64 protein-coding genes and 2 riboswitches (2 of these 66 only partly in view) are annotated in these 57,671 nt (G+C 37.8%); of the genes, 10 read left to right on the top strand and 54 right to left on the bottom strand.

Going from position 1 to position 57,671, the window contains the following annotated elements:
- From CKL_RS12850 to CKL_RS12965, 24 genes are all read right to left on the bottom strand, one after another.
- Positions 1-480 carry the beginning of a siphovirus ReqiPepy6 Gp37-like family protein gene (locus tag CKL_RS12850; protein ID WP_012102973.1) on the bottom strand. It extends 1,437 nt beyond the left edge of the window, so 480 of the gene's 1,917 nt are visible here — the first part of the coding sequence; it begins with the start codon at positions 478-480; the stop codon falls past the left edge of the window.
- Positions 481-482: 2 nt separating this feature from the next.
- Positions 483-1,334 carry a phage tail family protein gene (locus CKL_RS12855; RefSeq protein ID WP_012102974.1) on the bottom strand — a complete coding sequence of 284 codons (852 nt, stop codon included), beginning with the start codon at positions 1,332-1,334 and terminating at the stop codon, positions 483-485.
- Between the two features lie 13 nt (positions 1,335-1,347).
- A complete protein-coding gene (locus tag CKL_RS12860; RefSeq protein ID WP_012102975.1) occupies positions 1,348-3,768 on the bottom strand; it encodes a phage tail protein in 2,421 nt (806 codons plus the stop codon).
- A 184-nt stretch (positions 3,769-3,952) separates the two neighbouring features.
- Positions 3,953-4,387, bottom strand: coding sequence for a hypothetical protein (locus tag CKL_RS12865; protein ID WP_012620734.1), 435 nt, complete (start codon positions 4,385-4,387; stop codon positions 3,953-3,955).
- 304 nt (positions 4,388-4,691) lie between these two features.
- Positions 4,692-5,078 carry a hypothetical protein gene (locus CKL_RS12870; protein WP_012102977.1) on the bottom strand — a complete coding sequence of 129 codons (387 nt, stop codon included), beginning with the start codon at positions 5,076-5,078 and terminating at the stop codon, positions 4,692-4,694.
- Positions 5,079-5,089: 11 nt separating this feature from the next.
- Positions 5,090-5,680 (bottom strand): major tail protein, encoded by a 591-nt coding sequence (locus CKL_RS12875; protein ID WP_012102978.1) that lies wholly within the window; start codon positions 5,678-5,680, stop codon positions 5,090-5,092.
- Between the two features lie 3 nt (positions 5,681-5,683).
- On the bottom strand, positions 5,684-6,025 hold the full coding sequence (locus tag CKL_RS12880; RefSeq protein ID WP_012102979.1) for a hypothetical protein: 342 nt from the start codon (positions 6,023-6,025) through the stop codon (positions 5,684-5,686).
- Positions 6,022-6,453 carry an HK97 gp10 family phage protein gene (locus tag CKL_RS12885; RefSeq protein WP_012102980.1) on the bottom strand — a complete coding sequence of 144 codons (432 nt, stop codon included), beginning with the start codon at positions 6,451-6,453 and terminating at the stop codon, positions 6,022-6,024. Before CKL_RS12885 ends, CKL_RS12880 begins: the two co-directional genes overlap by 4 nt.
- Positions 6,454-6,458: 5 nt before the next feature.
- Positions 6,459-6,794: a head-tail adaptor protein gene (locus CKL_RS12890; RefSeq protein WP_012102981.1), complete on the bottom strand. Its 336-nt coding sequence runs from the start codon at positions 6,792-6,794 to the stop codon at positions 6,459-6,461.
- 3 nt (positions 6,795-6,797) lie between these two features.
- Positions 6,798-7,115: a head-tail connector protein gene (locus CKL_RS12895; protein ID WP_012102982.1), complete on the bottom strand. Its 318-nt coding sequence runs from the start codon at positions 7,113-7,115 to the stop codon at positions 6,798-6,800.
- Positions 7,116-7,134: 19 nt separating this feature from the next.
- Positions 7,135-7,515, bottom strand: a complete 381-nt coding sequence (locus CKL_RS12900) for a head fiber protein (protein WP_012102983.1) — start codon at positions 7,513-7,515, stop codon at positions 7,135-7,137.
- 12 nt (positions 7,516-7,527) lie between these two features.
- Positions 7,528-8,733, bottom strand: a complete 1,206-nt coding sequence (locus tag CKL_RS12905) for a phage major capsid protein (protein ID WP_012102984.1) — start codon at positions 8,731-8,733, stop codon at positions 7,528-7,530.
- Positions 8,734-8,752: 19 nt separating this feature from the next.
- Positions 8,753-9,442 carry a head maturation protease, ClpP-related gene (locus CKL_RS12910; RefSeq protein ID WP_012102985.1) on the bottom strand — a complete coding sequence of 230 codons (690 nt, stop codon included), beginning with the start codon at positions 9,440-9,442 and terminating at the stop codon, positions 8,753-8,755.
- Positions 9,443-10,687: a phage portal protein gene (locus tag CKL_RS12915; RefSeq protein WP_012102986.1), complete on the bottom strand. Its 1,245-nt coding sequence runs from the start codon at positions 10,685-10,687 to the stop codon at positions 9,443-9,445.
- Between the two features lie 50 nt (positions 10,688-10,737).
- Entirely contained in the window at positions 10,738-12,342 is a 1,605-nt protein-coding gene (locus tag CKL_RS12920) for a terminase large subunit (protein WP_041700827.1), read from the bottom strand.
- A gap of 88 nt (positions 12,343-12,430) precedes the next feature.
- Positions 12,431-12,619, bottom strand: coding sequence for a DUF5049 domain-containing protein (locus CKL_RS12925; RefSeq protein ID WP_012102988.1), 189 nt, complete (start codon positions 12,617-12,619; stop codon positions 12,431-12,433).
- Positions 12,612-13,070, bottom strand: coding sequence for a gamma-glutamylcyclotransferase family protein (locus CKL_RS12930; protein WP_012102989.1), 459 nt, complete (start codon positions 13,068-13,070; stop codon positions 12,612-12,614). The genes CKL_RS12925 and CKL_RS12930 overlap by 8 nt, the downstream gene beginning before the upstream one ends.
- A 38-nt stretch (positions 13,071-13,108) precedes the next feature.
- A complete protein-coding gene (locus CKL_RS12935; RefSeq protein WP_012102990.1) occupies positions 13,109-14,008 on the bottom strand; it encodes an amidoligase family protein in 900 nt (299 codons plus the stop codon).
- Positions 14,009-14,143: 135 nt separating this feature from the next.
- Complete coding sequence (locus tag CKL_RS12940) at positions 14,144-14,371, bottom strand: DUF4314 domain-containing protein (RefSeq protein WP_012102991.1); 228 nt, start codon at positions 14,369-14,371, stop codon at positions 14,144-14,146.
- Positions 14,371-15,159: a hypothetical protein gene (locus CKL_RS12945; RefSeq protein ID WP_012102992.1), complete on the bottom strand. Its 789-nt coding sequence runs from the start codon at positions 15,157-15,159 to the stop codon at positions 14,371-14,373. The genes CKL_RS12940 and CKL_RS12945 overlap by 1 nt, the downstream gene beginning before the upstream one ends.
- Before the next feature lie 101 nt (positions 15,160-15,260).
- Entirely contained in the window at positions 15,261-16,502 is a 1,242-nt protein-coding gene (locus tag CKL_RS12950) for a site-specific DNA-methyltransferase (RefSeq protein WP_012102993.1), read from the bottom strand.
- The gene (gene metK / locus CKL_RS12955; protein WP_148204851.1) at positions 16,483-17,658 is read right to left on the bottom strand and encodes a methionine adenosyltransferase; all 1,176 of its coding nucleotides are present in this window, start codon (positions 17,656-17,658) and stop codon (positions 16,483-16,485) included. Before metK ends, CKL_RS12950 begins: the two co-directional genes overlap by 20 nt.
- A gap of 20 nt (positions 17,659-17,678) precedes the next feature.
- Positions 17,679-18,230, bottom strand: a complete 552-nt coding sequence (locus CKL_RS12960; protein WP_012102995.1) for a P27 family phage terminase small subunit — start codon at positions 18,228-18,230, stop codon at positions 17,679-17,681.
- Positions 18,231-18,340: 110 nt separating this feature from the next.
- Complete coding sequence (locus CKL_RS12965; protein WP_012102996.1) at positions 18,341-18,700, bottom strand: HNH endonuclease; 360 nt, start codon at positions 18,698-18,700, stop codon at positions 18,341-18,343.
- Positions 18,701-18,983: 283 nt separating this feature from the next.
- Here CKL_RS12965 and CKL_RS12970 point away from each other — a divergent pair, with 283 nt between their 5' ends.
- Together CKL_RS12970 and def are read left to right on the top strand one after the other, a co-directional pair.
- Entirely contained in the window at positions 18,984-19,175 is a 192-nt protein-coding gene (locus CKL_RS12970; protein ID WP_041700829.1) for a helix-turn-helix transcriptional regulator, read from the top strand.
- A gap of 25 nt (positions 19,176-19,200) precedes the next feature.
- Positions 19,201-19,743, top strand: coding sequence for a peptide deformylase (gene def / locus CKL_RS12975; protein WP_012620741.1), 543 nt, complete (start codon positions 19,201-19,203; stop codon positions 19,741-19,743).
- Between the two features lie 175 nt (positions 19,744-19,918).
- Here the strand turns inward: def and CKL_RS12980 are convergent, their stop codons facing one another.
- The 13 genes from CKL_RS12980 to CKL_RS13045 all read right to left on the bottom strand — a co-directional run bounded on the left by CKL_RS12980 (position 19,919) and on the right by CKL_RS13045 (position 33,164).
- Positions 19,919-20,332 carry a DUF1492 domain-containing protein gene (locus tag CKL_RS12980; protein WP_012102998.1) on the bottom strand — a complete coding sequence of 138 codons (414 nt, stop codon included), beginning with the start codon at positions 20,330-20,332 and terminating at the stop codon, positions 19,919-19,921.
- Positions 20,329-20,550 (bottom strand): hypothetical protein, encoded by a 222-nt coding sequence (locus CKL_RS12985; RefSeq protein WP_264371224.1) that lies wholly within the window; start codon positions 20,548-20,550, stop codon positions 20,329-20,331. Before CKL_RS12985 ends, CKL_RS12980 begins: the two co-directional genes overlap by 4 nt.
- On the bottom strand, positions 20,547-21,908 hold the full coding sequence (locus tag CKL_RS12990; protein ID WP_012102999.1) for a DEAD/DEAH box helicase: 1,362 nt from the start codon (positions 21,906-21,908) through the stop codon (positions 20,547-20,549). The genes CKL_RS12985 and CKL_RS12990 overlap by 4 nt, the downstream gene beginning before the upstream one ends.
- The gene (locus CKL_RS12995) at positions 21,889-22,170 is read right to left on the bottom strand and encodes a VRR-NUC domain-containing protein (protein ID WP_012103000.1); all 282 of its coding nucleotides are present in this window, start codon (positions 22,168-22,170) and stop codon (positions 21,889-21,891) included. Before CKL_RS12995 ends, CKL_RS12990 begins: the two co-directional genes overlap by 20 nt.
- Before the next feature lie 218 nt (positions 22,171-22,388).
- Positions 22,389-24,755, bottom strand: coding sequence for a virulence-associated E family protein (locus CKL_RS13000; protein ID WP_012103001.1), 2,367 nt, complete (start codon positions 24,753-24,755; stop codon positions 22,389-22,391).
- Positions 24,752-25,186, bottom strand: a complete 435-nt coding sequence (locus CKL_RS13005) for a DUF7768 domain-containing protein (RefSeq protein WP_012103002.1) — start codon at positions 25,184-25,186, stop codon at positions 24,752-24,754. Before CKL_RS13005 ends, CKL_RS13000 begins: the two co-directional genes overlap by 4 nt.
- Positions 25,186-25,938, bottom strand: coding sequence for a phage antirepressor Ant (locus CKL_RS13010; protein WP_012103003.1), 753 nt, complete (start codon positions 25,936-25,938; stop codon positions 25,186-25,188). Before CKL_RS13010 ends, CKL_RS13005 begins: the two co-directional genes overlap by 1 nt.
- 93 nt (positions 25,939-26,031) lie before the next feature.
- Complete coding sequence (locus CKL_RS13015; protein ID WP_012103004.1) at positions 26,032-27,966, bottom strand: DNA polymerase; 1,935 nt, start codon at positions 27,964-27,966, stop codon at positions 26,032-26,034.
- Between the two features lie 78 nt (positions 27,967-28,044).
- Complete coding sequence (locus tag CKL_RS13020; protein WP_012103005.1) at positions 28,045-28,593, bottom strand: DUF2815 family protein; 549 nt, start codon at positions 28,591-28,593, stop codon at positions 28,045-28,047.
- A 4-nt stretch (positions 28,594-28,597) separates the two neighbouring features.
- Positions 28,598-29,734 (bottom strand): DUF2800 domain-containing protein, encoded by a 1,137-nt coding sequence (locus CKL_RS13025; RefSeq protein ID WP_012103006.1) that lies wholly within the window; start codon positions 29,732-29,734, stop codon positions 28,598-28,600.
- Positions 29,727-30,050 carry a hypothetical protein gene (locus CKL_RS13030; protein ID WP_012103007.1) on the bottom strand — a complete coding sequence of 108 codons (324 nt, stop codon included), beginning with the start codon at positions 30,048-30,050 and terminating at the stop codon, positions 29,727-29,729. The genes CKL_RS13025 and CKL_RS13030 overlap by 8 nt, the downstream gene beginning before the upstream one ends.
- Positions 30,051-30,289: 239 nt before the next feature.
- The gene (locus CKL_RS13040; RefSeq protein ID WP_242649424.1) at positions 30,290-30,823 is read right to left on the bottom strand and encodes an ECF-type sigma factor; all 534 of its coding nucleotides are present in this window, start codon (positions 30,821-30,823) and stop codon (positions 30,290-30,292) included.
- A 472-nt stretch (positions 30,824-31,295) separates the two neighbouring features.
- Positions 31,296-33,164: a helix-turn-helix domain-containing protein gene (locus tag CKL_RS13045; protein ID WP_012103011.1), complete on the bottom strand. Its 1,869-nt coding sequence runs from the start codon at positions 33,162-33,164 to the stop codon at positions 31,296-31,298.
- A 201-nt stretch (positions 33,165-33,365) separates the two neighbouring features.
- On the opposite strand from CKL_RS13045, the gene CKL_RS13050 reads away from it, so the two are divergent.
- The gene (locus CKL_RS13050) at positions 33,366-33,569 is read left to right on the top strand and encodes a helix-turn-helix domain-containing protein (protein ID WP_012103012.1); all 204 of its coding nucleotides are present in this window, start codon (positions 33,366-33,368) and stop codon (positions 33,567-33,569) included.
- 56 nt (positions 33,570-33,625) lie between these two features.
- The gene (locus tag CKL_RS13055; protein WP_012103013.1) at positions 33,626-34,825 is read left to right on the top strand and encodes an MspI family type II restriction endonuclease; all 1,200 of its coding nucleotides are present in this window, start codon (positions 33,626-33,628) and stop codon (positions 34,823-34,825) included.
- Between the two features lie 54 nt (positions 34,826-34,879).
- Here the strand turns inward: CKL_RS13055 and CKL_RS13060 are convergent, their stop codons facing one another.
- The 3 genes from CKL_RS13060 to CKL_RS13070 form a co-directional block, all read right to left on the bottom strand.
- Positions 34,880-36,130, bottom strand: coding sequence for a DNA cytosine methyltransferase (locus CKL_RS13060; RefSeq protein ID WP_012103015.1), 1,251 nt, complete (start codon positions 36,128-36,130; stop codon positions 34,880-34,882).
- A 407-nt stretch (positions 36,131-36,537) separates the two neighbouring features.
- Positions 36,538-37,899 (bottom strand): 23S rRNA (uracil(1939)-C(5))-methyltransferase RlmD, encoded by a 1,362-nt coding sequence (rlmD, locus tag CKL_RS13065; RefSeq protein WP_012103016.1) that lies wholly within the window; start codon positions 37,897-37,899, stop codon positions 36,538-36,540.
- Positions 37,900-37,929: 30 nt separating this feature from the next.
- Entirely contained in the window at positions 37,930-38,658 is a 729-nt protein-coding gene (locus CKL_RS13070) for a hypothetical protein (RefSeq protein ID WP_012103017.1), read from the bottom strand.
- 254 nt (positions 38,659-38,912) lie between these two features.
- Here CKL_RS13070 and CKL_RS13075 point away from each other — a divergent pair, with 254 nt between their 5' ends.
- Positions 38,913-40,046: an LTA synthase family protein gene (locus CKL_RS13075; RefSeq protein WP_012103018.1), complete on the top strand. Its 1,134-nt coding sequence runs from the start codon at positions 38,913-38,915 to the stop codon at positions 40,044-40,046.
- Positions 40,047-40,094: 48 nt separating this feature from the next.
- On the opposite strand, the gene CKL_RS13080 is transcribed toward CKL_RS13075, so the two are convergent.
- Both CKL_RS13080 and CKL_RS20890 read right to left on the bottom strand, forming a co-directional pair.
- Positions 40,095-41,048 (bottom strand): IS3 family transposase, encoded by a 954-nt coding sequence (locus CKL_RS13080; protein WP_148204824.1) that lies wholly within the window; start codon positions 41,046-41,048, stop codon positions 40,095-40,097.
- Entirely contained in the window at positions 41,021-41,350 is a 330-nt protein-coding gene (locus CKL_RS20890; RefSeq protein WP_011989064.1) for a transposase, read from the bottom strand. Before CKL_RS20890 ends, CKL_RS13080 begins: the two co-directional genes overlap by 28 nt.
- A 75-nt stretch (positions 41,351-41,425) precedes the next feature.
- On the opposite strand from CKL_RS20890, the gene CKL_RS13090 reads away from it, so the two are divergent.
- Positions 41,426-42,166: an LTA synthase family protein gene (locus tag CKL_RS13090; protein ID WP_081427986.1), complete on the top strand. Its 741-nt coding sequence runs from the start codon at positions 41,426-41,428 to the stop codon at positions 42,164-42,166.
- An 18-nt stretch (positions 42,167-42,184) separates the two neighbouring features.
- Positions 42,185-42,922, top strand: a complete 738-nt coding sequence (locus CKL_RS13095; RefSeq protein WP_012103020.1) for a TatD family hydrolase — start codon at positions 42,185-42,187, stop codon at positions 42,920-42,922.
- A 77-nt stretch (positions 42,923-42,999) separates the two neighbouring features.
- On the opposite strand, the gene CKL_RS13100 is transcribed toward CKL_RS13095, so the two are convergent.
- Positions 43,000-43,317: a hypothetical protein gene (locus CKL_RS13100; protein ID WP_242652489.1), complete on the bottom strand. Its 318-nt coding sequence runs from the start codon at positions 43,315-43,317 to the stop codon at positions 43,000-43,002.
- 171 nt (positions 43,318-43,488) lie between these two features.
- Here CKL_RS13100 and CKL_RS13105 point away from each other — a divergent pair, with 171 nt between their 5' ends.
- Positions 43,489-44,385 carry an MBL fold metallo-hydrolase gene (locus CKL_RS13105; RefSeq protein WP_012103022.1) on the top strand — a complete coding sequence of 299 codons (897 nt, stop codon included), beginning with the start codon at positions 43,489-43,491 and terminating at the stop codon, positions 44,383-44,385.
- On the opposite strand, the gene CKL_RS13110 is transcribed toward CKL_RS13105, so the two are convergent.
- From CKL_RS13110 to purE, 9 genes are all read right to left on the bottom strand, one after another.
- Complete coding sequence (locus CKL_RS13110) at positions 44,382-45,434, bottom strand: hypothetical protein (RefSeq protein WP_012103023.1); 1,053 nt, start codon at positions 45,432-45,434, stop codon at positions 44,382-44,384. The two genes, CKL_RS13105 and CKL_RS13110, sit on opposite strands and share 4 nt — an antisense overlap.
- Positions 45,435-45,449: 15 nt before the next feature.
- Positions 45,450-46,466, bottom strand: a complete 1,017-nt coding sequence (locus CKL_RS13115) for a phosphodiester glycosidase family protein (RefSeq protein WP_012103024.1) — start codon at positions 46,464-46,466, stop codon at positions 45,450-45,452.
- 184 nt (positions 46,467-46,650) lie between these two features.
- Complete coding sequence (gene purD, locus CKL_RS13120; protein ID WP_012103025.1) at positions 46,651-47,892, bottom strand: phosphoribosylamine--glycine ligase; 1,242 nt, start codon at positions 47,890-47,892, stop codon at positions 46,651-46,653.
- 48 nt (positions 47,893-47,940) lie between these two features.
- Positions 47,941-49,440 carry a bifunctional phosphoribosylaminoimidazolecarboxamide formyltransferase/IMP cyclohydrolase gene (gene purH / locus CKL_RS13125; RefSeq protein WP_012103026.1) on the bottom strand — a complete coding sequence of 500 codons (1,500 nt, stop codon included), beginning with the start codon at positions 49,438-49,440 and terminating at the stop codon, positions 47,941-47,943.
- A 19-nt stretch (positions 49,441-49,459) separates the two neighbouring features.
- A complete protein-coding gene (gene purN / locus CKL_RS13130) occupies positions 49,460-50,074 on the bottom strand; it encodes a phosphoribosylglycinamide formyltransferase (RefSeq protein WP_012103027.1) in 615 nt (204 codons plus the stop codon).
- Positions 50,062-51,057: a phosphoribosylformylglycinamidine cyclo-ligase gene (gene purM, locus CKL_RS13135; protein WP_012103028.1), complete on the bottom strand. Its 996-nt coding sequence runs from the start codon at positions 51,055-51,057 to the stop codon at positions 50,062-50,064. Before purM ends, purN begins: the two co-directional genes overlap by 13 nt.
- Before the next feature lie 13 nt (positions 51,058-51,070).
- Entirely contained in the window at positions 51,071-52,522 is a 1,452-nt protein-coding gene (gene purF / locus CKL_RS13140) for an amidophosphoribosyltransferase (RefSeq protein WP_012103029.1), read from the bottom strand.
- A 40-nt stretch (positions 52,523-52,562) separates the two neighbouring features.
- Complete coding sequence (gene purC / locus CKL_RS13145; protein ID WP_012103030.1) at positions 52,563-53,270, bottom strand: phosphoribosylaminoimidazolesuccinocarboxamide synthase; 708 nt, start codon at positions 53,268-53,270, stop codon at positions 52,563-52,565.
- 2 nt (positions 53,271-53,272) lie between these two features.
- Positions 53,273-53,752 carry a 5-(carboxyamino)imidazole ribonucleotide mutase gene (gene purE, locus CKL_RS13150; RefSeq protein WP_012103031.1) on the bottom strand — a complete coding sequence of 160 codons (480 nt, stop codon included), beginning with the start codon at positions 53,750-53,752 and terminating at the stop codon, positions 53,273-53,275.
- Positions 53,753-53,954: 202 nt separating this feature from the next.
- Positions 53,955-54,055: riboswitch (purine riboswitch) on the bottom strand.
- Between the two features lie 179 nt (positions 54,056-54,234).
- Between purE and CKL_RS13155 the strand changes: the two genes are divergently transcribed.
- Both CKL_RS13155 and CKL_RS13160 read left to right on the top strand, forming a co-directional pair.
- A complete protein-coding gene (locus CKL_RS13155; protein WP_012103032.1) occupies positions 54,235-54,822 on the top strand; it encodes a GDSL-type esterase/lipase family protein in 588 nt (195 codons plus the stop codon).
- A gap of 235 nt (positions 54,823-55,057) precedes the next feature.
- On the top strand, positions 55,058-55,249 hold the full coding sequence (locus CKL_RS13160) for a hypothetical protein (protein ID WP_012103033.1): 192 nt from the start codon (positions 55,058-55,060) through the stop codon (positions 55,247-55,249).
- A gap of 53 nt (positions 55,250-55,302) precedes the next feature.
- Here CKL_RS13160 and CKL_RS13165 read toward each other — a convergent pair whose 3' ends face one another.
- The gene (locus tag CKL_RS13165; protein WP_012103034.1) at positions 55,303-55,893 is read right to left on the bottom strand and encodes a YdcF family protein; all 591 of its coding nucleotides are present in this window, start codon (positions 55,891-55,893) and stop codon (positions 55,303-55,305) included.
- Positions 55,894-56,112: 219 nt separating this feature from the next.
- Complete coding sequence (locus tag CKL_RS13170) at positions 56,113-57,519, bottom strand: NCS2 family permease (protein WP_012103035.1); 1,407 nt, start codon at positions 57,517-57,519, stop codon at positions 56,113-56,115.
- 76 nt (positions 57,520-57,595) lie between these two features.
- A riboswitch (purine riboswitch) is annotated at positions 57,596-57,671 on the bottom strand (it continues 25 nt past the right edge of the window).

Consider the following 57,671-nt stretch of genomic DNA (forward strand, 5'->3'; position numbering starts at 1 on the left):
CGAAACTTCACATAGTTCCGTCACTGCGTCCATCAAGTTGCGGTACGAAATTTGGGTGCTGATGGGTATACCCAGGTTTGGGGATGAAAAGGATATACCGCTGATCTTTCTTGCTACATCAGAAGGATTGATAAGGTTATTTTCTATAAGTTGCTCCACACAATCAGAAATGTCACCGGACAATTTCTCCGTTTGCCATACAATGCGTCTAGCAAGAAAGGACGTGGCAAAGCGACCACTTACTGTAATAAATTCCTGATCCGTCTGAGACAAGGAAAGATGCTCAATAATCCCAGCTTCTTCATCATCGTTCTTCCAAATGATATTTCCTTCTTTTAGAAGTTCGGCATTCTCTTGTGTGGCGATGGCTTTTAGTTCAAATGAACCACACTGAGAATAACGCCGTGTCCATCGAAGATATTCGAAAGATTCCACGATGCCCACAAGCTCCCGGTTTGTATTAAAGATATATAGTTCCATACTCACACCCCCAGAAATTGTGGACGAAAGTAAATACTGACCTCCAACAGTTCCATATTAACTGAAGCGTCATAGCGCAGTGTGTTAGTACCTGCAGCAAGCTGGAAAAACGTTGAATTGGTGTCCAATAGTGAAAAAGCATTTGTAACCGTTGACCCTATAACCTGGACCACACGCTTACCAGCGAAATGGGTATATACACGAAGTTCATCACCAGCACTCATTGTAGTGAGAAGCCGGATATATTCTCCCGTGTCTATGTTTAGTAGTTCAGGGTTGGTAACCGTACCCAGTGCTCGAAATACGATTTCGCATCCACAAGATACATCACCAATGTTTTCTACTGTGATGATTTGGCTCGGCTGACGCATTCCTAACTCCATACCACTTACTGGTATCTCCAGTTCAAACTCAAACAGAGGTATCCATGACGCCAGCTCCTCTCTCACCTCATCCAATGTTTCGAAGAAAGGGGATGGACAGAGTAAACTTACAAAGAAGTTTGGTATGCGTTGCCTAGTAGAAACAGTAAATCCTGCTTCCTCTACCACACAATTAATTTGCCGTCCACGATACAAAAGAGTCCCTCGCATTTTTGGAGTAAATATCTTAAGAAATCTCTGTCTCCGTACATAAGCCTCGTCAAGAGAATCCGCTACGACCGTACCTTCTAGCGTGATATTACGCATATCCAGTGTGGAGGAAATATAAAAAGCACCGTCTTGATCCGGTGCCTTAAATGTATTAACGGTCTGGCGTATGTTGCCTGTGCCGTCTATCTTGGTAAGAAAATACGGGCGGCTTTGTTTTAGGGTGATACTCTCACCGTTTGAGTTAATATAAGTAAGTTCCACTGCCAGACCTCCTTTAATATTCTAGTGCCAGTTTGCGAGACAGATTTTTGAATTCCCTGGCTAATTCTTTTTCAGATAGAGGCTTTGGTGACACAACAGAGATATTTTGAGTGATACTTGTACCATTGGCATTCCCTTGCCCAGATAAACCTCTGTAATTAAAATCAAAACTAGTTGGTACAGCATTTTGCATATCCCTTGATACTGCTGTCATTGCATCCTCAAAACCTACACCAATACCTTCACCCATATTGTGGCCAATCCCAGCAAATAGCTTTGAAGGTGAACTGATGCCGAAGAAATTCTTAATCTTTGATACAACATTGCCGAAAAATCCAGAGATTTTACTCCATAGCCATGCACCTGCATCTGAAATACCTTGCCACAGACCTTTGATTAAGTTTCCACCTACTTTAGCCATCTGGCTTATATAACTTGTAAAAGCATTGACCAATCCTGAGATAATCTGAGGAACAGCCTTGACGATCTCTACGATTATCCTTGGAAGATTCGCAATTAATGCCACAAACAGCTGAACACCGGCCAAGATGATCTTGTCGATGTTACCTACAATAGCGTTTACCAAAGATGTTATTATTTTCGGAATAGCCCCTACCACAGTAGTGATAATTTGCGGGAGTGCCTGTATGAGCGATATTAATAGACGTATGCCCGCATCTATAATCAATGGAATTGACCCAATAACTGCACTGATAATACTGTCGATAATCTGCGGGATTGCTTCCACGATTGCTGTGATGATAGTAGGCAGTGCTGTAACCAATGAAGTCAATAATTGAATACCAGCGTCAATAATCTGTGGAATGGATTCAACTATAAAATCCACTATTGCTTTTATGATGACAGGTAAGGCAGTTGTTAGTTGAGGTATTGCATCTACCAATCCTTGTGCTAATCCTATAATCAACTGCAAAGCGGCATCCAAAATAAGTGGTAGGTTACCCATTAATCCTTGAACAATCTGCGTGACTGCCGAAACTGCTGCGGGTATGAGTTGCGGTAGAGCCATGCCAATACCCTCCACAAGTGCGGTTACCAGTTCTATTGCTGCATTTATGAGCAGTGGAAGATTATCAATCAACGCACCGACAATCGTCATTACTGCATCTACTGCCGCTGGAATCAGTTCAGGCAATAAGTTCAAGAGTGTCTCCAACACCTGCGTGAACAGGCTCGTGACAGTTTCCAATAACATCGGAAGCAGGTCACCTATTGCTGTTAAAATCGCATCGAACGCAGGCGGGAGTGCGGTTACGATGTTTTCTAAAACAGGCACGATATTTTTAACGACTGCACGGAATGCATCCACAAGATTTTCCGTCAAATTTGTCATGTCTGCATTAGCGTTACCGAGTCCTGCTGTAAAAGAGCCAAGTGCAGCTTGTAATAACCCAATAGAACCAGAAATGGTCTCAGTTGACTCTCTCGCAAAGTTTCCGGCATACTGCTGTGTGTTCTCAAAAAACATCTGCATTGCGACTTCCGCTTTTTCCGCTTGTGTAGCGGTATTCCAAGTGAAATCTAGTCCCTTAGCAAGAGCATAAGCTTCGATGTTTGTAGCATTCATGGCAACACCTAAGTTATCCATCATGGTAAAGTTGCCTTTTGCCGCTCCCGTAACCGCTTCCATGGCAGCGGACATATCTATACCCATAACGGATGCCATATCTGCTGCACGTTGCATCGCTTTTTCTGTCAATTCAAGACTTTTTCGCTGTTCAATGCCAGAGCCTTGGAATAATGCACCCATTTTATTAGCTGTTGCCAAATACTCACTTTGGGAAATTCCGAGATTTCTATAGGCTTCTTCACCGGTCTTTTGAATTGAAGCAGCATATGCTCCAAAAACTGCTTCTGAGCCACCTAGGTTTTGCTCCAATTCCCCAAACTGAGTAACTACCTCTTTACCTAATTTTATAGCAGCAGCTCCAGCAGCAACTGCAACTGTGCCCATAGCCACACCGATGCCCTTGAGTATACCGCCAAGCTTTTCAAATTTACCTCCAGAATCTTCCGCACTTTTGCCTGAGTTGTCTAATTCTTCACCCAGATTATCTGCTTCAACCGCAGACTGCTGAAGTTCACGCTCCATATTATTGAGTTCTGCCTGAGCTCTGTTCAGCTGAATCTGCCAGTTTTGAGTGCGGCGGTCATTTTCACCGAAAGAGGAGGTGGCATTATCAAGAGCGGCCTTAAGGGTTGAAATCTTTTCTTTCTGTGCGTCGATTTCTTTATTCAAAACCGCATTACGAGCAGTGACCGACTGGATAGATTTATCGTTTTTATCAAACTGGCTGGTCACAAGTGCCATTTCACTGCCCAGCACCTTAAAGGACTGATTGATATCTCGTAGGGCGTTCTTAAACTCACGCTCGCCCTCGACGCCTATTTTCAATCCAAAATTGTCCGCCATACCTTCACCTCCCTACTTTAAAATGCATACATGAAAAAGGAGCAATCTTCTGATTGCTCCATAATATAATACTAGTTATTATTTTTTCCTTTAATTTGCTTAAGGATAAATTCCATAAGTGCCAATCTATTGTTAATACAAGATTAACTGCATGAATCTATAATTCTGTTTAGAGCTATTACTGTTACTCAATTTTTCTAGATATTATCTCAATTTGATATTTAGCTTCATCTGTTTTTTTATAGATGCCGCTTGTAGAAAAATACTTTGAACCTGATATAGCAGGTATTCTCGCTCGTTCTGATAATCCTCCATCAACTGGTGTATATCCGTATTGTGCCATAATGAATTTAATCATTCGTCCCACATTCTGTCTGGCAGTTGTATTTTGGTTATCATCAGTAACAACAACAGGAAAATTAGAATTTTCATCAAACTTCTTTTCTAAATCCTTTGCTATTAATGTTAATACGGGTAATTCCATCTCTGATGCAATTATCATTTTGAACACGGTTGCTGGATCAACCAAATAATCCATAACCTCTTCAACTCCATTTTTACCATTATGGACATCAAGCATCTTAGTCTTTTTCATAAATTCTTCTTTAATACCCATCATAATTCTCCTTTCAATATCAATTTAATGACACATATATGTTACATTAAATCACTTCTTGAACTTAATGTATCACATGTGTTACATTAAGTCAATATCTAATAAGAAAATAATGTGCTTTATATGCCTGGTGGGATAATATCGTCAATCGTTCGAGCTTTCTTTGGCTTTTCGATCCCATGCCATTGTTTGTGGCAAGCCCATAAATCAAAAAACAGTCCAATTGGCATAAGCCAGAATTCCTCTGCGTCCATGCCCATCTGAACTGTTCCATAATAATAAAGTCGGGTAAAGACTTCAGCGTCCGTTACCCGACTTCCATGTTTTTTGGAGTTTCTTCCTCACTTTCCACGTTGCGCTTTGCACCTTTGAACATTGCTTCGGTGATTGCACTTTTATATTCCGCCAAATCAAGCGGTGAGGTAAGAAGCTCCACTTCTTCCTCTGTCAACAATTCTTCTGGTGCGTTCTTATTCTTAAGATTACGAATTAAAATGGACTGGTTTGCAAGCAGTGTGATTAGCCAAACTATCTCGTCCAGTGCCATCTCAAAGTTTTCTGATTTCATCAGTTTTTCTCCAAGATTTTCAAGACCACCGTAACGACCAGCAATTGCCTTTGTTGCACGTGTAGTTAAAACCAGTTCATATTCTTTGTCACCTATTTTGATTGTGGCACTTCTCTCATTATCCATTATTTCTCCTCCTATGGTTCAGGTGTATATACGGGTTCATAAACTTCAGTGAACCAGCCTGTTATAGTGGACGATGAAACACCGGGGTCACCTTCTGTGACTTCTGCTTTCCATGGGTGCTTGCCCAACCCATCCAGCTTGTTCCTACGCATAACTGTTCCTTCAATAGTAGGTGTAGAAAAGGTAATGGAATCCGCCTTTGTCTGTAAGTTGGTTGCTGGTAGTCCAAACTTAACACGATACAACCAAAAATATCGGTATGTTCCATTGGCCTTTTGCGCACGAAACCCCACTGCAACAGGTGTACCTACACTCTCACTTGCAGAAATTAATACCCCATTGTCGTCGGTAGACGCACCAGTTAGATCTGCTGCTACTGTCGGGCCAATGTCATCTACACCGAGAGTGAGTGTACCGCTGTTAAAGTCCTTCACAACCTCGGCAGCACCATCATCGGCATACAGAATTGCTTCCACCAATTCTACCGAAAGTTCGGCAGTAATGGCTTTTGCGAGTACCGAAGGCACACCATAGGTTTCCTCGCCATTTGAGTCCTCGGTTATTTTTGCATAGTACAGTTTATCCAAACCGATAGTTGCCATATGTTATTCCTCCATTCCATAGTTTTTCGCCACGTCGATGGCGTAATGATGATATCCAGTATCATCCTCGTGACCAATATACCTACGCTCAGTCACTGTAAAATCATCGTTTAACAAAGCCGCTGTAATCTGTCTCTTCCGCTCTAAGTAGTTACTCTTGGAAAATAGTGATATCCGTGCTTCCTGCACATCAAAGCCAGGGCGGTTATCCGCATGAACTTCAAAAACATCCGAAAGTGGGAGTATCACCACGTACTCATCCGATGCCAAACCTGAAAAAACCCCGGTTTCTACGGGGATAGGTATTGCTGTCAGAAGTGTATTTAACTCCTCTAAGATATTCATATTTTATCAATCTCCTCCTCTAGCTTTGCGATCATCGCATTGATACAAGGTTTTCTAGATGCAGTTCTCGCAGGCTTTAGGAAGGGTTTTGCAGGCTGACCATGTTTACCATATTCAATGATTGTGGCAATTTTAGCATTGCTCTCACCACCAGAACGTGGCTCGGCAAAGCCAACTTTAACATTGAAGTTTCCGTTTCTATCTTGCTTTGCACTTGAAAGTCCTAGTGAAGATAGTAGCTCCCCAGTGCTTTTGGATGGATATTTTGTATTCTTACCAATCACTTTACTTAGATTTCCCTTAACTTTATCCAATACCACTTCACCGCCAACTTCCAGAACCTTAGGAAGAATTACATCGGTCTGGTCAGCTAATCGTGATACCTTTAAAAGGAATTCTTCTGGCATCTTTATATTCACTTTTGCCATATCCATCACCTCACAGTTGGTTCTATCTTTTCTGCTAAAACCTCGACATACATACCTCGGTTTCTTACATCATCAACGCTTAAAATCTGATATCTGCCATCATCACAAACGATGACCATTTCACTGGTCACCCTAAGGCCAGAAATTTTTCTAAACCTAAATAGGGAAGTTGCAGAAGAAAATGATGCCCTATTTGCCCACCGCTCACTGCCATGCCGATCTTCCTTGTAGGCACGTACACTGGCAAGTATGTTATCGCCTATAGCAGCGAAACCATCCTTGTCTTTAATAGGCTCTGTACTGATGATATCAATAAAGGTGTTCATCTTTCCAAAACTCATAATTTACACCTTCCAATCCCGGTCTAGTCTAAGAAGTAGGTTCACTGTGTTCCAAACCTGCTGCCCCGCTTGTACGCTATCGGCGAAGAAACCAGCCGTCGAGCCATCTCTGCTTTCGTAGAAATGACTCGACAGCATGATTACTGCCTGTTCAGTTGTTGGGGGCATGATGTTTTCAGTGTAATAACCCTCAGCAACATGCTGATAACTTTCCGCATAAGAGACGGCGGCTTTGATGTAATGCAGCAGAAGTCCATCGTCTGCGTCATGCGTCAGGATCAGATTTGCTTTTACTTTAGGGAGAAGATTATCAGTTGTCATGCCGTCCACCTCCCTCCGGTCATTCTTCGTCTGCTGCCATTAACCCAGCCGCTTTTAGTTTAGCGAGCAGAGCATTAAAATCCGTGACAAGAGTGGCTGTATCCTCGGCTATGCTGTCGGCTTGATTAGCAGCCTTTTTTACTAGCCCAGAGACTGACTCCGTAGCATCGGTAGGATATGTTGGAGCATACAGCTTACCGTCTTCGCCGATTTTTACTTCGACGGTATCGTCCTCACCAGCAGCGGCCGCTTTTACACCACCGAGAGTCTCCTCTGTTGCCACGAGAAGCGGATTGGCGGAGAGCCCCGTTACCGAGGCTCCTTCCTTGATTTCAAGTGTTCCGCCTATAACAGTTTTTTCTCCGCCTTGTTCGGTGTAATTCTTAGTGTTATAGCTCATAACGCACCTCCATTAAGCTTTCTGCTGAAGTACTTTTATGGCTTCAGGTAGAATTAATTTTCCATCCACACGCTGAGTTGCAACAAAGCCTACTTGGCCAGTAACAGCATAAAGTTCATTAAGCCTCTTAAATACACGACCCTGACGATCAGCTACCCAGTAATAACTAAAATCACCAAATGCGATACTCTTCGCAGCTGCAGCAATAGTTGGCATATATGCAGAAGTATACAATGGTCGATTAAGGATAGTATCCGGTGTACCTGCCTGTAAGGAAGGTTGCCATAGGTACTGTCCTTGACCATCCTTTAGTTTACGGATTGCTTTTACAGTGGCGTCGTTCATAACGAATACAGCCTTATTACGGTAAGGTGCCTTTAGTGAATAGAACAGATCAAGTACCTCGTCCATAGTAATTGCCGTAGCACCTGCAGTAGTCACACCAATTTGGGCACCACCTGTAGAAGCAAGGATACCTGTCGGTTTTCCAGATCCATCACCGGTAAAGAACGCCTCTTCCTCTTTGTTACCGATACGCCTTGCAAACTCCTTAGAGATGTAGGCTTCAAGATTGAACACAGAATCGTTAAGAAGCTCCTCGGAAACTTTGATCATGGTAGCGAGTTTGTAAGCTCCTATAGAAACCTGTCCGAAGCTATCATCGCTATCTGGGATAGTGCCTTCTTCATCCACCCAGGAAGCAGTACCTTTTGTAGCTACAACAGGAATTTTCCTATCACCAGAAGATGTATTGATAACATTGGCCAGTGAACGGAAAATGTTCTCTTCCTCAAGAGCCTCTACTAAGGTACGTTCAAACTCGTCAGGCACAAGATAACCACCCTCGGAGTCTGTACCAATTTGAAGGGCATTTCTTACGTTTACATCAAGGCCTTCCCCTGCACGAGTACGCATGGCATTCCAGAATGCTTTCTTGTACTCTGCAGACGCACGTCCTGTCTTATCTTCAGCATGTTTGGACGGTGTGTTTGTAATAGGGCTACTAGTGGCTTTGGAAAGTTCTAAGTCAATAACCGCCTGACGTTCCAAACGTTCTATTTCCTTACCAAGTGCAACAACTTCAGCTTCCATCTTTTCATAGGTTTGTGTGTCCTCTGCGGATAACAATCCATCACCGCCACGTTTTGAATCAAGGAATGCCTTCGCCGCATCCCAAACCTTAGCGCGTTTCTCGCGCAATTCAAGAATTTTACTCATTGTTATTTCCTCCTTTAAATTAGTGAGAAATTAAAGAAAGCCGCTTATCCAGCGACTCTATAGGTGTACCTGTTTTTATTTTTTGTTTTTTAGGTAGTTTGCTAATAAGTGAGTTGGTAACCGCCATCCTGCTAAAGATAAGGCTATCCGTCAAATCCGGTGTTTCACTTTCCATAAACATGATCTTATCTGCAAAACCAAGTTCGATGGCTTTGTTTGCATTCATCCATGATTCTGCATCCATCAGATGAGAAAGCTTTATTCGGGAAAGACCAGTCTTTAACTCATAGGCATTAATAATACTTTCCTTAACCTCATCTAATAGAGCTTTAGCTCGCAGCATTTCCTCGCTGTCACCAATGGCAATGGTCGAAGGGTTATGAATCATGATCATGGATACCGGCGACATATATACATCTCCACCCGCCATTGCAATAACAGAAGCTGCACTTGCCGCAAGCCCGTCAATTTTTACAGTGACCTTTCCGGTATAGTCCATAAGCATGTTGTAAATCTGAGCTGCTGCAAACACATCCCCTCCAGGAGAGTTAATCCACACTGTAATATCACCGGTGCCAGCCAGCAGTTCATCTTTGAACATCTTAGGTGTGACCTCATCACCCCACCACGTTTCTTCGGATATCACTCCATTTAAATAGAGAGTGCGCCCTTCATCAGAATCTCGCACCCAATTCCAGAACTTCTTCATTTACTGACCTCCTTCGGTTTTGGCAAACGCTCCTGCGTCAGCCAATTTCGTCATATTTCCGTTAACCAGATATAAATCGCCACCTTCCTCAGCTGGGATACGGTTCATGTCCTCCAATTCACGGATATCATTAGCTGACATCCAGCCATTTTGCCGCCCGATAGCATAGCCATTCATTCGGCTTTGATAATCGCCGCGCAGCAGACCATCTAAATTGAACTTGATGAATACTGATGTTTTCTCAGAAGGCAAAATAAGCGATTGCTGGAGACTTTGCTCCCATCTCACCACCCACGGATCGAGAGTGTATTTTACAAACTCCAAAGACTGCTGCTCGATATTGGAGAAGCTAGATTTCTCAAGATCTCCCACCATATGGGGAGGCACACGGAAAATCCTCGCAATCTCATTGATTTGAAATTTCCGTGTTTCTAAAAACTGAGCCTGTTCTGGAGGTATACCGATGGCTTGAAACTTCATGCCCTCTTCCAATACAGCGATTTTATGTGCCTTAGCTGTGCCTTGGTAAGCACTATTCCAGCTATCCTTGACTCTCTGTATGTCTTTAATTACTCCCGGGTGCTCCAGCACACCGCCGGGATTGGCTCCATTAGCAAAGAATGCCGCACCGTATTCTTCGGTAGCAAGTGACATACCGATTGCATTTTTTGCCATAGCAATAGGGCTATAGCCAATGAGTCCATCAAAGCCTAAGCCTGGTATGTGAAGTACATCATCTTTGCGAAGTGTGACATAGCCGCCCTTTGGATTCAGGCCACTTTCGTCTGTATCCCGGTAGTAGGTATAAACCAGTTCACCATTTGATGCTCGACTTACTTCCATCTTGTTAGGAAGTAGGGGATAAAGCGCAATTGCCTGGCCACGACCATTTCGAACTATCTGTGCATAAGCATTGCCCCAAAGTAAAAGATGACTCATCAGTGTTTCTCGAAACACAAATGAAGTCATCTCTGGATTTGGTTCATCATGAAGAAGGTAATACAAAGGGTGGAAAGGAATCTTTTCTTTACCTCCATCAGAACGATATCTATATACATGTAGTGGCAGTCCAGCAATCGCTTCAGCTAGTATTCTTACGCAGGCATACACCGCTGTTGCTTGCATTGCAGTACGCTCATTTACTGTTTTGCCAGATGATGTACCGCCAAATAGGAAGGAAAATGCGCTACCCACACGGTTTTGCGGTTTGTCCCTTGAACGAAACAGTCCTTTTAATAAATTCATAGGCCTCACCTCCAAATTGAAAGAATTACACCACAAACAATCATTGAAATTTATAGAATTATTAAACCTCTCTCGTCATACACCGAGTCTCCACTATTACCTGGTCCACAGCGGATGGCGCGGTCGAGTGCCATAATAGTTGCCACTGCTCCATCTATTTTTTCTGTACTTTTTTCCTTGTCCGGTTTTATATTTCCAGCCGGATCTGTTTTTATATAGATGTTATCCATCATCCACCGTAGTACTGGATGCCCGCCGTGTGCTATTCTTTCTTCTAATGTCAATTTCATAAGTTCCTTTGTAGGTGGTGACATATCTTTAAAACCTTGACCGAAAGGAACTACAGTAAAGCCTAACCCTTCAAGATTTTGCACCATCTGAACAGCGCCCCAGCGGTCAAAAGCAATCTCTCGAATGTTGTACTTTTCCCCCAGTTCTTCAATGAATTTTTCAATGTATCCATAATGGACTACATTTCCCTCGGTGGTTAAAATATAGCCTTGCTTCTCCCAAAGGTCGTATTGCACGTGGTCTCGTCGCACTCGGAGGTCAATATTATCCTCCGGCATCCAAAAATACGGGAGAACGGTATATTTATCTGTTTCATCTTCCGGTGGGAACACCAGCACGAAGGCTGTAATGTCAGTGGTAGAGGATAAATCAAGTCCTCCATAGCATACTCTACCTTCAAGGCTCTCTGGTTTTACTGGAAACGCACAGGCATCCCACTTTGCCATTGGCATCCAACGGACAGATTGCTTAACCCACTGGTTCAGACGCAGCTGTCGAAAGCTATTTTCCTCTGCAGGGTTCTGCTTTGCACTTTCACAAGCGGCTCTAACTTTATCGATACTTACTGTAATTCCTAAGCTTGGATTTGCTTTCTTCCATACTTTAGGATCAGTCCAATCATCCTCTTCTTTGGCACCGTAGATTACGGGATAAAAAGTAGGATCGTATTTTCTGCCCTCAATAATATCAACCGCTTTTTGGTGTGTTTCATAGCAGATACTCTGGGTATCCGTCCCTGCAGTGGTGATAAGAAAATATAGCGGTTGGGTTCTCGCATCACCAGACCCTTTTGTCATAACATCAAATAGTTTCCTATTTGGCTGAGTATGAAGTTCATCAAAAACAACACCATGTATATTGAAGCCGTGTTTTGAATAGGCTTCAGCCGACAATACCTGATAAAAGCTGTTGGTCGGCAGGTACACCAGTCGTTTAGTTGAAGCCAGCAACTTCACTCGTTTATTCAGCGCTGGACACATCCGCACCATATCGGCTGCTACTTCAAATACAATTGATGCCTGCTGGCGATCTGCGGCACAACCGTATACCTCTGCTCGTTCTTCACCATCTCCACAAGTGAGGAGAAGTGCGATTGCTGCTGCAAGCTCGCTTTTTCCCATCTTTTTAGGTATTTCTATATAAGCCGTGTTAAACTGCCGGTATCCATTAGGTTTTAAGATACCGAATAAATCACGGACAATTTGCTCCTGCCAATCGATAAGTTCAAAAGGCTTGCCTGCCCATGAACCTTTCGTATGGGAGAGTGCTTCGATAAAAGCCACAGCGTAATCAGCAGCGTCCTTATCGTAATATGACCCTTCAGCTATAAAGGCGGTCGGCTTATATTTCTTCAGTTTCCGCATAAACACCGCCCCTTTTATGGAAAAGGACATAAGAAAAGAGCCTCAATCCTATAGATGAAGCTCTTTTCTCTATCCTATTTAGATTTAGTTATTTCTTTATATCCACTTCACCCGTCAGTATGAAATGGGCATATTCTGCTTTATGGTCTATTAAATAGACTACCAATTCATAAAACCCTCGTTCATTTGCCTCATACTGTACTCGGTCCACATCAAACATATTTGTGACTCCACTTTCTCGTATGGAAAGGATTTGTTGCTTAATTATCTCATTCATTGGCTACCTCCTCCGATTCTACTGAATCGGTTGTCGCTTTGCGCAGGATTTCCACATCGAAGCCTGCACTCTTATAGCCTTCTAAAATTGTACTGTAATAATAACAGCTCGGCTGTCCAAGCGGCCTCCCATCATTCATGATGTATACCATCGCCTTAACGGTTTTACCCCCCAACTTCACTTTTATTGTTTCCTTGCGATAAAGGAACGGCCATCCCTCGTAACGGTCAAGTGCCGCTTCATCGACAGGTGTGATTTCCCACACTAAAACGGGTACGTTGCCACCCTTAAAAGGCTCGATAGTCGCCACAGCGCCTGCGTGTGCCCCTCTAAATAATAAACGGTGGTCATTGATTTGACTTGCTCCTACCACCTTCGCTGTGGGGCATCTGTTGGCCATTTGTTTCAGGTTAAGGTTGGAGCCATAGGCAAGATATAATTTATTCTTCATTGTAATCCTCCTTCTTAGCTTTGTGGGTTAGGGGCAGCTCAGGCCGCCCGAAACCGCCATGCAGCTGAACCCGAAAGTGCTGCGGTCAAATGCTCTCTGCAGTTTGCAAATTCATCACCAATGAAACCAATCCGGTTTAGGTAGGTTCTCATGGCAAATTTCTCGTTCTCCACCTGTGGCTTCTTTGCTGATGCACACTTTTGTGTTAAGGCTTGATGGTTGATGGCAAGCGCTAGAACAATGTAGCTTCTCATCTTTCCAGCATGAAGCTCGCTGTTAAAACCTCTAAGTTCAACTGTATGGTTTCCGGTAAAAAAGCTGTGAAGGTTGAGGAAATGGTAGCGGCTGTTGTGGTAATGAGTGCTTCTACTCTCGCTGTAACCCTCGTACCAAATGTCCTCAATTTGTCTCATGGTTTTAGGCTTTTTGTGGTTCATCTTCTCAACCAAAATGCTGTCCATCTTTTTGCAGTAGCGCATTCGCTCCGGTGCAATCTGTAGTGCTTTATAAAATAAGTCATTTTTACTTGCAATGATATTTATAAAGTTTCGAATACTTCTTGGGGTATGTTCAGCACCGTCTAGATGAATGTGAATGCCGCAAGATGTATTTGTAAAGGCTCCAGCTTTGCGAAGCTTTCTTACTATCTCCTGCAAAGTTTCAATGTCCTCCCGGTAAGTTAGGATTGGGCTAACTAGCTCAACGCTATAATCTCTACCTGCAGCTACTTTTCTTCTACCTTCTTTTCTTTGACAGTGAATGCTCCCATCATACATAAATCTCCAAACTCTACCATCTGGAGTTTTTACCTTCTTAGTGTCGTAGTAAGTCCCGCCTTCACTATAAGTGCCTTGCAAAAACTCTGCAGCAACTCTGGCTGCCCTTTCCCTTGTAATCCCTGTAAATTCAATCTCGATTCCGAATTTTGCACTTAACATCGTATCTCGCTCCTTTTAAAGTGTGTTTGTCCTTTCGGCATGTACATATATCACTCTAAAAGGCTTATATAGCAAGACAATTCTGCAATATAAATCTACATATTTACTGCCATATTGGTCTTAAAATGTGTATGTTTACTCTTCGATTTTCCTGCATAAATCCTCTCCAAAGACCACTCCAAGGGAACTGCCTGAATCCCAACTGACGTGGATAGTTCCCATATCATCAACACTAGTAACCGTACCTTTATCTCCTGGCTGAAGCTTGGTATAAGGGTCATTCATCTTAAGTAGCATGACACGAGTTCCTGGAGTGTAATTACTTCTAAGTTGCTTTAGCATTTCTGGATGAATGATATTCATTATTCACTCACCTCCTCATGCTTGGCACTTCCGCTTTTGAAGGCAGAGCTACCCGACAGTTTGGAGAGGAGAATTTTTCGTTCTGTTTTGTATTCTGGCCCGATAAAGCCAAGTCTTAGAAGGAAACAACGGAAAGCGTACTTTTCATTCTCCACTGATTTCTCGGTCGAGTTGACGCGAGTCTGTTTCTTTGCCATTTCACAAAGTGCTGTTACAAAGTGGGTATAAGCCTTAACCTCCTCTGCGGAGCACTTACTTTTGAACCAAGGGAAGGTTATAAATTCCTCATTTATGATAATGGGAATAGAGTCAGTATCAAGTGCTTTCTTTATAAGGGTTTCTTTGCTTTCTACCAATCCTTTTAGGTTACCAAGTGCAGTTTCGCTAAAACCCTCCCTCGGCATTTGAATAATCAAACTAATAGCTTCTTCGGTTTCATTTGATTCGCTGTATACGGGAGGTTCTTCGTAATCACTATTTGGACTTACCCTACCCCCAAGAGCCGCTTCATTAGGAACTTGAATATTTTCAAGAACAGGCTCTGCTGCTGGAATTGGTGTGTCAAATTCTACTGTAACCGCCTTAAAGTCATGAAGGCCTAATAGATTATTAACCAGTTCAGAATTTATTGGTCCTCTGACTACCCCGTTTTTGTCAATGTTGTAGTCTGCCACTTCATATGCAAATGTAGGTGCTCCAAGATATCTTGCAGGAGCATTCAGTTTTTGGCTGATTGCGTTGACTAGCTCTTTTCTTTTTGCTCCTGTGACATTATAGTTTATCTGCATTTTTTATACCGCCTTTCTATTTTCGGTACATACATATATCACTCTAAAGGCTGTTAATATCAAGTCATTTAGAGCATCTTTCTGTAGAAAATACTGTTCCATTAATCGGCGGTAGCAACGTCTGGCAGGTCACAATATCTTATTTTCGAACCATCTCTTAAAAGAAACACACCGTCTGAGTTTCCAACTTGCTCAATATACCTTTTCACAATAACATCACAGTACTTTTCATCCAGTTCAATGGTGTAACAGATTCTATCTGTCTGCTCACAGGCAATCAGTGTGCTTCCTGAACCACCAAAAGGATCAAGCACGATACAATTAGAAAGGCTTGAATTCAAAATAGGGTAGGCCACAAGTGCAACTGGCTTCATCGTAGGATGATCACTGTTTTTCTTCGGTTTCTCAAATTCCCAGATGGTGGTCTGCTTTCTATCGGAATACCAGTTATGCTTACCTTTCTTTTTCCACCCAAAGAGAATAGGCTCATGCTGCCACTGATAAGGGGAGCGACCGAGAACAAGGGACTGCTTTTTCCATATACAAGTACCGGAAAGATAAAATCCTGCATCAGAGAATGCTCTTCTAAAATTGAGTCCTTCGGTATCCGCATGGAATACATAAATAGAAGCGTCCTTTGCCATCGCTGCTTCGGTGTTCTGAAATGCTGCAAGCAGGAAATCGTAGAACGCTTCGTTAGCCATATTGTCATTTTTGATTTTTCCAGCGGTGCCTTCATAGTTAACGTTATATGGAGGGTCCGTAACTACCAAATTAGCAGTTTTCCCATCCATCAAGACATCAAAGGTGTCTTTCTTTGTACTGTCTCCGCAGACTAATCGATGCTGTCCAAGTAGCCAAATATCCCCTAAATGCGAAACAGCGGGCTTTTTCAGCTCGCTGTCTACATCGAAATCATCTTCTTTTATATTATCCTTAAGGGAATCCTTGAAAAGATCGTCCAACTCTCCTGGGTCAAAACCTGTCAAAGACACATCAAAGTCTGAAGCATTTAAGTCCGTGATGAGAAGTGCTAATTTGTCTTTATCCCAATCACCACTTATTTTATTTAGTGCAATGTTCAGCGCCTTCTCCTTTTGCTCATCCATTTCAACAACTACGCATTCTATCTCATCCATGCCCATACTCAGCAGGATTTTCAAACGCTGATGACCTCCGATGACTCTGCCTGTGGTCTTATTCCATATTACGGGTTCTACATATCCAAACTCCTCAAGGGAGCGTTTAAGTTTCTCATATTCCGGATCACCCGGTTTTAAATCCTTCCTTGGGTTATATTCAGCGGGGATGAGTTGTTTCGTTTTAATCTTCTCTATCAACATACTTTTCCACCGCCTTTCTAAATTCACTGTACTTATTTACATCCTCCCACGGGAATAGACAACTATTAAAGTGACCATAAACAGCTGTATCAGAGTAAATCACATTCCTTAGACGCAACTTCTCTATGATTGCCGCAGGTCTTAAATTGAAAATCTCCTGTGCAGCAAGAGTTAATATTTCGTCAGAAACAATACCTGTGCCAAGAGTATTTACAGAAAAGGCTACAGGATTTGCCTTACCTATGGCATAGGATATACTAACTTCACATCTCTTTGCATATCCACACCAGACGATATGCTTTGCAATGTACCGAGCCATATAGGCACCGCTTCGGTCAACTTTGGTGGGGTCTTTACCACTAAGTGCGCCACCTCCATGGGATGCAAGTCCTCCATAGGTATCAACCATAATTTTTCTACCAGTTAAGCCTGTATCGGCAGCGGGACCACCAAGAACAAACTGCCCCGACGGATTGATGAGAAGTTCTGTTTCATCATCAAAAGGGAAGTCCTCAAAGCACTGCCATAAGACGTTGTTAAGGATACCCGCCTTAAGTTCTTCCAGTGTTTTATTCTTATCATGCTGCACCGAAATCACAATCGTCTTTATTCTTACTGGAGTGTCATCTTCATACTCCACTGTTACCTGTGCTTTACCATCAGGAAAAGTCCCTTTTATCAGTTTTCCTTTGCGACAATCATCCAGTCTCTTTACGATTCTGTGGGAAAGCACAAGGGGCAGGGGAAGCATTTCTCTTGTTTCCTTTGTAGCATAACCATACATAGTTCCCTGGTCTCCAGCACCGATGGAACCGTACTGTTCGTTTATCCCATTTCGTGCTTCCAGTGCGGTGTTCACACCAGCCGCAATATCTACACTTTGATTATGTACATATACATAAATCAAAAATTTTAGAGGATTGTATCCCACATCCTTTAGTACATTTTTTACAATGTCTCTAATATTCACTTTCTCGCTGCAGGAGATCTCGCCCGCCACGATAATTTTTCCTTTAGTCGCCATTACCTCACAAGCGACACGTGATGCCTTATCTTTACGTAGGCATGCTTCCAAAATGCTATCTGCAATAATGTCGCATAGTTTATCAGGATGTCCAGCACATACACTTTCTGCTGTTAAATATCTCTTACTCATTACATCATATCTCCTCATCTTTATTTTCCTCTGCGGGCAGATAGCAATCGCTCCATCACATCGTCTTGTGGGTTTAAACCAGAGTACTCTGTAGCACAGTTCTCCCTAACGATTTGATATATCTCCATCCATAGCCTGTTTGTCTGACTCATAAAGCTCTGGCTCATCGCTACATAAGGACTTTGAATTGCATTGCCGGTAGTGGGATGCTTGGCTAGAAAACCAAACTCGGTTACCGCTTCCTCACACTGTATCCATCTGGCCGCACTCATGGCATACCGTTCTAGAAGCTGTGGAAGTACCAAATGGGCACATTCTCGCTCCTCAAGCCATTTCCATGTAATTTCATAGATTTCACTCGCTTCTAAGGTTTTCCCATCCTTTTGCACTGCGGAGAGCATGGCCCTTGGTTTTGGCATTTCCTGCCCCTTCAGGTCAGCAGTATTCTTGAACTCGACGACTTCAAGCTTTCTTTTACCGGGATTTCCCTCAGCAATTTTGTCAGCAAGTGGTTTTTTCTTTTGACCGGAGCCTATACGGGCGCCGCCTCGATTTGTTCCATCTTTGGCCATTCACTCACCTCTTTTCATCGATGGGCCTATTACCCCGTTTGAAACCGCGAATTTTCACGCGTTACCCCACGCCCGTTGCACATCTAAAAAGCTGTGGAGATTTGACTCCCCTACCGGGTTCCCCAACGGTCTCCATCTTTTGCAGTGATGGTAGAGTGACAGGAAGTACAAAGGGACATCAGATTGCTTCTATCATGGGTTCCACCTCTTGCTAGAGGAAGAATGTGATGCACCTCGGTTGCTGGGGTCAGCTTTCCTTGTCGTTTACACTCCTCGCAAAGAGGATGAGCCGCAATGTAGCGGTCACGTATTCTTTTCCATGCACGACCATATCGCTTACGAGTTGCTGGATCGCGGTCATACTTTTCATACCGTGCAGCTTCCTTTTTAGCATGTTCTTTACAAAAACCTCTGTCAGTCAGCTCTGGACAACCAGGATAAGAGCATGGACGCTTAGGTTTCCTTGGCATACTACACCTCCTTTTACCCATAGAAAAAGCCCTCGCAGGAGAAATGCTCCCGTGAAGGCTTCTGTTTATTAATATTCCATACTACCATTATATAACTTTCACTACGGACAAACAGTGTCATCGTATGCCAAACTGTGCCAAAGTGTGCCAACCTTTTGCAAGAAATCAAATTATTGCGTACAAAAACCACCAATAGATATTTTAAAATATCCAAAGTTATTGACATGTTTATTGTCAATTATTATAATAAAATTGTCCAATATCTTTGACATAGGTGATACTGTTGAAAAATAAAATTAAAACAATACGGAACAAATTGGGGATAACACAAGAACAACTTGCTAAGAAGTGTGGAGTTGTTAGACAAACAATAAATTGTATAGAGAATGATAAATATGATCCCACACTGGAATTGGCTTTCAAATTATCAAAAACGTTAAAAGTAAAGGTAGATGAATTGTTTATTTATGAATAAATTTCATTCAAATTATATAATAACAATGAAAGATATTGTAAGAGAAGGTAATGATATCTTACATCGACCAACACTAGAAGTGATGGTTCCTCCCTCTGAGGAAGATAAGGAAACATTAACCAGTATGATGAATTTCTTAAAAAATAGTCAAGACTCTATTCTATCAAAAAAATATAAATTACGTGGAGGGGTTGGATTATCCGCGAACCAGATTGGCTTGAATAAGCGAATGTTTGTAGTGTATTTCACTGACGAGAAGGGAAAAGAACATGAGTATACTCTTATTAATCCAAAAATAATAAGCCATTCAGTTTCTATGATTTACTTACCACCAAGTGAAGGTTGCCTTTCTGTTGATCGAGTTATAGACGGGTTCGTGCCAAGATATGAGAGAATTAAAGTAAAAGGGTTTAATTTAGAAGGAGAAGAAATAATATTAAAACTCAATGGCTATTCTTCTATTGTTATTCAACATGAAATAGATCACCTAAATGGAATTATGTTTTATGAGCGTATCAATAAAGAAAACCCTTTCAAACTACCAGAAAACTGTAAAAGCTTATACTAAAATCACGCATTAGGTCGGTATTCAAAATGAGCTGTTGTTTTGACAGCTCATTTTAAATTTAATTACTCATTAAAAGTGAAATACTGATTATTTGAATCACTGCGATTTTCCCACATTGACTAAGGTATTGGAGGCCTTTTGATTCTCTTCCCCATTATTATCAGGTTACTCCTTTTCATTTAGGCACCTTTAAATGTTGCAAAGCGGATGAATGGAGTCTATGCACGGTTCTCATAGAAACATTAAGGTTAACACAGATTTCTTCCCAGTTAAGAAAGTTAATGTATCGGTAACGAAGAAGCAGCTTCTCATCCACATTTTCCATCTGGTTAATCGCTTCACGGATATCTGATTTCAGCTCTATCAATCGTTCAACCTCTTGCTGTATTTGTTGCTCCAAATCTATTATTCTAATCACATATTTTTCAAAGGGTGGGTCAGTACTCTTAGTTCGACTCACTTTTTCCTCAAGAACGGGGGATGAAACACTTCTTGATAGATCCCTTAAGTTTTTCAACTCTTCAAGGTCGGAGTTAATCAATTCATTCAGGCGATAAGCTTGTTTTAAGAATTCCTTAGCTGTCATCATCGCACCACCTCCTCTTGTAGCTGTTGAATTAGCATGTCAGGGTTTAGAGAGGTAAGGACATTGAACAATTCAGAATGAAAGAAGCACTCCACCTCACGTTTCGTATATAAAGCAGAATCATTGCGAGGGTGTTTTGCTAGTCTTTTCAGTGCAAAACGATAATCCTTTACTGCCTGTAGAATAATGGCATTTGCCAGTTTTTCAAATGCATCCATCATACAGCATCCCTCGCTTTCCCAAGATTTGCTTTGACCGCATTAATAAGATCGGATTGTGTCTTTTCCTTTCGTCTCAAGGCATTCATAACATCTTCATCAATCGTGCCTTTAGTAATAATGTGATGAATAACCACTGTCTCATTTTGACCTTGTCTCCAAAGTCTCGCATTTGTTTGCTGATAGAGTTCTAGACTCCAAGTAAGTCCAAACCAGATAAGCGTTGAACCTCCACTTTGTAAGTTGAGACCGTGTCCCGCTGATGCAGGATGAATAACCGCTACAGAAATATCTCCGTTGTTCCAATCCTTGATATCCTTGGAAGTTTTAATTTCTCTGACATTGAATTTTGCCTTAATACGCTCTAAATCGTGATTATACCAATAGGCAATAAGCACAGGTTTTCCGTTAGCACCTTCAATTAAATCCTCAAGAGCATCTAACTTGCGGTCGTGGATAATATGAGTGTTTTTATCATCATCATAGATCGCACCGTTTGCCATTTGCAGAAGTTTTCCTGAAAGGACTGCTGCATTCATGGCATCTATTTCCTCATCAGCAAATTCAAAAACCATCTCTTCACGAAAGTGATCATATACGGATTGTTCCTTGTCATTTAGATACACAGGCACTTCATTGATCATGCACTCTGGCATTTTCAGAAAATCCACTGATTTCATGGAAATGGTGATATCCGAAATGAGCCGATATATGGCATCTTCAGCACCTGGCAATGGTTTATATGAAAATACGATTTGCTGATTACGTTTATCTGGTGTAAAGAAGGAATTGCGGTAGTGAGTTATGTACCTGCCGAGTCTTTTACCCATGTCAAGAATACGAAACTCTGCCCACAAATCCATTAATCCATTACTCGATGGTGTACCCGTAAGACCCACAATCCGTTTTGCCCTTGGTCTGACTTTTAGTAGACTTTTAAATCTTTTGGCACCATAGGACTTAAAGGATGATAGTTCATCGATGACCACCATGTCATAATCAAAAGGGATGCCACTTTTGTTTACCAACCAGTCAACATTTTCTCTATTTATAAGATAGACACTTGCAGGTTTCCTAAGAGCTGCCAACCGCTCCTGTTCTGTTCCGATGGCTACCGAAAACTCCAGTCCTTTTAAATGCTCCCACTTATTTATCTCAGCTGGCCAAGTATCCCTAGCTACTCGAAGTGGGGCAATGACCAGAACCTTTCCAATTTCAAAACTATCAAGACAAAGGTCGAATATAGCAGTTAGAGTAATGACGCTTTTGCCAAGACCCATTTCTAAAAACACCGCAGCAATGGGATGCTCTAGAATGAAGTTCGTTGCATAGGTCTGATATTTATGAGGATTGTATTTCACCGAGTATCCCTCCAATCTGCTTAACATCATCAATGACATAGCAGGCAAAGCCTAACTTCTGTAATTGCTTTATTCTTCTAATCTGTAACAGGCGAGGTTTCTTTCCGGGAGCCTTTAATTCCACAAATGCCATCTTCCCATGCGGTAAAAGCACTAGGCGGTCTGGCATTCCATCTAAACCTGGGCTAACAAACTTCGCAGCGATGCCTCCCATCTTTTTTACCTCAGCCACCAGTTTCTTTTCGATATATTTTTCAAGCATAAATACCTCCCATATAAAAAGGCCGGAACAAGAAAACAACTTTGAACCAATTTTCCTATACGCGCGTGTATGCGTGTACGAACAGGCTACTATTACTTCTTTTTACTATTTATAAATAAATAGGTTACTTCTTGTTCCACTTGTTAAGAACCGTTGATTTTCCTTATCATTACTAACTTTAGGGAAAGAACAAGTATGGGAACAAGGTAAGGTACAACTTAGCGTTGTTCCTCGACTCGGGAATAAGCTCGTTGCTTTCCGTAGACAGGAAACGTCACAACACCATTCTTGTTCCCAGTGTACTTGTTCCACTCACTGATCTTTCTCATAATGGCACCGATGGCATAGGAATCTGAAGGCTTTAGCATGGATGCCTCTTTACCGAAACACTCACACCAAATCTCCATATTGCAGACAAGGGTTCTTTGTACTGTTCCAACCCGGGTGCCGCCGCCAAATTCGCTACCGCCAAGGAAATTTCTACGCTCGTACAAAGACATCGTGTCCCAATCATCCGGCAAGAGCGTATCCAAGTAAGTACGAACCAGTCCTTCTCGTTCATCTGTTTCCATAGCATCTGCCTGTTCACTAGTTGCCATGGATACATCATCACCTTCCAGGTAGAGTTTTTCGCCCTTCTCATAAAGCTCTAGTGTCTCTGCCCAAATCTGCTGTACTTCCTCTTTGGTCATCTGCCAAGCTTTCTTTTTACTGTTTCCGCTAATACGGACTGGCCAGAATCTGCGGTTGCCTGTAATATCCCGAAGAAATCCGCTTTCTGCATTGGTAGAACCTACAATTACGCATTGACGGGGATGGCTTTCGACGTTGACCCCATAACTGGCACGGTACTTATCATCCGCCCTTGAAATAAAGGACTTTACAACCTCCACATCCGTCTTACGCATTCCAGCAAGCTCTCCTAGTTCCAGTAACCAATATCCCTGAAGTTTCTCAGCACCTGATTTATCTTTCATGTCCGTAATGGTCAAACTATCTGAAAACCAATCCCCTGCAAGCTTCGCAAAGAAGGTTGACTTACCGATACCTTGAGGACCGTTTAAGATTAGAACACTATCAAACTTTGTACCTGGTCTATAAATACGGGCTACCGCTGCAACCATCGTTTTGCGAATCACCGCTTTTGTGTAGGAATTATCTGTTGCACCGAAATAATCAATTAATAGATTTTCTACTCGGCTAATACCATCCCATTTTGGCAGGGAGTCTAGGTACTCCTTAACAGGATGGTATGCTCGTTCTGATGCTACTGCTAACACAGCATCCTTGGTCTTGGTAGGTGAATAGACTCCGTATTTGCTGCTTAAATACACTTTAAGAAGTGCATTATCTGAATCATTCCAACCCATCTTGATCTGTTCCCAAGGCAGGCCACCTTTGGCATCAATACCATCACGGTGGCAATTAAAAGCTATATGCTGTAATTCCTTGTCATGACGAATAATTAAAACGATGTTGTCTAGCGTGTCTTTTATTCGGCCTTGCTTATCCAATTCCAAAGCTGTCTGCCAATCCTCATCACTAAACTCATCTTCAGCCTGAGCCTGTCTTTCCTTTGCGAACTCAGCTTTTACCGCTTCATCTTTTATAGCAAACTCGCACATTGCCACAAAAGACGGCATCCTACCAGGAGCCGTAGTCGTGGAAGCTCTATCATCTAAAGAGCCGAATTTATGAATACGAACAAGGTCAAAAGCATTAAGGAGCAGGCCGCTTGCTGGGTCGGTGGCATGGTGGCTGTATGCAAATTTATCATCATAGATAATCACACCCGCACTACTGTCAGCTGGAATATAGTCATAGCGCCCTTCCATGGCAGATGGTTCATAAACTGCACCTAAAAATTTCTCAATTGCTTCACGAACGGAATAGGCACGACAGAAAGTACCTACTACACCTTCCTTTAAAAGCGGATCGGCTTGTTCTTTAAGACTGCGATTAATAACTTCAGACTGCCTGCTTGATACGGGCCAAGTTGATGTATCTCGCCAGTTTTCATATTTTGAAAGATAAACATCCGGGTCAAGTAATGCTCCATCCTGCTCTTCGTAGACAAATTCACCATTAGAGGAAGTAGATGGCCAATACATAAGGCGATGAGCTTCATATGTCGTATCATCGAAAAGGTCAATACCGATTTCTTTTGCCACCATACGTCCAACGGCTGCATATTCTTCTTCACTGATCTCACGAGCAAGGGGAACGATAAGTCTGAGTCTCGGATTTTCTGGTGTATGTTTATGAGTGGAGTAAACACAGCATTTGTAGTCGAAAAGCATACTGATTTGCTCCCAAATATCCGGTCTACCGTAATCCATATCAAGGGTAAGCAAAGAGCGACATAGAACATTGCCCTTCTTTCGCCTTCCTTCTTTTAAATGTCCTCCGACAAAGCCACCCACGTCTTTGATATCATCTTGTTGACCTTTTTTAAGTTTCCGATATTCTTCTACCGTTTCTGTAGTACGTTGCGTCGTCTTTACACGGGAGCAAAAATCCACCCAGGAGATATCTTTGTTTTTCCATTTCCTATCCATCCGGCTATTGCCCACTGCAATTTTCATAAGCTTTCAACCTCCTCATGCTCCGGACTAAAATATCTGACCGTTTGTCTGCGTTTTTTGGCTACTTCAATTTCCCTCGCCATACCGCTTGAGATGGTATTGCCCAGCACCCACACCTCGGAGCATTTACCCATAAGTACGATGTCCATAAATATGGCAAGCTCCCGTTCCTCTGGGTTTTCATCATCCATAAACTGCGGAAACATAAGATGGGGAGCAATTGGAATACAGTTTTGGTCTAAGGCAAACCTGCAAAAACTGCGAGCCTTTTTAATGTTTCCTTCTACATCACCGGAATAGGGAGAACAGATATATACAAGCGGCTTAAAGGCAGATTTTTTCTCTACCTTTTCCTTTTTCATTATGTTGGTCAGTGCTTCATGGGGAGTTGGGTCATGGTATCCTTCGTGATTGAATTTGTTGATTCCCATTACACACCCTCCATTTCTATCTGTGGCAAAATACCGTCTGCCTTCATCAGTTCGTAAATGAAGAGTCTGCCTTTTTGTGTCCAATATGTATGGACCTTTGTATGCTGTTGCCCATTACTGCCAAGGTAGCTATGAGTCTTAGTGCTGGTGTAACCTTTTTCCGCATACTTCTGATATAAAAGCCAAATGCCGCCTTGTTTAAATTGGACGCCCTTTTTATTAAGGTAGCGGTTCATCCAAATAGCTGACTTGCCGTAATCTTTGGCAATTGCTGATGTAGAAATGAGGTCTTTGCAATTTAGAACTACATCATAATAGGAGACTTTCGGTTTCATTTCCGCAATCTGCTGATTCTGAACAGCAATCGTACCTTCAAGTAATTTATTTTGATTCCTTACTTGATTTAGTTGCTGATTGGCAAACTGTAATGCCCTTGCCATGATTGCTTCTGGAGAGTTCCATCGTCTTTCAATTTCAAGAAAGTACCCGCGGCATTGTTTTCCTTTTGGAGTACGCTGTATCATGCATAGCTCTTTTGCCATATCAATTGTTATTTGATGGTCCACAGCTGGTCTTCCACCTGTACTTTCCGACAGAAATGTCGAAAAGTCCGTACCCTCCACAAATCCATACTCACACATTCTTGGAAACCATTTATCATAGGGTGTTTTCACTTCCAAAACCGCATGTAAATCACGGCCAAGTACTGTGGGGCGGTCTTTTTCATAGTTGATTCTTACTAATTCGTCCATACGAATTACCTCCTGTAATATAGTCAGAGAGGAAACCCCTCTACCTAATAGCCACAGGAGGTAATGAATGTTGAGGATTTTGAAAAAATATATTTAATCTTTTTGATAAAACTGACACTCATAGCCATCAGCACTAAGTAACAGACCATTTGCCCATGTTGGGGTTCTAGCCATTTGTTCACAAATAGTAGAAAGTGACATCCTCATGTCCGCTTCGATTATAATTTCATCGTGCACATGAGCCACAATGGAACAATTCTTTAACGTCTGCATGGCGTGGCACAAGATGTCACGACTGATTGCCTGGACAATATTCTCTACAAATTTTGGACCGTAGCTTTCGATTCTTTCCCATTTCTTTGTCCCACCAACCCCTTCATAAGTAACTGACTCACCACCAAATACATTCTCTCCCATACGAGGTTTTACATAGGAAAGCCGCCTGCCGGAAGGAAGGACAATAAAGAGCATCCCACTTTGATATATAAATTTAATGCCGTGTGTTTCTGTAGGAATTTTCTGCTTAACGCAGGTTTTTACAGCGTGGTCAACATCCCACCATAGTTTTGTAATATTGGGATTGGATTGTCTCCAAGCCGTTACAAGAGGTTGAAGTTCCTCTTCTTCAATTCCCATCTCCAAAGCACCCATTGATTTCAATGCTCCAACAGATCCACCGTAACCTAGGGCTAATTCAGCAATTTTTCCCTTCTGACGAAGATGTCCATTAACACCGTTTTTCTCCACAGGTACATTAAACATCTGAGATGCACTTGCACAGTAAATGTCACCGCCATTTTGGAATACATCTATTCTCCATTTTTCTCCCGCAAGCCAGGCGATAACGCGAGCTTCAATCGCTGAAAAATCTGCAACTATAAACTTCATGCCCTCCTGCGGTACAAAAGCAGTACGGATAAGTTCCGACAGCACCTCCGGGATAGAATCATAAATTAAGGTAAGAGCATCAAAGTTTCCGCTACGAACTAAGGCACGAGCCTGTTCCAAATCAGGCATATGGTTTTGAGGGAGATTTTGCAGTTGAATAAGCCTGCCCGAAAACCTACCAGTTCTGTTTGCTCCATAAAACTGAAACATTCCTCTTGCACGACCATCATTACATACTGCATTCTCCATTGCTGTGTATTTTTTTATCGATGATTTTGCAAGCTGCTGACGAAGTTCCAAAACGGTGCCTAGTGGTTCAGGTGCTGTCTTTAACATCTCAGCAACTGCTTTTTTACCAAGACTATCTGTTTCCAATCCGTTATCAGCAAGCCATTCTTTCATTTGTTGTATAGAGTTTGGATTCTCCAAATTAGTTATATCCTGCATTAAAGCCATTAGCTTTTCCCGCGACTGTTCATCCATCTTGACGGCTTGTTTTACAAAAGCCATGTCAATAGCGATACCACGATCATTGATTTTCTGGTCAAGATGATATTCTGACCATATATTCTCTGGAATCGGGAATTTAGATAGTCTCTGCTGTATTGACATCTCGGCTTCCACATCACGGATGTTATATGCTTTAAATCGCTCCCATTTATCCATGTCGTGTTTCGGTAGATTGCGAACTCGTCCTCCGTTTGATTTAGTGGGGGAGCACGGTGTACAGAAATATTTAATAAGGTCTTTGCCTTCCGTCAATTTTTGTTTTTCCAATCCTAAAACTGCACCGACACCCTCAAGAGAAAGCGGAAGTCCCATATAAGCCGACCATACCATTGAACATTTCCAGGATGTAGGGTCAAGATAATCAGTAAGGTTAAGCCATTTTGATAAGCAAACACGCTCAAACATAGCATTAAAGGCCCATTTGGTAACGGAATTATCCATAAGGGCATTGATTATTTCATTTGGGATTTTCTCTCCACAGGCAAGATCGACCACCTGAACTGCACCGCCATCAACCGAATAACCAAACAACAGAATTTCAAAATCATCACTCTCGGCATAACGGTAGACTCCACATTTTTGAAGATTGGCACTACTAAATGTCTCAATATCAATAGATATAGAATTCATGTATTACACCCTTTCCAATGCAAACGAGGTGACAGAAGAACAACTTCCACCACCCCGTTTGTATTCATACTTTAGCTGTTATGCTAGGAAATCATCATCTTCAATTGTGGTGAAATCATCAGCCGCTGTGGTTCTGCTGCCTAAAGGCTCTCCGTCTCTAATCTTCTGGATGTTACCAAGTCCGCAGGCCACACCCTTGTTCCCATTAGAATTGAAAGCATAGAAATTAAGTGACACTCTTGCATAGCAACCACTGTATACCTCATTGCGATCCAGAATAGGCTTGACTGCTTTATCTACAATCTGAGGCGGAGTAGTGCTGTTGGCATTTACAAAATAATGTCCTTTATAAGCCTCATCATCTCGTTCTACATCACCATCTCGAAGCGGCAGCTTGATAGCAGCCTTATTTGGTTTTTTACCGCCAAACTTTGCAATGCCCTCTTCAATAGCTGCATCAACTGCTGCATTGATGGCATTAATGGTTTCCTTATCCGATTTAGGAATCAATACCGATACACTATACTTTTCTGCCCCACCATTGATGGATACGGGCTCCCAGCCGTGAAAGTAGCTAAGACGTGTGTTGACGCTTGTAACAACCTTCGTTCTGTTTTGATTATTCATATTCCTATCCCTCCGTAATTTCATTAAATTCGTTTTTTACATTTGATATATTCATAGCTGGCCGCTTATCCGAATTTGGAACCAGCGTTGGCTTGCCCGGTGGTTTATGTATGAGACCACCGAGAATTTGCTCAAATTTCTTTTTGCCCATCAGCTTCTGCATTTCTGTAAGGGTAATGAGACTCTGACGGTAGATATCTTTATAGCCGTTTGCCTTGGCTGCTTCAGCCACAGCTTCTTCGTCTTTATATTTGCGAACAGATCTGCCCTCTACTACCTTAAAACCGTGCCACTCTTTCCCGTGATTAACAGCAGCATCCGTGGCATAAGCTATAATTTCATTTGCCCACTTTGTAAGGTCGGACAGTTTAGAAAGAACTTCTTCAATTTCAGAGTCCGTAAGCAGGGGTGGCAGTTTAAATTCCATCTGTGCTAATTTCAGCTTTTCTTCTGCTCTTGCACGGCATTTAACAGCCGCTCGACAGAAAGTACACCATTCACCTGGAAGATAGTCACCTTCGCCTTCGTAGGCCTTCTTCGCCTTTGGCTTCAGTTCATTTTCTGCCCAGTCTTTTAATTCCTTTACCGGGATTGTCCATGTACTGACATTTTCCCTGCGGGGTTGGAAGATGGTCATGGAAACCTCCTCGATGTCGTACAAACTATCGTAGATTTCCAAAGCACCAAGGGCATACAATTTCATCTGCGGATTATCCACCGCATCTACCAACACACCCATGCCGTACTTAAAATCAATAATATGAAGCTTTTTATCTCCAATAATGATGCAGTCACCAGTTCCGAACCCCTGCGGCACATAGCAGGAAAAATCAAGACGTTGTTCAATAAGTATTAGCGGGTCCGTACAGCTTTGCCTTGCCAGTTCAAACTGCTCCATTACAAATTCCACATAGGCATCGCTGTGTTCTTCCATCTCATCGGTGTTATAAGCCGAGACAGGACGCTTACTCCTCATGTGAAGTGCTTTTTTGAGTTTATGTTCACATAGAGCATGGGCGGCTGTACCTTCAGCGGCCGCATTGGATTCGCTATTTTCAAATTCCAGTTCCAATCTTGCAGATGGTAGACAATTAAGCCACCTATGGGACCCTGATGCGGAAAGTACTGCGTGATCACTCATTACCTAGTACCTCCGCATCTTTCAACATATCTGTATAATGTTTTGGGTCAACTTCGCTTAATTTAGAGCCACCGTATTTTTGGATGATTTCCCTCACTTGGGCAGTAAGACCGGCTTGACTCTTTTCAGCAAGTTTTGCTCTGACTTCCTCCAGTGTGATCTCCTTTTTCTTTGGCGCAGGTTCTTTTACAGGTGTAGTCGGTTCTTTTGCTTCGACAGGTTCATTGCCCGCCATTGCATCAGCAACCGCTTGTATGCTGTCTGCCAAAGAACGCATATCAGAAACCACATCAAGAAGTAGTTTGATTTTGCTCATGGTTTAATCCTCCCTCCTTAATCTCACTAATGGCGAGTTCCTGTACGGTGTCACCCGGAACAAGGATAGTCAGTTTCTGCTTATCACCAAGTAAGAAACGGAGGAAACGCTCCCTTATGGTGACATTACGACAGGAAACAATCCCGCCAGTCTGTGGAGTTTTTGAAACACTGATTTTCAAGTTGTGTTTCATGTTCTTCACCTCTTTCCGAGAGCGTTTATGTGCTGCCCTCTACCTATTAGCCGTGGCAAGAGGGGAAAGTTGAGGATTCTGGAAAAACTTTTTTGAAATTCTTCTTGGCTGTATCTAAACGGTGTGAAATGGCACTTTTACTAACACCCTCACGCTCTGCATACTCCGTTACAGATACACCATCTAGGAATATAGCAATTAGTAACTCTGCTTGTTTTTCCTTGAGGTTCTTGCGGATAATTTCACAGATGTATTCATACTCTTCTTTTTTATCCCGAGCCACTTCATCGGTGTTATCAGGGAAATAGTCCATATGATCCGTTGCATCCTCAGATTCATCGTCCTTGCGGAAGGGCTTTTTTGGCATCCCTCTGTGTCTGTCAAATTTATGCCAGTTATTGTACTCGGGCTTGTTAAAACGCTCGTCCATAATCTCCTGTGGCGAACGACGAGTTACAGTTTCCTTATCTTCGGCACAGGACAGCCTGTCCTCATAGTCCATATCAATCATTACAGTGCAATCCTCGTCTGGTACCTCCAAATAGGTAGGTTTGTTGTCGTACATAATTCTAATTTTCATTTTGCATCCTTTCCGTCGGACTGCATTGGCGGCAAAGGATACAAAAATAGGTCTGTGCCTCGAAGTACACAGACCCTTTGTCCTGAAAATGAGCGCAACAAGGTAAGGTACTTCTATTGCAACGTATAACAATCCTAAACGGACTGAAACGTAGCAATATGTATCCTTTGCCCTTATTGCAAATCAGGCATTTGATATTTTTTTGTAGACGAGGAATGGTCTAATTCTTGCTAACTACGAAGGACCTTTCCTTCATCTATCATTATTGTAGGTGAGAATTGGACAGCCTTGGCGGACACCTCATGCCCGTTAATTTCAGGCTCAAAATGACGCTTTTCCCAACAAAAACACCTAAAAACAACAATAAAAAAAGCCATACACAAACCCTTAAAAGGATTCATGTATGGCTTACTTAGTTAATAACTAAAAAGCGGACATCCTGTGTCCGCTTTTTCAAAAATATTATTGAATTTTATAATGGCTCTGCGCCATGTTCCTGTAAAAACGTTCTAATCTCATCCATCGATTTTGCATATAGGTGAGTCAATGCAAAGTTATACCAAATATGACTATTGTTATTGAAGTTCAATGAAAATGGTGAGTTGCGAATTATATGACTGCTAATATTTGGCGGTAGATGAAGTCCAAGGCAAATCAATACTATGGAATTAATAGATCCCGGTTCCTCACCATTAACGATTCGTCTTATGGTACGCTCGTTGACCAATATTTTCTCTGCTAATTCTTTATAAGTTACTTTTTTCCACTCACGTACTATTTTGAGAGAGCTGGTATAGCTATTTGGCAATTCATTATAGATTCGCATTTCTTCCGCTATTGTTTCGGCTAGTAATTGGGCCTTCTTTTCTGGAGCCGCATACTCAAAACCATTACAATACTTTATATCAAAATCTATATTTGATGTCTTATCACGGTTGAGGAAACATTCAGTATAGTATCTTTCCCTACACCCAGATTTGACTGATAACTCGAAAACCAAGCAGCACTCTTCCATATGGGTTCGTGCGTAGTCTGTAAGTACCGTTTGTCCGAATATATCTTGTGTTAAATATTTCGGATGATTTAGCACAAAGTGGGAATCCACATATATATAACTTCCATCCCTAACTAAAGCGGACATTTCTGGATTGGTTATGCTTTGGATAGCAGCATCCTCTGCACCTATAGAAAAGGTCTGATTTCTTTCAAGCACACCCTTCTTAAATCTATGCGGCTTGACGTAGCGACCATCTATATAAGTAAAAGTTCCGATTGCTTCCTCATATCCAGCATCAATCATTCGGATTTTAGCTGCTGCCCGAGATACGCTGAAGAACGTTGCTAAGGCGTCAATAACTGGTTCCATTACATCTATAAGTTCAGATGTTCCCAGTTCTGAACTGAATTGCTTAATAAATTTGAACGCTTGGGTTTTAAACATGGCAAGTGGCATTTGTATCTTTGGAGCGAGGGCATTCGCCTGCCATTCCATCCAGTCAGTTGCATCTCTGGTATTGTCTTTTATACCCCCAACTACCTGACACTTGATTCGTGTGGCACTACTATTATATAACCGTTCCAATTCAAATGCTTTTCTATGTTGATCCCAATGAACACACTCATGCACAATAGTATTATTGACTGATCCCAGGTTACGAAGGAAGTAAGCTTTAGGATCCACGATTATTGTACGGCCACTCACATGGGTCTGTACCATTTCATCGCTATCTTCATCATAAAACTCTGCATCACAGTCGTGAAAGTATATCTGCCCAAAAACAGAGAAATCCTTTGTAATCTCTCTCATTTCTACTGTAAGGCCCATTTTTTCTGCCAACACCTGTGGCTCAACTGCCATTGGGTTTTTTAATGCTTCAGGGTAATGTCTTCTAAGGAAGTCTGTGGCAACAGATTCTAGTTGTTCCTTATGAATGATAGGGACAAGGGAGTCTGACATAGGTTTCGGTTGCTTATTTTTGCTAGTATACTCAGTTATACTAGAGATTGAAAAATCATCCAAATTGCAATCCAAATCTCCTGAGCATTCCAGCATAAACCATTGCCGACAATTTTCTGATTCATCATAACGATGATTTGATTCACGGACTTCGAATTCAGCTTCAACAGCAACATCAAATTCTATTTTCATGTCCGGTAAGTCATTAACTGACACAAACTTAACTTCTACATCTGACAATTCTATTCCGCCGATGTTTCGAACCCTGTATAACCGTAAGTCTAAATCTTCACAATTATCCGTTGCATAGGTTTGTATGGCAGAAAATATCTCATTATAGAATCTATCAGCCACATAATCTTTAAAAGAACGATTACCCGCCAAGGCACTCCCTCCTCGCCCCATATGAAATTAATATCTTTAAGGATTTTTACTATTCAAACATTAGTTCATAGGTAAATTATAGCATATATTATGGTCATCTCGATATTTATTTTGTGTTTGTGAATTTTAATTGTTGCTTCGCTAATTTTGTGATAAACTTTATTTATTAACTTGGTCTAGGTACTAAGGCGAGGTGATAATATGTCCATAAGTTATAAAAAACTATGGAAACTTCTTATTGATAGAGACATGAAGAAAAAGGATCTGAGGGAAGCAGCCGGCATTAGTACAGCCTCAATGGCTAAGCTTGGTAAAAATGAAAATGTTAATACTGACATTTTAATAAAAGTATGTAAGGCTCTTGACTGTGATATTGCTGATATTATGGAAATTGTTAGAAAATAGTATCTTTCACCAAAACACTAAATAGGGGATTTGTAGATGGGGGAAAAGTTATAACTATGAATAAAGACAATCAAATCAAAAATGAATCTGGTAAACAAGCCAAAATTCTTGTATCAGAAATGCTAAATAATCTTAAAAATGAATTAGGGATTAATATAGAAATTGAAGAAGGGTACTCTATAGGTTACCCAAATCAAGAAAAGCAATTTAAAATGGATTTTCTTGTTCAATTTACTGACTTTGATAATGAACAATGGTTAATAAAATCAACTAACTCTATAAGGGAACGTATATACGGTACAGAATTTTTTGCACAAAACATCAGGCTTATCGATGAGAAAGTAAAAAATATTTATGTTGTTGTTCCAGATTCTATATCTTCAGCTGAAATGAAAAAGAAAAGAAACTACTCCGTAAAAATAAACGGAACAACATATACTTCCTTTTTAACTGATGTTTTAACCGTTAATGAATTGCGGCAAAAAATTGTAGAAAAGGCATCTCAAAACATAGCGCAGGGCTTACGTGCTAATGTGCTTGGTAATGATGCTGAAACCAGTATTGTTAACCTGCTTAATGATTTGAAAAATAAAGCATTATGGAATGATTATCAAAACGCTCAACAAACCATCAAATCATCAACATACAAGATATACAAAGAGATCCTTGAAAAAATTGATCTAAAGGAAGGCTTTGATAAGATACTTGAAGTTACCGCTACAAATGATATTCCTCTATTATCCAATAGGGGAAAACCGAAAACAGATGTATCAGTTACAATCAAAACAAATACAAAAGAATTAATTAGGAATATCAGTATAAAAAACACTCGTGAAAAAACTGTCACTATACATGAAGGTAGTGTTTCGGATTTGATTTCTGCATTAAAATTATCGGAAAGCGACCCACTATCGCAAGCACTTATACATTTTGAAAAAGTCGGTAGCAAAAAAAAATTAATTGCAGAGCATCCTAACTCAGATAAAATTTTAGAGGAAAACTTAAAATTGTATAATAGAGAACTTATTGAATTCTTCATTTTTGGTTTACATAGCCCTTTAGTCAATGACAAGATACAAATGGTAGATTTAATTATATTTACAAATAAATTTGCTGTTTGGAATCGTGATGATTATATTAAACATTACATCGAAGAATATAGTGGAAAAGGACAATTTGGAACTCCTTTTAAATGGACTTATCCAAGCAAAAAGCGTGGTCAAAAAATACAGATTAAAGGTTTTTCAAACAATTAAAGCAAAAGACTAATACTAGCAAACTATACTTGCTGATATTAGTCTCTATATTAGTTATAAAGCTATAGTTTTTATTTTTTCAATATCCTGCATTTCAGCCAACAAAAGTCGCTCTTTCATTGCTTCTGCAACAGCTTTAATCATGGGAACAGCAACAGAATTTCCAAACTGCCTATACATTTGTGTTCTTGACACAGGAACTTTAAAATCATCAGGGAAACCCATCAAACGTTTCAGTTCTAATTCGCTGAATAATCGAAGCCCTGTTTCTCCGTCTTTTACAAATGTTCCTGTAAGACGCTGTATTTTGTGATAACTAGCTACTAAAGTGTTAACTTGTATAGTGCTATCAAAATCAACAATCTGTGGCTTCCCATCATCCTTTTTAAATAAGTAACTTTCTTGCAAACGCTTGGAAATTGAATACCCTGTAGGATTATGCTCTAAAATAGCATTAATTGGAACCTTATTGTCAGGATTACCTTTAGGAAATGAAAAATCATTAATGCCTAAATCAGGATGAAATCCCACAATTACAATACGTTCACGTCTTTGTGGAAGCCCAAAATTTTGTGCATCCATAACTTCATAAAAAACGGAATATCCTAGACTCTTAAGATTGTCTAAAATGACTCGAAATGTATTCCCATTATCATTTGTTAAAAGCCCTTTTACATTTTCTAACAAAAACATCTTAGGTTGCTTTTTCTTTAGGATCCTAAGAACATCGAAAAATAATGTTCCTTGCGTTTCATGAGCAAAACCTTCACGCTTGCCTATATTGCTAAACGGCTGACAAGGAAATCCAGCCAATAAAACATCGTGATCTGGAATATCATTTTCGTTGATTTTTGTAATATCACCATGAGGCTTCTCACCATAATTAGCTTCATACGTTTGAGCTGCATATTTATCCCATTCAGAACTAAATACACATTTCGTATATTTGTCTTCAAATCCTAATCTAATTCCTCCAATACCAGCGAATAAATCAATAAATGTCAATTTTATTCCAAGGTTTTGTTTTTCAAAATTATTATTCGTTTTGTTGTATGTAGATTTGGATTCTCTCACCATCAATATATTGTTCCTTTTCACACTATGCTCTTGATTGTTCTTATTTAGATTTTCCATTGCTAATTCAATCAATGCCATACATTTTTGACTGAAATTATTGCAATTTTCGATGTCAGTATCCATAATTCTAGTGTAAAGTTTATCTGTAATATACACGCTTTTTCTTTTCTTTTTTTCTGACTCAGGAATAACCTTCCTTCCTGCACCGAGTCGATTTCCACCACGCATTGCAATCACCTTTTATCTTAATATTATACGGAAATTATAGCACTATTAATTTGAATTATCAACCCCCTTTTTTCATTTTCGTCCGTATATTTCAATATTGATACGTAGTGCTTACTTTTTTATTTTCGTAAAAATAACCTTGCACTTGCTTTTAACATTCTATTTAACATAACATCACCTCGATATTAGAATTTAAACAACTTCTCAAGAAAGCCACATCCATCCTATCTCCACACCCCCACGAAGTTATCTAATCTGTCAACACAACCCCACGCACTATTATACAGTCGACCTGTTTCCTCAATAAATAAAAATAAGGATTCCCGAGGTTAAAAGGTACTGCCAGACATTAGGCAGAAAATCTTTCAACCTTGGAAACCCTTTATTTATCAGTGTTTTGAATAGTCCTATTTCTCCACCCTAGACATCAAGGCAACACACTCAACGTGACTAGTATGCGGAAACATATCCATAAGCTTTACTTTATCTATCCTGTAACCTCCATCTATTAACACCTTTAAATCTTCAACTAAGGTCTTAGGGTTACAGGATACATAGATTATTTCATTTACATTAAAATCAATAATTTGTCTCAATGCTTTAGGATGGATTCCAGGTCTTGGTGGATCTAGTATTATTAAATCCGGTTTATCATTTAGCGTTTTTACTACCTTTGCCACATCTCCAGCTATAAATTTGCAGTTTTCTATTTCGTTTAAACAGGCATTTTCATTTGCAGATTTTACTGCTTCCTCTACAAGTTCCACTCCTATTACTTTTTTTGCACTAGAGGCCACTATCTGTGATATAGTTCCGGTGCCGCAGTATAAATCGAAAACTGTCTTTAAAGAAACATCCCCTAAAAACTCTTTAACTATACCATATAGCTTTTCTGCTCCCTTAGAATTAGTCTGAAAAAAGGTTTTAGGCGATATTTTAAATTTCAAGCCTAGAATTTCTTCCATAATATAATCTCTGCCATATAAAACTTCCAGTTTATCTATCTGAACTACATCCGATAGACTGTCATTTATAGTATGAACTATACCTGATAACTTACCTTTATATTCTAAACCCTTTAGAATTTCAGTGATTTCACTAAAATCAAATTCAATCTGAGAAGTAGTCACAATATTTATCAGAAGTTCTCCTGTATTTTTTCCCTTTCTAAGTACCAGATTTCTTAAATATCCATTGTGACTTCTCACTCTATAATAAGGTAATTTCATTTTTCTGAAATATTTTACAACCCTATCTAACACCAATGTGAAATCCTTATCAACTATTTTACATTCATCCACATTTACAATGCTAAATCCCTTTCCCTTCACATGCATTCCAAGTGTAAGCTCACCGTCTTTTTCTTCATCGCCAAAGGAAAATTCCATCTTATTCCTGTATTCAAATTCTTCAGGACTTTTTTCTATTCCTAAAAATTTAAAGTCCCTAATATCTGCAGAATGAAACAAATCCAAAACCTGCTGTTCTTTTAGCTCAATTTGTTTATCATAGGGTATAAATTGAGAAACACAGCCACCACAAAGGGAGAAGTGTGGGCATGATACCTTTTCTGCATATTTTACGTTTTCAATTATTTCTGTTACTTTAGCTTCCAGATAGTTTTTCTTTTTTCTACTAATCCTAGCTTTTATTTTCTGACCCGGAAGAACGTTCTTTATAAATACAGTTGTTCCATCTTTTTCTGCCACTCCTATATATGGAAATTTAAGTTTTTTTATATAAAATTCATATTCATTACCCTTTCTCAATTCACAATCTTCCCCTTCTTATTTTAGTATTTAACTAAATTTTTGTCCTATAGTCTGTTTATATTTAAATTTACCCATCACAAGAGGATATAAGATCAATACTATTATAAATATCAGTATATACATGCCTTTCATATCCGACACCTGATATCCTACAAGCCTTAAAATAACATCAAATAAATACAGAATTGCCAAAGAAACAATTGACGTTACAGCCGTATCTATTATAGACGCTTTTAAAGTTTTAGGCAAAAATGCTATCTTAAATTTGCTGCGGGAAACCTTTTTATCCTCTTTAATTATTTTATCTTTATTTATATTATCTTCATTTTGTTGTACTTTATCTTCTAATTTAACTACATCATTTTTTTGATGATTTTCTTCTGCCTCATCTTCTGTATTAGAACCGTCATTTTCATCTATATGTTCCAAATCATGTTTTAACTCATCTTTTTTCACCTCAACCACGTCATGTTCACTTGCACCTTTTTTCTCTGGCTCCACTTCTTCATCTGAGTCCACATCCTCAGGCTCACTTACCTGTTCATCAGCAATCTTTTCTTCTCTATCTCCATCAGCTATGTTATCTCCATCTATATTTTCCAGTTCATCTCCCGATTTATCTTTTTCCTGTTGATTTTTAAATTCTTCTAATTTTCTTTTTTCTTCCATATTTTTATTCTTAAGTTCCTCTAAGAACTGCTGTTTAGCTTGTTCATCTACTGAGAGCTGTTCTTGATTATCATTTTTTTCTGTCATCAAATATGCCCCTCCTTGTTCTTTTAACTTTCTTATAACAAATATATTATGCTACACTACAACATTTATGTAAATAGATATAAAAAATTCTTTCATTTTATTAACATATTATTTTATAATTGCATCTTAAAATTTTTACAGGAATATGTGGTAATTATACGTGAAATATCCTTATTATCTTTAACTTGTTATTTATTTTTAGATGTCTTATTATAATTATATTCAGATAAATTCATAAAATAGGAGTAATTGCTATGAATAAATTTAATTTTTCTCTTTTAGACTTTATAGATATAATTTTTTTTATAGTTGTTGTAACAATTAAGATTTTAATATATGGAAGACATATAGAAACTGGATATATATCTTCCGCCAAACTCTTCATTCCAGTTATTGCTTCCGTGCTAATTTTTACTTCCATAGCCTGTATTTTTAAAAACAAAGGGCGTGCCAGATTTCTGTATCTATGCAATGTTATAATAAGTATTGCTATAATTAGTAATTCTATTTATTTTAGATATTTCAAAGATCTTATATCTATACCTGTGTTAATAAGTGGATTTCAATTAAATGCAGTAAAATCCAGCGTGATTAACTTAATTGACCTTAGGGATTTTTTATACCTTTTTGATATTTTATTTATAATTCCTTTTATCAATAGATATGCAGCCAAAGGCAGCCAGAAGCTTTCCTTAAACTTTAGACTGTCAATATTTTCAATATTGCTCATATTAGGACTTTTAATAAATTACAGAAGCTTTTACAATTTATCTAAAGAACAGCCTAGACTTTTAAGTACTATGTACAATAAGGTGTATATATCGAGAAAATTAGGTATATTGAATTATCACTGTCTGGATATTTATAACACCATTTCTGCAAATATAAATAAACTGGTTCCCGTTTCCAAAGAAAAACTGGATGAAATACATAACTTTTTGGTATTAAATAAATCCAGTCATGAAAATTTAAATGGTATTGCTAAAAATAAAAACTTAATAATGATTCAAGTAGAAGCCCTTCAGAGTTTTGTTATAAATGGTTCTATCAATGGGCAGGAAATAACTCCAAATTTAAATAGGTGGATAAAAAGGTCTGAATACTTCGATAATTTCTACTATCAAACAGCCGCCGGCGGAACTTCTGATGCAGAGTTTATGACAAATACCTCATTGTATCCTGCTTCAGCAGGGGCAGCTTATTTTCTTTACTCTGGCAACTATTATAATGCAATGCCTGAAAATTTTAAGAATAAGGGCTATTCTACCGCTGCCTTTCATGGGTTTAGAGAAAGCTTCTGGAATAGAAATATAATGTATCAAAAATTTGATTTTGACACTTTTTATGGTGAAAGCAGCTATAAACAGGATGAATCCATAGCGGATTAACCCCCTCGTTTTGGACAGAATCTAATAAATTCTTCATTTCTATTAAATTTAGACCCTTATTTGAATGTTTGTTAGGTTTTCTTCAAAATAAAGGTTATAAAATTCATGTGGAGCCATAAATCTTAAACTTGAATGTAATCTCCTATTATTGTAGAATTCCATAAATTCATTTACTATTTTGTATGCTTCTCCATAGCTTTGAAATTCATTAATTTTTAAACACTCATCCTCAAGTATTCTGTGAAATGATTCTACATGTGCGTTTTTATTTGGCGTCTTCACTGGTATTCTCTCATGTTCAATTTTAAGTTCTTCACAGCATTCATCAAATTTATGACTTATAAACTGGGGTCCGTTGTCTGTTCTTATTACTGGCTTTTTAGAGTCTTCCTCAAACAAGTTTCTTCTTATTAAGCACTTCCTCAGTAGTGCTGCAGCATCTTTAGCCTCACAGTGTAAACCCATGTGGTAATCTATAATGCTCCTATCAAAGATATCAATTAAATTTAGTAAGTAGAAGAATTTATCCTCACCTTCTATATAGCCATATTTTATATCCATTTCCCATAGTTGATTTGAGCCTGTTATAGTTCTGTTAATTGCAATATTTCTCTTTATTTTAGTTCTAATTATTCTCTGATCTTTAAGTATTCTGAGCTCTTTGCAAAGCCGATAAACCTTCTTATGATTAATCACAAGATTACAATATTTTCTTAAATGGTAAGTTATTTTTCTATATCCATAGTTAATAGCATCCCCGTCAATGGCCTCCAAAATAAATTCCTTAATCTGATCATCGCATACTTTCTCACCATCTCTGTTTATACTATATCCTTTTGGCTTTCCACCTTTAGGCCTAGTCTTTTCTTTGCCTTCTACACTTAAATTATAGTAATATGTTGATCTTCCGAGTTTAACTACTTTAAGTACAAATACTGCATTGTATCCTTGCTCTATATACTTTTTAGCTATTTCTACTTTTTCCTTAATTGAGGGTTTGATTTTTTTATTAAATCTCTAAGAATTGCTATTTCTAAATCTTTTTCTCCTAACAATTTTTTTAGATGATCATTTTCTTTTGTTACCTCTGTCAGCTCATTTTCAAGTTCTTTTTCTCCCTCAACTAAAGCTTTTCTACCAGGCTTAATTTTAATCTCATCCTTATCCTTAGAATTCCTTATCCACGTAAATATAGTTGATTTTGAGAGCCCATGTCTCCTTGATACCAGTGAAACATTTCCTACTTCTTTCACTTCTCTTAATACCTCTTCTTTTAATTCTTTCGTATAACTTTTTCCTTTCATAGTTTACCTCCAATCACTTTCTACATTATAATAAATATAGATGTAATGGTCCAAACCTATTTAGGGGCTTAAGAGATAGGGCTTGGGTTAAGTGATAGATCCTTTCTTACCCAGTCTTTAGATAAGCTAAGCAAAATGCAATCTCCCTACTATGCCTTTTTAATAACACTTACAAGTCATTTTCCCTTTGACGATGTAAACAAGTATGGAGATTTTGATACGGGTGACTTTGAGGATACTCTTGTAGGCAATTATATAAAGGCTATACATTACACAGATGAACAGCTTGGAATGTTTCTTGATGAATTAGATAAAGAAGGCATATTGAAAAATTCTGTAGTAATATTGTATGGGGATCACCATGCAATACCCAAAGATAAACAATTGCAGCTTTTTAAATACTTAAATAAAAGTTCTCACTCTGATGTGGAACGGGAGAAACTCCAGAAAGTTCCTATGTTTATCCACTTTCCTGATGAATCCATAAAAGGCGTAAGCTCTGTTTATGCAGGACAAATGGACATATATTCTACTGTATGCAATTTATTTGACTTACCTGAGAAAGAAATGCTGGGAAAAGATTTATTCAACGCTGAAAATCAAAGTGTTATATTTAGAAATGCATCTTTTATAAATAAAAATTATTACTATTCCTTTCAAGATGATGCATATTATGATATAAATGCAGGCAATAAAATCACAAAAAATGATATACTTAAAGCAGAAAAGGAAAATGTATTAAATCAATTAGAGTACTCAGATTATATATTGAAGCATAATTTAATTAAAAAATTAGATTCCTATGAAAATAAATAATTTACACGGAGGTAAAATATGTTTGTTGATGCACATAACCATTTGGACTTTTATAAGGACAGTTTGAATTTAAATAAGGCGTTGAACATAATAGACTGTGATAATATTAAAACGCTGGGTTGTTCTATGAATCTGGAAAGTTACCTTTTCACTAAAAATTTAAGTATATCTCATAAAAACATAATCCCCTGTTTTGGAATTCACCCTTGGGAAGCTCATAAAAACTACAGAAACCTGGATACGTTTGATAAATATATAAAAGAGTGCAGGGTCATTGGTGAAATAGGTCTTGATTATCACTGGGTTTTAGAAAGTGAAAAATTTCCTTATATGAATAGAGTTTTTGAATACTTTTCAGATAAAGCTAGTAAATATAATAAAATTACCAACATACATACAAAAGGAGCTGAAAGTGAGGTACTACAGACTATAAAAAAATATAACTTAAGGACACCTATTATTCATTGGTACAGCGGAGATTTGGATACACTAAAAAGACTTTTAGATTACGGCTGCTATTTCACAATCAGTATTGATATAGGTCATTCCAGCCTTACTAATGAAATAGTAAAATTACTTCCTTTAGATAGAATTTTCACCGAAACTGATGGACCAACAGCTTTAAAAAATAACAAATATATATATCCAAATGAGGTTAAAAATATAATAAAATGGATTTCTTTTATAAAAAACACCCCTTATGAAGAAATCAGAGCACAAATTTGGAATAATTTTAACACGCTGTTTGGCAACTAATTATTATATAATTAAATGAGCAAATTTTATTATAATTTTGCTCATTTATATATAGTATGTATTATATTATTTTAAACTTATTTTTTTTGATTTTTTCTAATTCTGGATCTTTTATACATAAAATCTATAGTAATAGCTAAAAGTAAAAATGCCGATAATAATATATCCATATTACTTCCCAGTGGTGAATAATAATATGAAACAAATTGAACTATTAATATCACAACTCCCAATACAATAAGAAAATTCACTTTAAAATTTACATACTTTTTATCCACACCTTCTGCATCCAATCTGAATTTTTCTCTCACTGTTTTGCTGTATTTCATTCCTAACCCTTGAATAACTCCCATGAGTCCTAAAAGAGTTAATAAATTTGTCATAGCTGACTCCATAGCAAATACCTCCACATAAATTTTCATTGTCAGTAAAAAACCTCTTTAAAAATTATATCATGGTATCATTAAAATTTCAAAATCAACATTCAGTCACCTTGATTACATAATAGAATATGATATGATTAAATATATATTAATTTTATCAACGATACAAGGAAGTGTCACAAAATGAATTTGAACAAAATAAAAGGAAGCACCTATTACATAGATGCACCAACCAACTGTGGAATATTCATCTTTAAAAATAAGAACTGCTTGATTATAGACACCGGTATAAATAACGGAGATGCTAAAAGAATAGAAACTATACTAATTGAAAATAATCTCCATCCCAAATATATAATAAATACCCATAGTCATATGGATCACTGCGGTGGCAATCTATATTTCAAAAAAAATTATCCTGGCTGCCTGGTATATACTTCAAAAGGCGAAAAAATATTTATGGAAAATCCGGATCTTTTTTCCTCCATACTCTCATGCTGCCATCCTTCAAAGGCATTCAACAAAATTAATAAGTCCATAGATGTAGATTTTATTTTAGATTATGGTATTAATAAATTAAATGATGAAAAATTTAACATAATTTCACTGCCTGGACATTCTAAAGACCATATAGCTATAGTTACTCCAGAAAAAGTTTGTTTTCTCGGAGATTCTATATTCAGCAGTGAAATATTAAATAAATATTCTTTACCTTACTTATATAATATAGAAGATAGCCTGTCCTCTCTAAATACTATAAAAGAATTGGAAGCAGATTATTTTGTAATAAGCCATTCTGAAAAAATACTAACTAAAGAGGAAATAATTAATTTAGCCCAGGCTAATATTACAAATATATGTAAATATGAGGATGAAATATTAGCTCTTCTAGACCAACCCTTAACCAGGGAGGATATACTTGAAAATATCACCATATTAAATGAATTATCCCTGGATTTTCATCAATACCACTTGAATTTTTCAGGTGTATGTGCCTTTATAAACTATTTGTACGATAATAAACTTGTGGATTATTCCATAGAAGATGGCAAACTATATTACTTTAAAGCATCTCACTAAAATAAACTACTTTTTATCTTATTGCTGCTTTCACTGATTACTCCATAATCATATACGGCTATTAAATTTCCCGAATATTTGGTGACCTGACCTGTTGTAATCTCTTTTACCTGACTATTGACAGGATCATCTATATATATTTTACCAGCCCTTGTAATATGTATATTATTCTTATCCACATATTCTGACAATGCATGGGTCTTCCAGTTGGTACCAGTAGATTGGAGATCCGTTACAAATATTTTATTTACCTTATCATTATCTCCATTACCTATATAAACATTATTTTCTTTATCCGTGTTTAATAGATAGTGCATTGCATTTTCTCCTGTAGCTATTACTCCACCTTTTCCAGTTCTTATCCTGTTATAGGTTCTGTCCTCATAGATTAGCTCATCACCATTTTTCGTATTTACAGCTTTTATATTTCCAAGTTCGCAGTTTACAAAATTAACTAGATTCATTTGATTCATAATATTTACTCTGTATATTCTGCTTCTTCCGCCCTCTCTACCTGAACTTATATAAGTTACATTACTTGCTCCGGAAAAGGCTATATTTTTAACTTCATATTCCTCATCTGGAAGCAGTATAGATAATGCTTCGCTACTTTCATCCTTTTTCAAAATATAGGTAGCATCTTTTTTAGGATTATAGGATTCAAATTTTAAATAACTGGATTCTCCTTCAATGGATTTTTCCGCTATAAGAATATTATTGGTATCCAAAAACCAGGTGTAATAGGATAATTCATTACCATCAGCTAAAGTTACTTCTTTTTTATCATTATTTGATGTATCAATTACAACTATTGATTCACCATTATAGTAGGATATATACTCTCCACTGTGAGAAATTTTTATATCCTTTGCATCCTCTGGAACTTTCACATTAATTTTGTTGGGTTCTTTCTTTGAAGATATATCTACTTTTTTTATATTGAAGTTTGACTCATCATTAAAATAAAATTTATCCATAAATAAAAGAGCTGTCACCTCTATAATTATTGGAATTAAAGTCCACATAATTATTCTCTTAAGTTTTTTCATCTATCACACTCTCCTCTAAGGCTTCACATATAATACCGTAGCTACGGTTCTCTCTCCATTCCAATCGCAAGGATCGTTTATTACTTCCCCATTAAAATACATAGTAGTAGAAGAACCTCCATCTAAATTGCTGGCATTAACTACCCCCTGCTGCAAGAGTATGTTTTGTATTTCTTTTAAGGAGGCACCTGTTTTCAATCCCTTTCTTCCATCTACAACTAGCATTACTATAGTCCCATCTGCTTTCTGTCCTATGGCTGTTCTGGGATTCAAACCTTCATTTTCTACGGATACAGTCTTTCCATTTATTATTAGAGAATTTCTGAAAGAAATTGCCTCCTGTACATTTTTATCTAAAAGTTCCTGCAGGGTATGATCTCCAACTATAAGTCTGCCATCTGAAGTAAAAGCTGTAACATTTATTTTCTCTGAATAGTTAACATCACTATATATTAGCTTTCCCCCAGATATTACAATTCCCTCAGGATAAGCTCCCGTTCCCACCCACAGCTTGCCGCTGGTGGTTTTATCTGTAAATCCTCCTCCATTTATAGCAGCTACAGCCCCATTACGCTCTGCTATTTCACTTGTTCTCTCCCCTACTTCTTTTAACTTGCTGGTATATCCCACCTTTATTCTCTTTGGATCATTTATTTCAAGAATATAACCATCAAATTTCCTATTACTTATATCATATCTTTTAATATCATTATCACCCTCATGACTTATATTTACACCATTGGGATTTTCTTTTTCCGCACTGGTAGTTTCTCCGCTTTTTCCCTGATTGAGTATTTTAGTTATCTCATCATCAGACAAAAAGATAGTAGCTATATACTGATGGCTGAAAGTTGCCATGGCGGTGCCTACTACCTGGCTTTTTACATTCTTAAAAGGTCCATAAAATACCAATATAGGACCTGCAATAATAAATACTATTAATTCATATATTAGAAATAAAATAAGTGATTTTAAAACACTCTTTTTCTTTTTTCTTTTTTTCTTTCTACGCCTATTTTCTGAATTACCCATAAAATTATACCTCCATACAATATAGGTACTATTTTACTATTATTTTAAAATTATTTCCACTGGAAAAGATACGGGTACTAAATTTGTAACATAATATTTATAAAATTTACATTGATAATTTATAAATCTAAATAGAAAAGCTGACCCCCCTTACAAAAACAAGGTGGTCAGTTTTTAATCTAAATTATCGTCCTATATCAGTTCTAAAATACATTCCTTGAAAACTTACTTCCTTCAAATTATTATACGCTGATTCAATTGCTTTATCTAAATTATTTCCAAGTCCATAGACAGATAAAACTCTTCCTCCAGAGGTTATAAATTCTCCATTTTTTATTTTAACTCCTGCTGCAAAAATATTATTTGAGTTTTCCATACCTTCTATGGTAAAACCAGTACTATATTTCCCCGGATAGCCTTTAGAGGCGGCTACTACCGAGCAGCAGGCACCCTTTTCCCACTGTAAATCAAATTTGTCAAGCTTTCCTTCAAGGGAAGCTTCTATAAGCTCTACCAAATCACTTTTCATTAAAGGAAGTACTGCCTGGGTCTCAGGATCTCCCATTCTTACATTGTACTCCAGAAGATAAATTCCTTTTTTAGTTATCATAATTCCAAAAAAAATTATTCCTATATAATCCAAGTTTTCCTGCTGTATTCCCTTTAATGTGGGATTCATTATATTTTTCTCAAAATCCTTTAATACTTCCTTACTACAATAAGGGTTTGGAGATATAGCTCCCATACCTCCAGTATTTGGCCCTTTCCCCCCATCATAAATCTGTTTATGATCCTTTGCAGACATAAATGGAATAATGCTCTTTCCATCTGTTATTGTGAGTATGGAAGCTTCCACTCCCTCCAAAAACTCTTCAATAACTACATTTTTTCCTGCCCCATTGAATATGTCTTTAACCATAAAATCCTCTATTGTAAACCGGGCTTCTTTATAATTTTTACATATGGATACACCTTTTCCCGCTGCTAATCCATCTGCCTTTATAACCACCGGATATTCACATTCTTTAATGTATTTCAAAGCCTCATCTTTATCATTGAATACACCATATTCTGCAGTTTTAATCCTATACTTTTTCATGAAATCCTTAGAATAAATTTTGCTTCCTTCAAGCATTGCAGCCTCTGACGTAGGTCCAAATATATTCAATCCCTTACTTCTAAATTTATCTACCATACCTTCTATAAGCGGGTTTTCAGGTCCTACTACAGTTAAATCTATTTCTGACTCCAGTGCAAAGTTTACAAGTTCCTCTATGTCTGTTATATCTATGTTAGTACATTTATCTTCTGCATGGGTTCCACCATTTCCAGGAGCACAAAATATTTTATCTACTTTTGGATTTTGTGATATTTTCCAGCAAATAGCATGTTCTCTTCCTCCTGAACCAATTACGAGTACTTTCACTATATACACCCCTTTTCAATTCACAATTCACAATTCACATTTTATAATTTAATGTTTAAAATGTCTTACCCCTGTAAATACCATTGATATTCCATTTTTATTGCATTCTTCTATGGAGTCCTTATCTCTTACAGAACCTCCTGGCTGAATTATTGCCTTTATTCCGTATTTTGCGGCTTCACAAACTACATCATTAAATGGGAAAAATGCATCAGACGCAAGTACTACTCCATCTCCTGCCCTATCCAGTGCATGACAAGTAGGCCATATTCTGTTCACCTGGCCTCCTCCAATACCTTTGGCCATGAAGTCCTTAACTACTACAATGGCATTTGATTTTACATATTTACATACTTTCATTCCAAAGATCAAATTATTTATTTCCTCTTTTGAAGGTTTTTTATCTGTAACTACTTCCATGTTTTCTACCAGTTTGTCGTCCGCAGACTGCACCAGTATTCCTCCATCTACTTTAGCTATTTCCATACTATTAGTAGGTTTTACACTGCATTTAATTATTCTCAAATTTTTCTTTTCCATCAATACTTTTAAAGCTTCTTCATCAAAATCCGGTGCAATAACTATTTCAACAAAAATTTTTGATATCTCCTCTGCAGTTTTTACATCCAATTTTCTATTTACAGCTATAATTCCTCCAAAAATTGAGGTAGGGTCACATTCATAGGTTTTAACATAAGCTTCATACAAATCTTTTCCAAGTGCCACACCACAAGGAGTGTTATGTTTAACTGCCACACAGCATATTTCTTCAAATTCATTTACTACTTTCCAAGCTATATCCATATCCTTTATATTGTTATATGAAAGCTGTTTACCATTTAGCTGGGTAAAATCTTTCATAGGGGCAGTTCCTGCTGTAGCAGTATAGTAAGCTGCACTCTGATGTGGATTTTCTCCATATCTTAAATTATCCATCTTTTTGTAAGAAAGACTTAAATATTCGGGATAATCTTCTTCCAGAAGGAAATTGCTTATAGCCCCGTCATAAGCAGACATTAGATTAAACACCTTTCCCGCTAGTTTTTTTCTAAAATCATAGGGTACATCTCCCTTTGAATCTATTTCTTCAATTAATTTTGAGTAGTCTCCCACATCTGTAACTACTATTACGTCCTTAAAATTTTTAGCAGCAGCCCTTATCATTGTGGGACCACCTATATCTATAAACTCCACCTTTTCTTCAAAAGTAATATTGTCATCTACTTTATCAAAGAAAGGATACAGGTTTACTACTACCATATCTATGGGAAGAATATCCTTTTTAGCTATGGTATCCATATGTTCTTTATTATCTCTTTTAGCAAGTATACCTGAATGTATAACTGGATGAAGAGTTTTTACCCTTCCATCTAATATTTCATCAAAACCTGTAATTTTTGACACTTCTGTAACCTGTATATCATTTTGTTCCAGGTACTTATAGGTACCTCCTGTGGATATTAGCTCCACTCCTTTATTTTTTAAAAATTGTGCCAACTCCAATAAGCCTTCTTTATTATAAACACTTATTAATGCACGATTTATCATATTTAAACCTCCAATTACTTTATTTATAAATTTTTACTCTTTTCCCTTCCACTACTACCTTATCCTCAGAAATCAGCTTAATTACCTTTGGAAGCGCTTTATGCTCCTCTTTTAGCACCCTCTGTTGAAGCTCCTCCGGAGTATCTTCAAAATATACAGGTACTGCCTCCTGAAATATTATAGGTCCGCTGTCTGTACCTTCATCTACAAAATGTACGGTACACCCTGATATTTTAACTCCATGTTCCAGTACCTTTTCATGAACCTTTATGCCATACATGCCATCTCCACAGAAGGAAGGTATAAGGGAAGGATGTATATTAATCATTTTATTTTTAAATTGTGAAATCAAATCACCCTTTAGTATAGAAAGCCAGCCTGCACACACTATTAATTCAACTCTATTATGTAAAAGTTTCAGTATTTCATCGGAAATATTGGATTTATAAATTTTTCTATCCAATACGTGATATTCAATATTATTTTTTTTTGCCCTTTCCAGAGCATACACTCCCGGCCTGTCACTTATTAAAATATCTATAATACAATTTTTTAAATACCCACTATGAACAGCATCTATTATGGACTGAAAATCAGTACCTCCCCCGGAAGCTAAAACTGCTATTTTAAACATACCCTTTTTTCCCTTCTTTTCACATGTCCAATGATATAGGCTTTTTCCCCCATCTCATTCAAATCCTTTATTATATCTGGAGCATCTTTACTATCTACACAGAGTACAAAACCTATTCCCATATTATAAGTATTGTACATATGTTCCTCATCCACACCTAAATCCATTATATATTTAAATATCTCAGGCATCTCAAAACTATTTTTATCTATAACCGCTGTAAAATCTTCTTTAAACATTCTCGGTATATTCTCATAAAAACCGCCCCCTGTTATGTGAGCCATGGCTTTTATTTTAAACTTCTCCAGAAGTTTTAAGACCGGTTTTACATATATCCTTGTAGGAGTTAAAAGCACTTCACCCAAGGCACTTCCAAAGAAGTCAACTTGAAAGTTATCTACAAGTTTCCTAACCAAAGAGTATCCATTGCTGTGTACTCCACTTGAGGCTATTCCAACAAGTACATCTCCTTCTTCTACAGTACTGCCATTTATTATATTGTCTTTTTCCACAACTCCCACAGCAAATCCTGCCATGTCATATTCTCCTTTGGAGTAAAAGCCCGGCATCTCAGCTGTCTCTCCCCCAATTAGTGCACAGCCTGCATCCATGCATCCTTTCGATATTCCTTTAACCAATTCCGCTGCTACTTCTGCCTCTAAATTGGAACAAGCCAAATAATCCAGAAAAAACAGTGGTTTTGCACCATGACATAAAATATCATTGACACACATGGCAACGCAATCTATTCCTACAGTATCATATATTTTCATTTCAAAAGCTATTTTAAGCTTTGTTCCAACTCCATCTGTTCCAGATACAAGTACCGGATTTTTGTACTTGCCCAGTTCAAACATACCTGCAAAGCTTCCAAGTCCGTTTAAAACTCCTGGAATAAAAGTCTGCGCAGAATATTCCTTCATAAGTTTTACAGACTTATATCCCTCTTCAATATTTACACCAGAATCCTTATATGTTACCATAGTATACCTTCCTTTACTCTAAATAATTTTTATTTTTTTCCATAGGGGCCGATATAGGATATACCCCGCTAAAACATCCAAGACAATATCCCTTATTTTCATCATCACCATAATCAAGAGCTTCCAAAATTCCATCTATACTTATATATCCAAGGCTGTCCGCTCCTATTTCATCTCTTATTTCTTCTAATTTGGCATTGGAACCTATAAGTTCATTCCTGTAAGGAGTATCAATACCAAAATAACAGGGATATTTAACTACAGGGGAAGAAACTCTAAGATGCACTTCTGTAGCTCCTGCTCTTCTCAATATTTCCACAAGTTTTTTACTGGTAGTGCCTCTAACTATTGAATCATCTACAATTATCACCCGTTTACCCTCTACATTTACTTTAAGAGGATTGAGTTTTACAGCCACTGCTTTAGATCTAAGTTCCTTGGAAGGAGAGATAAAAGTTCTTCCCACATATTTATTTTTTATAAAGCCTATGCTATAGGGTATTCCTGATTCTTCTGAATATCCTATAGCAGCTGGTATACCAGAGTCAGGAACTCCGATTACCACATCTGCTTCTACTGGATTTTCCCTGTAAAGTATTCTTCCAGCTTTCAGTCTTGAAGTATATACATTTATTCCATCTATGGTACTATCCGGTCTTGCAAAATATATATATTCAAAAGAACATGTTTGACATTTTGTCTTTTCTGCAAAATTTATGGATTTAATTCCATCTTTATTTATTATAACAATTTCTCCCGGCTCTACATCCCTTATAAAATTAGCACCTATGGAATCCAGGGCACAACTTTCAGAACAGAGTATGTAATCTCCATTCAATTCTCCCATACAAAGCGGCCTTATTCCATTTGGATCTCTTACCCCTATAAGCTCATTTTCTGTTAAAATTACAGTGGCATAGGAACCTTTAACCGCCTGCACTGCATCTACTACAGCTTTTCCTATATCTTTTTTTGATCCCCTTGCAATAAGGCTTAAAATAATTTCTGTGTCTATAGATGTTTGAAAGATATATCCTGCTTCTTCTAAAAGATCCCTTATAATATCTGCATTTACTAAATTTCCATTGTGGGCTATAGCAATAGAACCCAATTTATACTGTGCTATAAGAGGTTGTGCATTATTCAAACTACTAGCTCCTGCAGTAGAATATCTAACGTGTCCTATTGCACTATTACCCTTTAGTCCATTTAACAATTCCCTGTGAAATACATCAGAAACCAATCCCATTTCCTTATGATACTTTAATTCACTTCCATCTGAAACTACAATTCCTGCACTTTCCTGCCCTCTATGTTGAAGGGCATAAAGGCCATAATAAGTCAAAGACGCTACGTCTATATTATTTTTAGAAAATACCCCAAATACTCCACACTCATCCTTAAATTTATCCTCTTCCATATCAATGCAGGAGCACTCATTAAATTGCTCATTTAAACCACTCATTAAAATTTCTCTCCTTTTTACCATAAATAGTAGAATGAAATTAGTTGTCACTTATTCTTCTTAGTATTTCTTCATAAGCTTCCTTTACATTTCCCATATCACGTCTGAATCTATCCTTATCCAATTTCTCATTGGTTACTGCATCCCATAATCTGCAGGTATCCGGAGATATCTCATCTGCAAGTACTATTTTATCTTTAAATTTTCCAAATTCTAATTTGAAATCTATAAGTTTTATACCTAGTTTTCTAAAAAACAACTCAAGTATATCATTTATGGAAGCTGTCATGTCATATATGGTTTTAAGTTCATCCCAGGTGGCAATTCCTATTGCAACTGCATGATAATCATTTATAATCGGGTCTCCTAAGCTGTCATCTTTATAACTTAATTCAAACACAGTAGTTTTAAGAGGTGTTCCCTCTTCAAGACCCAGTCTTTTTGCCATACTTCCTGCAGCTACATTTCTCACTATTACCTCTAGTGGTATTATATCTACTTTTTTACAGAGCTGCTCTCTATCATTTAATTTTTTCTCAAAATGAGTTGGTATGTTATTTTTTTCTAACAGCTCAAACAAACTGGAAGTAATATTATTATTAAGTATTCCTTTATCAGTAATCTGTCCCTTTTTTTCACCGTTGAATGCTGTAGCATCATCTTTATAATAAATTATTACTTTATCCTTATCATCTGTTTCATACACTTTTTTTGCTTTTCCCTGATAAATCATTTCTCCTTTTTTCATCTTTACAATTCAACCCCTTCTCCATTTTCCATTATAAATTTTTTTTTCATATTTTTTCTATACTCAACCAATTTTTCTCTAATTTCAGGATACTTAAGTGCTAAAATTTGTACTGCCAGCATACCTCCATTATAACTGTTATTTATTCCAACAGTAGCTACAGGTATGGATTTTGGCATCTGAACTATTGAAAAAAGAGAATCAAGCCCAGAAAGTGCTGCATTCAATGGAACTCCTATAACAGGAATAACAGTTTTAGATGCTATAACTCCTGGAAGGTGAGCCGCGAGTCCAGCACCGGCAATAATACATTCACAATTTTCCCTCTCTAATTTCTCTATAGTCTGTAAAAGCTCTTCAGGTACTCTATGTGCTGACAAAATAAAAGCCTCATAATCAATATTAAATTCTTTTAAAGCTTTAGCAGCACCTTTCATCTTTTCTATATCAGATTTACTGCCAAATATAATTGCAACTTTCATCTGAATCCTCCTTAAAATTTTATAGGTTTCAGAGATATATTAAATAAAAAACAGGTAGGTATTTCATCTGATATTTATTTTTCCATATCTGAACCTAAAATATTTCATAAATATAAAAAAAGATTTCATAAACTCATAACTTTGAATCTATATGAAACCTTAAAATCGACAAACTAATTTAAAACTTAACAAAAAACATCAAGCTTTAAAGGAATTCATCCATAGACGGGAAATTTACGGCTTCCTGTAGAAACTCCTAAACCACATTATTAGGATTATATGGATACTTTATTTGTTTATGATATAATTATATTAACATATGAAATTATATAGTTCAATATATTAGACTTAATTTTCAATTCAATATTCGTGTATTTTAAAATTGCATTACATTTTACATCAATAATGTTCACACCATTACGAACATTATTGTGATAATATCAAAAACAAAAAATTTATCGCAAGGAGGAAAAGTATTTTCAATGAAATTAGTATGCTTAGGAGATAGTTTAACTTCGGGATATGGAGTCTTTAAAGAAGATTGTTGGGTATCTCTTATAAGAGACCTATTAAAAATTGAAGTTTTGAACAAAGGAATAAATGGAGATACCATGCCTGGAATGTTATCCCGTTCCTATAGAGATGTGGTTAAGAATCATCCGACTCATGTAATTATACTTGGAGGCTCTAATGACTTTATGGCTGGCAGACGTTTAAAACTTGTAACAGACAATTTAACTGAAATAATAAAAGAATCTTTAAATGAAGGAATAATCCCTATAGTAGGCACAGAACCCATAATAGATAAAACACTGGCTGAAAGAAAATGGGATGGAACTGTAGATTATGATAAAATAAATATTCTACTGAACCATTATAGAAATTGGATATTGGACTTTTGCACCAAAAATAACATTCATTATATAGATTTTCACCACTGTTTCTTGGAAAAATCAAAGATATCATCTAACAATTCCCTATTTATAGATGGTATACATCCCACAAAAACAGGCCATAAATTAATAGCAGAATGTATTATCAAGTTTTTTAATGAAACTCCAATAAAATAGGATAAACAATCACTAACTTTCCTTAATGCCTTTAAAGTCTAAAACACACTATCTTGTACAAACTGGTGGTGTGGCTAAATATAACCTTGGGATAAACATTTTGGTATTAGCCTACTCTTTATTGAATTCTAATGAGCAAAGTGGTATACTTAAATCGAAATATAAGTTATATAATATTTAAAATTATACTATGTGTTTTACTAAATACTTATATTATAGAGGAGGATTTATTAAAATGAATACTACTTACTGCCTTTCCCATATACCCGAAGAGATAAAGAAACAGGTAACAGATTTAATATCCAAATCTGGAATACCAGCAGAGGATTTTATAAAGGGACTAGCTGATTACTATAATGTAAAAAATGCAAAGGCAGATTCAATAGTCCTTGATTATTCAAATTACTGGAATAGTTTCGTAGATTAATACAGGTTGAAATTCATACCTTATAGCCAAGCTATAAGGTATATTTTATGGTATTAATATACTTTAAAAAGTTTATACAAATAATATTTCCACAGAGCAGGTATTTCCCTGATATACCCTGTAATTTCCCTGTTCTTATAGGTATACACAAATACCCCTGAATAGCTTCCCTCTATCCCATGACTCTCAGCCATTAAAGATGCTCTTTTTAAATGATATTTATTAGATACTATTACTGCAGTTTTAAGACCTTTCTCCTCCATTACCCTTTTAGAATTTGATAAATTCTCCATGGTAGACATAGATTTATCTTCCATTATTACCCTTGATGAATCTATTCCCTTATACACCAGATAATTCTTCATAGCTTTAGCTTCTGATATATTTTCTCCCGGGCCTTTTCCTCCAGAAACAATAATATAATCTCCATAGCCTTTATCATAAAGTTCAAGACCTTTATTCAACCTCCATATGAGAAAAGGACTCGGAGTGCTGCCATAAACCCTGCATCCCAGCACAATTATACAATCTGATTTTTTAGGTTTTGCATTTTCCCCAAAATAAATTATCTGAATTTCTGTTATTAAAGCAAGTAAAAATATAACAATTATAAAATACAATACAAATTTAATACATTTTTTCATATAAACCACCTAAAATTATCCTCTTTAATATCATAAATTATTAAAGATATAATTTCAATCCAATATGATTTAACAATCTATTAATAACTAGTTAAATTTTAACATTAAATAAAAACAACCCGTTGAAAACTATTAGCTTTCAACGAGCTTGCCTTACATTCATTCAAAATTTTTTAATTAAAATGTCAATAACAAATTCAAATAGATTTAACATGGATTTTATGCCAGCATGGCAAATCTAAATATAAATAATATTGCAAGTACATATATTATAGGATGAACTTCCTTGTATTTTCCTGTAGCAATCTTAACTATTGGATAGAATATTACTGCAGCAGCTATACCATTTGCTATGCTATAACTAAATGGCATGAATGCTATAGCAAAGAAAGCTGGAAGCGCTTCTGAAAAATCATTAAAATCTATTTTAGTAACTGCTCCCATCATAAGCACTCCTACAATTATAAGTGCTGGAGCCGTAGCTTGTGTTGGAACTATTCCAACTATCCCTGAGAAAAATAATGCAAGTATGAATAATATTCCTACTGTAACAGAAGTAAGTCCTGTTCTTCCACCTGTTGACACCCCCGATGTAGATTCTACATATGTAACAACAGTACTGGTTCCAAGCACTGAGCCAACAGTAGTTGCTATTGAATCTGAAAAAAGAGCTTTATGCATGTTCTTGAACTTTCCATTTTCATCAACCATACCTGCTTTTTCAGCCGTTCCAACCAAAGTTCCTATAGTATCAAATAAATCAACTAAAGTAAATGTAATAATTACTGTAAGTACACTGGTAATGGCCCCTATTACTCCTGCTTCCACACTAAAGAGACCCTTAAAATCAAAAGCCAGGAATGTAGGTGCCAGCGAAGGTGGAGCACTTATTACCTTTATTCCAGCAAGATGGGTTACTCCAAAAGGTATGCCAATTATCGTAGTTAAAATTATCCCAATCAATATTGATCCCTTAACATTCCTTGCCATAAGCACAGCTGTAATTAAAATGCCTATAATAGCCAGCAATACTCCAGGACTAGTCAATTTTCCAAAAGCAACCAATGTAGCCGCATCCGATATTATAATGCCTGAATTCTTAAGACCTATTAGGGCTATAAAAAGTCCAATACCTCCTGATATGGCAAATTTTAAATTTCGTGGAATGGCATCAACAATTTTTTCTCTTATAGAAGTTACAGTAATTATTATAAAAATTACTCCCGAAACAAAAACTGCTGACAGAGCTTGTTCCCATGTATATCCCATGCCTAAACAGACACTATAAGTAAAAAATGCATTTAACCCCATTCCCGGTGCCTGTGCAAAAGGAAGATTTGCATAGAGTGCCATAATAAGAGTTCCTATTGCCGCAGCTATACAGGTAGCCGCAAATACAGAAGCCACCAAAGGATCATTTGCTACGGACAATCCAGCTTTTACAGCTGCATCTCCCATAAGTCCCCGAGAATTCATCCCTGCCTGCATAAGTATATTGGGATTTACAAAAATTATGTAGGCCATAGTTATAAAGGTGGTGATTCCCGCTATAATTTCTGTCTTTACACTGGTATTATTTTCTGTTAACTTAAAAAATGAGTCCAGCTTGGTTTTTTCAACATTCATATTAATACCTCCAAAAATAAAAAAATTTCTAACATGAATTACGGGCAATCCAAATTAGAAAATAATAAAAAATATTACTTTCCCGTGATTCACTCATAGTCAAGGATTTTTGGTGCCTTGGTAGATACTCTTGAACCATATTATCAAGATTA

Source organism: Clostridium kluyveri DSM 555 (genome assembly GCF_000016505.1).
Classification (GTDB): Bacteria; Bacillota; Clostridia; order Clostridiales; family Clostridiaceae; genus Clostridium_B; species Clostridium_B kluyveri.

Excerpts from the sequence above, each read along its gene's own strand:
- CKL_RS12860 (WP_012102975.1), bottom strand. The coding sequence starts at position 3,768 with ATGGCGGACAATTTTGGATTGAAAATAGGCGTCGAGGGCGAGCGTGAG.
- CKL_RS12865 (WP_012620734.1), bottom strand. The coding sequence starts at position 4,387 with ATGATGGGTATTAAAGAAGAATTTATGAAAAAGACTAAGATGCTTGAT.
- CKL_RS12870 (WP_012102977.1), bottom strand. The coding sequence starts at position 5,078 with ATGGATAATGAGAGAAGTGCCACAATCAAAATAGGTGACAAAGAATAT.
- CKL_RS12875 (WP_012102978.1), bottom strand. The coding sequence starts at position 5,680 with ATGGCAACTATCGGTTTGGATAAACTGTACTATGCAAAAATAACCGAG.
- CKL_RS12880 (WP_012102979.1), bottom strand. The coding sequence starts at position 6,025 with ATGAATATCTTAGAGGAGTTAAATACACTTCTGACAGCAATACCTATC.
- CKL_RS12885 (WP_012102980.1), bottom strand. The coding sequence starts at position 6,453 with ATGGCAAAAGTGAATATAAAGATGCCAGAAGAATTCCTTTTAAAGGTA.
- CKL_RS12890 (WP_012102981.1), bottom strand. The coding sequence starts at position 6,794 with ATGAGTTTTGGAAAGATGAACACCTTTATTGATATCATCAGTACAGAG.
- CKL_RS12895 (WP_012102982.1), bottom strand. The coding sequence starts at position 7,115 with ATGACAACTGATAATCTTCTCCCTAAAGTAAAAGCAAATCTGATCCTG.
- CKL_RS12900 (WP_012102983.1), bottom strand. The coding sequence starts at position 7,515 with ATGAGCTATAACACTAAGAATTACACCGAACAAGGCGGAGAAAAAACT.
- CKL_RS12905 (WP_012102984.1), bottom strand. The coding sequence starts at position 8,733 with ATGAGTAAAATTCTTGAATTGCGCGAGAAACGCGCTAAGGTTTGGGAT.
- CKL_RS12910 (WP_012102985.1), bottom strand. The coding sequence starts at position 9,442 with ATGAAGAAGTTCTGGAATTGGGTGCGAGATTCTGATGAAGGGCGCACT.
- CKL_RS12915 (WP_012102986.1), bottom strand. The coding sequence starts at position 10,687 with ATGAATTTATTAAAAGGACTGTTTCGTTCAAGGGACAAACCGCAAAAC.
- CKL_RS12920 (WP_041700827.1), bottom strand. The coding sequence starts at position 12,342 with ATGCGGAAACTGAAGAAATATAAGCCGACCGCCTTTATAGCTGAAGGG.
- CKL_RS12925 (WP_012102988.1), bottom strand. The coding sequence starts at position 12,619 with ATGAATGAGATAATTAAGCAACAAATCCTTTCCATACGAGAAAGTGGA.
- CKL_RS12930 (WP_012102989.1), bottom strand. The coding sequence starts at position 13,070 with ATGAAGAATAAATTATATCTTGCCTATGGCTCCAACCTTAACCTGAAA.
- CKL_RS12935 (WP_012102990.1), bottom strand. The coding sequence starts at position 14,008 with ATGTTAAGTGCAAAATTCGGAATCGAGATTGAATTTACAGGGATTACA.
- CKL_RS12940 (WP_012102991.1), bottom strand. The coding sequence starts at position 14,371 with ATGAATATCATTCATCCAGAAATGCTAAAGCAACTTAGAAGTAATTAC.
- CKL_RS12945 (WP_012102992.1), bottom strand. The coding sequence starts at position 15,159 with ATGCAGATAAACTATAATGTCACAGGAGCAAAAAGAAAAGAGCTAGTC.
- CKL_RS12950 (WP_012102993.1), bottom strand. The coding sequence starts at position 16,502 with ATGTTGATAGAGAAGATTAAAACGAAACAACTCATCCCCGCTGAATAT.
- metK (WP_148204851.1), bottom strand. The coding sequence starts at position 17,658 with ATGAGTAAGAGATATTTAACAGCAGAAAGTGTATGTGCTGGACATCCT.
- CKL_RS12960 (WP_012102995.1), bottom strand. The coding sequence starts at position 18,230 with ATGGCCAAAGATGGAACAAATCGAGGCGGCGCCCGTATAGGCTCCGGT.
- CKL_RS12965 (WP_012102996.1), bottom strand. The coding sequence starts at position 18,700 with ATGCCAAGGAAACCTAAGCGTCCATGCTCTTATCCTGGTTGTCCAGAG.
- def (WP_012620741.1), top strand. The coding sequence starts at position 19,201 with ATGAAAGATATTGTAAGAGAAGGTAATGATATCTTACATCGACCAACA.
- CKL_RS12980 (WP_012102998.1), bottom strand. The coding sequence starts at position 20,332 with ATGATGACAGCTAAGGAATTCTTAAAACAAGCTTATCGCCTGAATGAA.
- CKL_RS12985 (WP_264371224.1), bottom strand. The coding sequence starts at position 20,550 with ATGATGGATGCATTTGAAAAACTGGCAAATGCCATTATTCTACAGGCA.
- CKL_RS12995 (WP_012103000.1), bottom strand. The coding sequence starts at position 22,170 with ATGCTTGAAAAATATATCGAAAAGAAACTGGTGGCTGAGGTAAAAAAG.
- CKL_RS13000 (WP_012103001.1), bottom strand. The coding sequence starts at position 24,755 with ATGAAAATTGCAGTGGGCAATAGCCGGATGGATAGGAAATGGAAAAAC.
- CKL_RS13005 (WP_012103002.1), bottom strand. The coding sequence starts at position 25,186 with ATGGGAATCAACAAATTCAATCACGAAGGATACCATGACCCAACTCCC.
- CKL_RS13010 (WP_012103003.1), bottom strand. The coding sequence starts at position 25,938 with ATGGACGAATTAGTAAGAATCAACTATGAAAAAGACCGCCCCACAGTA.
- CKL_RS13015 (WP_012103004.1), bottom strand. The coding sequence starts at position 27,966 with ATGAATTCTATATCTATTGATATTGAGACATTTAGTAGTGCCAATCTT.
- CKL_RS13020 (WP_012103005.1), bottom strand. The coding sequence starts at position 28,593 with ATGAATAATCAAAACAGAACGAAGGTTGTTACAAGCGTCAACACACGT.
- CKL_RS13025 (WP_012103006.1), bottom strand. The coding sequence starts at position 29,734 with ATGAGTGATCACGCAGTACTTTCCGCATCAGGGTCCCATAGGTGGCTT.
- CKL_RS13030 (WP_012103007.1), bottom strand. The coding sequence starts at position 30,050 with ATGAGCAAAATCAAACTACTTCTTGATGTGGTTTCTGATATGCGTTCT.
- CKL_RS13040 (WP_242649424.1), bottom strand. The coding sequence starts at position 30,823 with ATGAAAATTAGAATTATGTACGACAACAAACCTACCTATTTGGAGGTA.
- CKL_RS13050 (WP_012103012.1), top strand. The coding sequence starts at position 33,366 with ATGTCCATAAGTTATAAAAAACTATGGAAACTTCTTATTGATAGAGAC.
- CKL_RS13055 (WP_012103013.1), top strand. The coding sequence starts at position 33,626 with ATGAATAAAGACAATCAAATCAAAAATGAATCTGGTAAACAAGCCAAA.
- CKL_RS13060 (WP_012103015.1), bottom strand. The coding sequence starts at position 36,130 with ATGCGTGGTGGAAATCGACTCGGTGCAGGAAGGAAGGTTATTCCTGAG.
- CKL_RS13070 (WP_012103017.1), bottom strand. The coding sequence starts at position 38,658 with ATGACAGAAAAAAATGATAATCAAGAACAGCTCTCAGTAGATGAACAA.
- CKL_RS13075 (WP_012103018.1), top strand. The coding sequence starts at position 38,913 with ATGAATAAATTTAATTTTTCTCTTTTAGACTTTATAGATATAATTTTT.
- CKL_RS20890 (WP_011989064.1), bottom strand. The coding sequence starts at position 41,350 with ATGAAAGGAAAAAGTTATACGAAAGAATTAAAAGAAGAGGTATTAAGA.
- CKL_RS13095 (WP_012103020.1), top strand. The coding sequence starts at position 42,185 with ATGTTTGTTGATGCACATAACCATTTGGACTTTTATAAGGACAGTTTG.
- CKL_RS13100 (WP_242652489.1), bottom strand. The coding sequence starts at position 43,317 with ATGGAGTCAGCTATGACAAATTTATTAACTCTTTTAGGACTCATGGGA.
- CKL_RS13105 (WP_012103022.1), top strand. The coding sequence starts at position 43,489 with ATGAATTTGAACAAAATAAAAGGAAGCACCTATTACATAGATGCACCA.
- CKL_RS13110 (WP_012103023.1), bottom strand. The coding sequence starts at position 45,434 with ATGAAAAAACTTAAGAGAATAATTATGTGGACTTTAATTCCAATAATT.
- CKL_RS13115 (WP_012103024.1), bottom strand. The coding sequence starts at position 46,466 with ATGGGTAATTCAGAAAATAGGCGTAGAAAGAAAAAAAGAAAAAAGAAA.
- purH (WP_012103026.1), bottom strand. The coding sequence starts at position 49,440 with ATGATAAATCGTGCATTAATAAGTGTTTATAATAAAGAAGGCTTATTG.
- purN (WP_012103027.1), bottom strand. The coding sequence starts at position 50,074 with ATGTTTAAAATAGCAGTTTTAGCTTCCGGGGGAGGTACTGATTTTCAG.
- purM (WP_012103028.1), bottom strand. The coding sequence starts at position 51,057 with ATGGTAACATATAAGGATTCTGGTGTAAATATTGAAGAGGGATATAAG.
- purF (WP_012103029.1), bottom strand. The coding sequence starts at position 52,522 with ATGAGTGGTTTAAATGAGCAATTTAATGAGTGCTCCTGCATTGATATG.
- purC (WP_012103030.1), bottom strand. The coding sequence starts at position 53,270 with ATGAAAAAAGGAGAAATGATTTATCAGGGAAAAGCAAAAAAAGTGTAT.
- purE (WP_012103031.1), bottom strand. The coding sequence starts at position 53,752 with ATGAAAGTTGCAATTATATTTGGCAGTAAATCTGATATAGAAAAGATG.
- CKL_RS13155 (WP_012103032.1), top strand. The coding sequence starts at position 54,235 with ATGAAATTAGTATGCTTAGGAGATAGTTTAACTTCGGGATATGGAGTC.
- CKL_RS13160 (WP_012103033.1), top strand. The coding sequence starts at position 55,058 with ATGAATACTACTTACTGCCTTTCCCATATACCCGAAGAGATAAAGAAA.
- CKL_RS13165 (WP_012103034.1), bottom strand. The coding sequence starts at position 55,893 with ATGAAAAAATGTATTAAATTTGTATTGTATTTTATAATTGTTATATTT.
- CKL_RS13170 (WP_012103035.1), bottom strand. The coding sequence starts at position 57,519 with ATGAATGTTGAAAAAACCAAGCTGGACTCATTTTTTAAGTTAACAGAA.